Annotated in this window: 45 protein-coding genes (1 of these 45 running past the window's edge); 23 read left to right on the forward strand and 22 right to left on the reverse strand. The window is 62.1% G+C overall.

The window, feature by feature from the left end:
* The 4 genes from AC3IMC_RS18325 to AC3IMC_RS18340 form a co-directional block, all read right to left on the reverse strand.
* On the reverse strand, positions 1-1,826 hold a 1,826-nt coding region (locus AC3IMC_RS18325), incomplete at its 3' end, for a glycoside hydrolase family 2 TIM barrel-domain containing protein (RefSeq protein WP_490920180.1).
* Positions 1,823-2,731, reverse strand: a complete 909-nt coding sequence (locus AC3IMC_RS18330) for a carbohydrate ABC transporter permease (RefSeq protein ID WP_490920181.1) — start codon at positions 2,729-2,731, stop codon at positions 1,823-1,825. The genes AC3IMC_RS18325 and AC3IMC_RS18330, both read right to left, overlap by 4 nt.
* Complete coding sequence (locus tag AC3IMC_RS18335; protein ID WP_490920182.1) at positions 2,728-3,681, reverse strand: carbohydrate ABC transporter permease; 954 nt, start codon at positions 3,679-3,681, stop codon at positions 2,728-2,730. The genes AC3IMC_RS18330 and AC3IMC_RS18335 overlap by 4 nt, the downstream gene beginning before the upstream one ends.
* Positions 3,678-5,018, reverse strand: a complete 1,341-nt coding sequence (locus AC3IMC_RS18340; RefSeq protein WP_490920183.1) for an ABC transporter substrate-binding protein — start codon at positions 5,016-5,018, stop codon at positions 3,678-3,680. Before AC3IMC_RS18340 ends, AC3IMC_RS18335 begins: the two co-directional genes overlap by 4 nt.
* Before the next feature lie 121 nt (positions 5,019-5,139).
* Between AC3IMC_RS18340 and AC3IMC_RS18345 the strand changes: the two genes are divergently transcribed.
* Entirely contained in the window at positions 5,140-5,799 is a 660-nt protein-coding gene (locus AC3IMC_RS18345; protein ID WP_454483523.1) for a TetR/AcrR family transcriptional regulator, read from the forward strand.
* Positions 5,800-6,596: 797 nt separating this feature from the next.
* Here AC3IMC_RS18345 and AC3IMC_RS18350 read toward each other — a convergent pair.
* The 4 genes from AC3IMC_RS18350 to AC3IMC_RS18365 form a co-directional block, all read right to left on the reverse strand.
* Positions 6,597-8,072 carry an NCS1 family nucleobase:cation symporter-1 gene (locus AC3IMC_RS18350; protein ID WP_490920184.1) on the reverse strand — a complete coding sequence of 492 codons (1,476 nt, stop codon included), beginning with the start codon at positions 8,070-8,072 and terminating at the stop codon, positions 6,597-6,599.
* 46 nt (positions 8,073-8,118) lie between these two features.
* Positions 8,119-9,543, reverse strand: a complete 1,425-nt coding sequence (locus AC3IMC_RS18355) for a dihydroorotase (protein ID WP_490920185.1) — start codon at positions 9,541-9,543, stop codon at positions 8,119-8,121.
* A gap of 112 nt (positions 9,544-9,655) precedes the next feature.
* Positions 9,656-10,300: a GntR family transcriptional regulator gene (locus tag AC3IMC_RS18360; protein WP_490920186.1), complete on the reverse strand. Its 645-nt coding sequence runs from the start codon at positions 10,298-10,300 to the stop codon at positions 9,656-9,658.
* A 647-nt stretch (positions 10,301-10,947) separates the two neighbouring features.
* Positions 10,948-11,754: a GntR family transcriptional regulator gene (locus AC3IMC_RS18365; protein ID WP_490920187.1), complete on the reverse strand. Its 807-nt coding sequence runs from the start codon at positions 11,752-11,754 to the stop codon at positions 10,948-10,950.
* 423 nt (positions 11,755-12,177) lie between these two features.
* Here AC3IMC_RS18365 and AC3IMC_RS18370 point away from each other — a divergent pair, with 423 nt between their 5' ends.
* From AC3IMC_RS18370 to pntB, 8 genes are all read left to right on the forward strand, one after another.
* On the forward strand, positions 12,178-13,503 hold the full coding sequence (locus AC3IMC_RS18370) for an MFS transporter (protein ID WP_490920188.1): 1,326 nt from the start codon (positions 12,178-12,180) through the stop codon (positions 13,501-13,503).
* Between the two features lie 11 nt (positions 13,504-13,514).
* Complete coding sequence (locus tag AC3IMC_RS18375) at positions 13,515-14,924, forward strand: amidohydrolase family protein (RefSeq protein ID WP_490920189.1); 1,410 nt, start codon at positions 13,515-13,517, stop codon at positions 14,922-14,924.
* A 52-nt stretch (positions 14,925-14,976) separates the two neighbouring features.
* Positions 14,977-15,909 carry an NAD-dependent epimerase/dehydratase family protein gene (locus AC3IMC_RS18380; RefSeq protein WP_490920190.1) on the forward strand — a complete coding sequence of 311 codons (933 nt, stop codon included), beginning with the start codon at positions 14,977-14,979 and terminating at the stop codon, positions 15,907-15,909.
* Positions 15,906-16,667 carry an SDR family NAD(P)-dependent oxidoreductase gene (locus tag AC3IMC_RS18385; protein WP_490920191.1) on the forward strand — a complete coding sequence of 254 codons (762 nt, stop codon included), beginning with the start codon at positions 15,906-15,908 and terminating at the stop codon, positions 16,665-16,667. The genes AC3IMC_RS18380 and AC3IMC_RS18385 overlap by 4 nt, the downstream gene beginning before the upstream one ends.
* Positions 16,668-16,873: 206 nt before the next feature.
* The gene (locus AC3IMC_RS18390) at positions 16,874-17,305 is read left to right on the forward strand and encodes a GlcG/HbpS family heme-binding protein (RefSeq protein WP_490920192.1); all 432 of its coding nucleotides are present in this window, start codon (positions 16,874-16,876) and stop codon (positions 17,303-17,305) included.
* A gap of 716 nt (positions 17,306-18,021) precedes the next feature.
* Positions 18,022-19,809, forward strand: coding sequence for a glyoxylate carboligase (gene gcl, locus AC3IMC_RS18395; protein ID WP_490920193.1), 1,788 nt, complete (start codon positions 18,022-18,024; stop codon positions 19,807-19,809).
* A gap of 613 nt (positions 19,810-20,422) precedes the next feature.
* Positions 20,423-21,988, forward strand: a complete 1,566-nt coding sequence (locus AC3IMC_RS18400; RefSeq protein ID WP_490920194.1) for a Re/Si-specific NAD(P)(+) transhydrogenase subunit alpha — start codon at positions 20,423-20,425, stop codon at positions 21,986-21,988.
* Position 21,989: 1 nt separating this feature from the next.
* Positions 21,990-23,396 carry a Re/Si-specific NAD(P)(+) transhydrogenase subunit beta gene (pntB, locus tag AC3IMC_RS18405; protein ID WP_490920195.1) on the forward strand — a complete coding sequence of 469 codons (1,407 nt, stop codon included), beginning with the start codon at positions 21,990-21,992 and terminating at the stop codon, positions 23,394-23,396.
* A gap of 223 nt (positions 23,397-23,619) precedes the next feature.
* On the opposite strand, the gene AC3IMC_RS18410 is transcribed toward pntB, so the two are convergent.
* The 4 genes from AC3IMC_RS18410 to tkt form a co-directional block, all read right to left on the reverse strand.
* The gene (locus tag AC3IMC_RS18410; RefSeq protein WP_490920196.1) at positions 23,620-23,859 is read right to left on the reverse strand and encodes a hypothetical protein; all 240 of its coding nucleotides are present in this window, start codon (positions 23,857-23,859) and stop codon (positions 23,620-23,622) included.
* The gene (tal, locus tag AC3IMC_RS18415; protein WP_490920197.1) at positions 23,856-25,004 is read right to left on the reverse strand and encodes a transaldolase; all 1,149 of its coding nucleotides are present in this window, start codon (positions 25,002-25,004) and stop codon (positions 23,856-23,858) included. The genes AC3IMC_RS18410 and tal overlap by 4 nt, the downstream gene beginning before the upstream one ends.
* A 79-nt stretch (positions 25,005-25,083) precedes the next feature.
* Positions 25,084-26,010, reverse strand: coding sequence for an HAD-IIA family hydrolase (locus AC3IMC_RS18420; RefSeq protein WP_490920198.1), 927 nt, complete (start codon positions 26,008-26,010; stop codon positions 25,084-25,086).
* Positions 26,011-26,123: 113 nt separating this feature from the next.
* Entirely contained in the window at positions 26,124-28,241 is a 2,118-nt protein-coding gene (gene tkt, locus AC3IMC_RS18425) for a transketolase (protein ID WP_490920199.1), read from the reverse strand.
* A gap of 506 nt (positions 28,242-28,747) precedes the next feature.
* Between tkt and AC3IMC_RS18430 the strand changes: the two genes are divergently transcribed.
* The 9 genes from AC3IMC_RS18430 (at position 28,748) to AC3IMC_RS18470 (ending at position 38,106) form a co-directional block, all read left to right on the forward strand.
* Positions 28,748-29,725, forward strand: a complete 978-nt coding sequence (locus AC3IMC_RS18430; RefSeq protein ID WP_490920200.1) for a zinc-dependent alcohol dehydrogenase family protein — start codon at positions 28,748-28,750, stop codon at positions 29,723-29,725.
* 13 nt (positions 29,726-29,738) lie between these two features.
* Positions 29,739-30,416, forward strand: a complete 678-nt coding sequence (locus tag AC3IMC_RS18435; RefSeq protein WP_490920201.1) for a DUF2291 family protein — start codon at positions 29,739-29,741, stop codon at positions 30,414-30,416.
* The gene (locus AC3IMC_RS18440; RefSeq protein ID WP_490920203.1) at positions 30,413-31,969 is read left to right on the forward strand and encodes a sugar ABC transporter ATP-binding protein; all 1,557 of its coding nucleotides are present in this window, start codon (positions 30,413-30,415) and stop codon (positions 31,967-31,969) included. The genes AC3IMC_RS18435 and AC3IMC_RS18440 overlap by 4 nt, the downstream gene beginning before the upstream one ends.
* 2 nt (positions 31,970-31,971) lie before the next feature.
* Positions 31,972-33,090: an ABC transporter permease gene (locus tag AC3IMC_RS18445; RefSeq protein ID WP_490920204.1), complete on the forward strand. Its 1,119-nt coding sequence runs from the start codon at positions 31,972-31,974 to the stop codon at positions 33,088-33,090.
* 34 nt (positions 33,091-33,124) lie between these two features.
* Positions 33,125-34,132 (forward strand): D-ribose ABC transporter substrate-binding protein, encoded by a 1,008-nt coding sequence (locus AC3IMC_RS18450; protein WP_490920206.1) that lies wholly within the window; start codon positions 33,125-33,127, stop codon positions 34,130-34,132.
* 81 nt (positions 34,133-34,213) lie between these two features.
* Positions 34,214-35,947, forward strand: a complete 1,734-nt coding sequence (locus tag AC3IMC_RS18455; RefSeq protein WP_490920207.1) for a dihydroxyacetone kinase family protein — start codon at positions 34,214-34,216, stop codon at positions 35,945-35,947.
* A complete protein-coding gene (locus AC3IMC_RS18460; protein WP_490920209.1) occupies positions 35,940-36,407 on the forward strand; it encodes a ribose-5-phosphate isomerase in 468 nt (155 codons plus the stop codon). Before AC3IMC_RS18455 ends, AC3IMC_RS18460 begins: the two co-directional genes overlap by 8 nt.
* Positions 36,400-37,227 (forward strand): triose-phosphate isomerase family protein, encoded by an 828-nt coding sequence (locus AC3IMC_RS18465; RefSeq protein WP_490920210.1) that lies wholly within the window; start codon positions 36,400-36,402, stop codon positions 37,225-37,227. Before AC3IMC_RS18460 ends, AC3IMC_RS18465 begins: the two co-directional genes overlap by 8 nt.
* Before the next feature lie 30 nt (positions 37,228-37,257).
* Entirely contained in the window at positions 37,258-38,106 is an 849-nt protein-coding gene (locus AC3IMC_RS18470) for a DeoR/GlpR family DNA-binding transcription regulator (RefSeq protein ID WP_490920211.1), read from the forward strand.
* A gap of 200 nt (positions 38,107-38,306) precedes the next feature.
* Here AC3IMC_RS18470 and AC3IMC_RS18475 read toward each other — a convergent pair whose 3' ends face one another.
* From AC3IMC_RS18475 to AC3IMC_RS18490, 4 genes are all read right to left on the reverse strand, one after another.
* Positions 38,307-38,777: a ribose-5-phosphate isomerase gene (locus tag AC3IMC_RS18475; RefSeq protein ID WP_490920212.1), complete on the reverse strand. Its 471-nt coding sequence runs from the start codon at positions 38,775-38,777 to the stop codon at positions 38,307-38,309.
* 36 nt (positions 38,778-38,813) lie between these two features.
* Positions 38,814-40,538, reverse strand: a complete 1,725-nt coding sequence (locus AC3IMC_RS18480; protein ID WP_490920213.1) for a dihydroxyacetone kinase family protein — start codon at positions 40,536-40,538, stop codon at positions 38,814-38,816.
* A gap of 32 nt (positions 40,539-40,570) precedes the next feature.
* Positions 40,571-41,875 (reverse strand): RbtT/DalT/CsbX family MFS transporter, encoded by a 1,305-nt coding sequence (locus tag AC3IMC_RS18485; RefSeq protein WP_490920214.1) that lies wholly within the window; start codon positions 41,873-41,875, stop codon positions 40,571-40,573.
* An 88-nt stretch (positions 41,876-41,963) separates the two neighbouring features.
* Positions 41,964-43,091, reverse strand: a complete 1,128-nt coding sequence (locus AC3IMC_RS18490) for a zinc-binding dehydrogenase (protein ID WP_490920215.1) — start codon at positions 43,089-43,091, stop codon at positions 41,964-41,966.
* A gap of 160 nt (positions 43,092-43,251) precedes the next feature.
* On the opposite strand from AC3IMC_RS18490, the gene AC3IMC_RS18495 reads away from it, so the two are divergent.
* Complete coding sequence (locus AC3IMC_RS18495) at positions 43,252-44,220, forward strand: sugar-binding transcriptional regulator (RefSeq protein ID WP_490920216.1); 969 nt, start codon at positions 43,252-43,254, stop codon at positions 44,218-44,220.
* Between the two features lie 276 nt (positions 44,221-44,496).
* Here AC3IMC_RS18495 and AC3IMC_RS18500 read toward each other — a convergent pair whose 3' ends face one another.
* The 5 genes from AC3IMC_RS18500 to AC3IMC_RS18520 all read right to left on the reverse strand — a co-directional run bounded on the left by AC3IMC_RS18500 (position 44,497) and on the right by AC3IMC_RS18520 (position 48,969).
* Positions 44,497-45,918, reverse strand: a complete 1,422-nt coding sequence (locus tag AC3IMC_RS18500) for a hypothetical protein (RefSeq protein ID WP_490920217.1) — start codon at positions 45,916-45,918, stop codon at positions 44,497-44,499.
* A complete protein-coding gene (locus AC3IMC_RS18505) occupies positions 45,915-46,490 on the reverse strand; it encodes a hypothetical protein (protein WP_490920218.1) in 576 nt (191 codons plus the stop codon). Before AC3IMC_RS18505 ends, AC3IMC_RS18500 begins: the two co-directional genes overlap by 4 nt.
* A gap of 215 nt (positions 46,491-46,705) precedes the next feature.
* Positions 46,706-47,290, reverse strand: a complete 585-nt coding sequence (locus AC3IMC_RS18510) for a DUF2188 domain-containing protein (protein ID WP_490920220.1) — start codon at positions 47,288-47,290, stop codon at positions 46,706-46,708.
* 281 nt (positions 47,291-47,571) lie between these two features.
* Positions 47,572-48,192, reverse strand: coding sequence for a recombinase family protein (locus AC3IMC_RS18515; RefSeq protein WP_490920222.1), 621 nt, complete (start codon positions 48,190-48,192; stop codon positions 47,572-47,574).
* A gap of 177 nt (positions 48,193-48,369) precedes the next feature.
* Positions 48,370-48,969: a hypothetical protein gene (locus AC3IMC_RS18520; protein WP_490920225.1), complete on the reverse strand. Its 600-nt coding sequence runs from the start codon at positions 48,967-48,969 to the stop codon at positions 48,370-48,372.
* Positions 48,970-49,333: 364 nt separating this feature from the next.
* Between AC3IMC_RS18520 and AC3IMC_RS18525 the strand changes: the two genes are divergently transcribed.
* The 3 genes from AC3IMC_RS18525 to AC3IMC_RS18535 all read left to right on the forward strand — a co-directional run bounded on the left by AC3IMC_RS18525 (position 49,334) and on the right by AC3IMC_RS18535 (position 54,856).
* The gene (locus AC3IMC_RS18525) at positions 49,334-50,350 is read left to right on the forward strand and encodes a sugar phosphate isomerase/epimerase family protein (protein WP_490920226.1); all 1,017 of its coding nucleotides are present in this window, start codon (positions 49,334-49,336) and stop codon (positions 50,348-50,350) included.
* Between the two features lie 872 nt (positions 50,351-51,222).
* Positions 51,223-51,909, forward strand: coding sequence for a GTP cyclohydrolase II (locus tag AC3IMC_RS18530; protein WP_490920228.1), 687 nt, complete (start codon positions 51,223-51,225; stop codon positions 51,907-51,909).
* A gap of 856 nt (positions 51,910-52,765) precedes the next feature.
* Entirely contained in the window at positions 52,766-54,856 is a 2,091-nt protein-coding gene (locus AC3IMC_RS18535) for an amylo-alpha-1,6-glucosidase (RefSeq protein ID WP_490920230.1), read from the forward strand.
* A gap of 144 nt (positions 54,857-55,000) precedes the next feature.
* On the opposite strand, the gene AC3IMC_RS18540 is transcribed toward AC3IMC_RS18535, so the two are convergent.
* Entirely contained in the window at positions 55,001-55,939 is a 939-nt protein-coding gene (locus AC3IMC_RS18540) for a sugar-binding transcriptional regulator (protein WP_490920231.1), read from the reverse strand.
* A 270-nt stretch (positions 55,940-56,209) separates the two neighbouring features.
* On the opposite strand from AC3IMC_RS18540, the gene xylB reads away from it, so the two are divergent.
* A protein-coding gene (gene xylB / locus AC3IMC_RS18545) for a xylulokinase (protein WP_490920233.1) crosses the window boundary here: on the forward strand, positions 56,210-57,671 show its 5' portion. It continues 5 nt past the right edge of the window; the window shows 1,462 of its 1,467 coding nt (coding positions 1-1,462); the start codon lies at positions 56,210-56,212; its stop codon lies beyond the right edge, outside the window.

The following is a 57,671-nucleotide window of genomic DNA, read 5'->3' on the forward strand; positions in this document are numbered from 1 at the left end:
TTGAATTCATACAGTCCCGGAGAGGGGGTCGAGTCGGAGAGGACGAGGCCGTCGAGGACGAAGTTGCCGTCATGGATTTCCTCGCCGAAGTCGCCGCCGTAGGCGAAGTAATCGGTGCCGTCCGCGGTACGGGCGGCGATACCGTGGTCGCGCCACTCCCACACGAACCCGCCGTGCAGCCGCGGGTATTTCGTAACCAGGTCCTCATACAGCGATATGTTCCCGGGCCCATTGCCCATCGCGTGGACGTACTCGCACAGAACAAACGGCTTGCTCCGCTGCCGTGCCCCCTCGGCAGGGGAACAGCCCAGCAGCGGCGTGGTGTCGCCGTCGCGCCCAATCGTCTCCACCTCGGGCAGGGTCGCGTACATGCGGGAGTATACGTCGGTGTACGCGCCAGCGTAGTCATTTTCGTAGTGGACGGGCCTGCCTGCATCCCGTGCGTGCACCCATGCCGACATGGCGGCGAGGTTCTGCCCTGTGCCGGACTCGTTGCCGAGGGACCACATGACGATTGAGGGGCGGTTCTTGTCCCTCTCCACGGTCCGTTCGATCCTGTCAAGGAACGCCTCGCGCCACAGTGGCTCGTCACTCGGGTTCCGGGCCCAGCCGTGCCGCTCGAACCCGTGAGTCTCGAGGTCGCACTCGAGGATGACCCAGAAGCCCATCTCGTCTGCGAGTTCGAGCAGCCTTGGGTGGGGTGGGTAGTGGCTGGTACGGATGGCATTGACGTTGGAGCGCTTCATGAGCGCGAGGTCCTCGCGAGCGAAGTCTTCATCGAAGACGCGGCCGAGCGTGGGGTGGGTCTCGTGGCGATTGACACCGTGGAACACGACCTTGCGTCCGTTGACCAGGAACTGGTCTCCAACGATTTCTACAGTGCGGAAGCCGATCCGCAGTGACACCGTTTCGGTCTTGCTCGCCACCGTCGTGTCGTAGAGCCGTGGGGTTTCGGCGGTCCAGGGTTCGACGGCAGAAACCGCCACGGGTGCAACATCGGCGGGGTTAGCCCACTCGACGTCGATGCCGAGCTCGGGTACGCGGAGGCGAACAGGGTATGAGGACGGCGTCGCCTTAACTTCCGGTTCTATAATCCCGGCCCCGTCGTTGTAGCCGGTCCTGAGCCAGATGTCCTCGATGCCGCCGGCCGGGCGGGACAGGAGGGTCACTGACCGGAAAATTCCAGGGAGCCACCACTGGTCTTGGTCTTCGAGGTAGCTGGAAGCGGACCATTGATGGACGCGGACTGCGATCGTATTGGTGCCAACGCTGACGGCGTCGGTGACGTCGAACTCCTGGGCGAGGCGACTGCCGGCGCCCCACCCGATTTCTGTGCCGTTGACCCATACCTTGTACCGGGATTCGACGCCGTCGAAGCGCAGGACGATGCGGCCGTCGCCGGCTGAGTCGTTGGTCTTCCAGTCGGCGGGCAGTTCGAACGTGCGGCGGTAGTCTCCAGTGGGGTTCTCGTCGGGGACGAACGGCGGGTCGATAGGGAAGGGGAACTGCACGTTGGTGTAGATCGGGCGGCCGTAAGATCCGTCGCCCTGAAGCACCCAGTGGGAGGGCACAGTGAGCGACTCCCACGTAGTGTCGTCGTACTCCGCGGCGGCCATCGCGTCTGCGGCTTCCCCCCGGGGCAAGACCCCCCGGCCGCCGGGCGTTCCGGGGACTCCGTTGAGGAGCCGGAATCGCCATTGCCCGTCGAGGGACAGGGACGGGGCGTCGGTGTGAAGCCAGGAACGGGCCGGTACCCGCCGTCCTTCTCCCGGGCCCGGGTCGGTGACGTAAGCGGTGGAGGCTGTTGCCGCTGGGTGCGGGATCATTTGACGGCTCCTTCTGTGAGGCCTCCACGCCAGAAACGCTGAAGGACGATCATGGCGATGGCCAGCGGGATGACAGACAACAGTACGCCGCCGGTGGTCAGCTGGTAGAACTCGGGGAGTCGGTCGGCCTGGCTAAGCCAGTTGTTCAGACCGACTGTGATGGGGAACAGTTTCGAGTCGGAGAGCATCACGAGCGGCAGGAAGTAGTTATTCCAGATGCCCACAAGCTGGAACAAGAACACCGTCACGAGGGCGGGAGTGAGAACGCGCAGTCCCACGGAATGGAAGATACGCAGCTCGCCCGCACCATCGATGCGGGCAGCCTCCAACAAGGCCGGATCCACGGTTGCCTGCGCGTAGACCCGGCACAGAAACAGGCCGAACGGCGAAACGAGGGAGGGTAGCAGGACGCTCCAGTACGTGTTGGCGATACCGAGCTGGCTGAAGAACAGAAACAGGGGCAGGGCCGTGGCGGTGCCGGGGACGAGAACGCCGCCGAGGATGAGCCCGAAGATGAAACTGTTGCCCTGGAAGTTGTATTTGGCCAGGGCGTAACCGCCTGCGGCGGCGAAGTACGTCGCGGCGAGTGCGCCCACTCCTGCATACAGAATTGAGTTGAGGAACCAGCGCACGAAGATGCCGTCCCCGTAGGCGAGGACGTTCGCCAGGTTGTCCCACAAGACAAAGTGCGGGGCGAACAGGAACCCGTTGGTGGCGAAGAGGTCACCGCTGGTCTTTGTCGCGGCGACCACCACCCAGTAGACCGGGACCAGGAAATAGAGCGCTGCGACGACAAGCAGCCCGGTGACGAGAATGGTTGTGGAGCCGGGGCGCCGGCGACGGGTCACAGGCGGCTTCTCGGTGATGTTCTGCGGCTGGCTAAGGGTGGGGGTGGCAGCAGTCATGAGGACTTCCTGTTCGTGAACCGGAGGAAGGTGAAGGAGAGGATGAAAGCCGCGAGGGCGATGAGCACGGCCTGGGCGGCGGCGACGTTGTAGTCGTTGTAGGCAAAGGCAGTAGTGTAGGCGGACAGGTTCGGGGTGTACTGGCTATTGACGGCCGGCGCAACAGTCTGGAGGACTTGGGCCTCGGCGAACAGTTGAAGCGTGCCGATGATGGAAAACACCGTGGTGAGCACGAGGGCGGGCCGGATGAGCGGCAGCTGGATTGTCCACGCGACCCGGAGAGGTCCGGCACCGTCCACGCGCGCAGCTTCATAAACCTCACTGGGAATTGCCTTGAGCTGGGCTATGACGATCAGCATGTTGTAGCCCGTGTAGCTCCACGTAACGATGTTGGCGATGGACCACAGCACGGTATCCGGGCCAAGGAAGTTCACGGTGATGCCCACAGACCCGGCCGCGTCCACCAGCGGGCTCAGGCCCGGGACGTAAAGAAACGACCAGAGGATGGTCGCGATGACACCCGGCACGCCGTAAGGCATGAAATACGCGGCGCGGAAGAAACCGGGCCACTTAGCCGAGGCTGACTCCAGCAGGAGCGCAAGAACCGTACAAAGGGCGATCATGACAGGGACCTGGACCATGCCGAAGAGCAGCACCCGGCCGATCGAGGCGACAAAGCTTCCGTCTCCGAGTGCGCGGGCATAGTTTTCGAAACCCGCAAACCCGGAGCGGACGCCCGTTTCGCCGAAGAGGCCACTGCGGGTCACTTTTGTGAAGCTTGAACCGACCGCAGCGATGATCGGGAAGATGAACGTGAGGGCGAAGAGTGCCAGGAAGGGTGCGAGCAGGATCCAGGGTGCGCTGGTGACGGCACGACGCTGTTGCCTTGCCCGGTCACGGCCCTCCCGCCTGGGTACTGCCGGATGTGCTGTTTCTGCGGCGGTGCTCATGCCTGCTCCTTCCTAATCGTCAGGCCCTTGTTCCTGAAGGCGGTCATGATCTGTTGCTCGGCAGCCACTACGGTGTCGACGAAGCTCGTGCCCGATGCCTTACGACGAAACCCGTCGCTCAAAATGTTGAAGGACTGCGTGGTGACGGGCCACCAAGACCAGTCCATGTTCTGCGACTTACTCGCTGGCACGATGACGTTCTGGTTGTAGGTTTGCCCCCCGAAAAAGTCGGATGGCTTCTCACGCGTGGCACCGATCATGCCCGGCACGGGCGACCATCCGATGCCACTGTTGGCGATCTCGGCGTCGATGCCGGCCTGAGTGGACGTCATCCAGACAGCGAACTCAAGGGCCTCGCGGGGGTGTTTGCTGTTAGCGAGGACAGCCGCGGTAGACCCGCCAAGGTAACTCGACCCATATCCGGTTGAGTCCCAGATGGGCATGGGCGCCACACGCCACTTTCCAGCTCCGCCGCTGACGCTCTGTACAAGCGCATCGGCCCAGCTGCCGCTCGTTAGCGAGGCGACCTCCCCGCTCGACGCCGCCGCGTACCAGCCGGGAGTAAAGGGGCCGTAAGCGGTAGTAACGATGCCGTCATCGATGGCCCGGTCAAAGAACCGCGCGACCTTCAGCGTTGAATCGTCAGTCATGTTGATGACCCATCCATCCTCGGCTGGACGCAGCCAGCGGGCACCAGCCTGCGCGGCAAAAGACACGAAGTAGGAGGTGTCCGCGAGGGAGAAACAGTCGATATAAGCGTCGACACTGCGCAGCTCCTGCCCGACGGCTGCCCACTCCTCCCACGTCGCTGGGGCAGAGGCGCCTACTTTAGCCAAGACGTCCGGGCGGTAGAACGTGGCCATTGGCCCCGAATCCTGGGGGATGCCGTAGACACCCCCGGAGAAACTCACCTGGCTCCACAGTGCGGGGTCGTAGCGGTTCGCATAGTCACGGGCACCGTAGCGCGAGAGATCCACGAGCCCGTTGACGAGCATGAACTCGGGGACCGTACGCATTTCAACCTGCGCTAGGTCAGGGCCGCCGCCGGCCGCTAGCGCGGCGTAAAGCTTGGAGTACCCGCCGCGGTTGCCGCTGGGGATCCATACGGTCTCGACCTGGACGTTCGGGTGGCTGGCGTTCCAGATGTCAGCAACCTTCTGGACGTTCTTGAGCCAGGACCAGTACGTGAGGGTCACTTTCTCACCGGCACTGGCGGCAGGAATTGCAGGTGCGGTATTGACGGAAACAGTTCCCGGAGTGGCGCATCCGGTGAGAAGGGCGAGGGCGGAGGCGCCGAGCCCACCGCAAAGGAGTTGTCGTCGTGTCAAAGATGGCATGAGTCCCACTTCGTTATGGTCAGCGCCGCGGACGCGGCACCGGAGCCGGATGGCCCGACGTGACAAGGCTAACATGAAACCCGAGTGTATGCTCGGGTTTCGTGAAATTAGACTGGATTCCATGACTAAGAAGGCGAACGCACGCTCAGGACCGCGCGGCCCCTACGCCAAGACCGCTGAGCGTCAACGGCAAATTCTTGAAGCTGCGGTAGAGGTCTTCGGGTCACGGGGTTACAACGGCGGCAGTATCCAGGACGTTGCGGACCGGGCAGGAATTAGTCAGACGACACTCCTGCACCATTTCCCCACCAAAGCGCAGCTGCTTGTTGCGGTGCTCGAGTACCGTGACCGGATATCTACGAGCACCCCGGGAACACGGGAGCGATTTGCCGAAACCATCGTGCGGCAGGCGGAGCACAATGAAGGGCTTCCCCACCTCGTAGAGCTCTACTCCGTACTCTCCGGGGAAGCCACAACTGAGGACCACCCCGCCCGTAACTACTTCGTCCAGCGCTTCGCCCGCCTCCGGAAGGAATACAGCGGGGAACTGCGGTATCTGGCGAGCATTGGCCGGCTCAGGCCGGGCGTCGACCCTGATGTCGCGGGACCTACCATCGTGGCTCTATGGGAAGGAATTCAAACCGAGTGGCTCCTCAATCCTGACACCGTGGACGTGCCCGGCATCCTCAAGGGCTACCTCGATCTGATCCTGGTGCCGGAAGAAGATGCAGGGTGGTCATCTGGTCCGGGGACCCCCATGGAAGCGCTGAATACACTCTGAGGACGGTGCTTCAGTCATCGATTGCCGGCAGAGGCCTCGCCGCCCCCGATACGGTCCACGCAAAGCGCCGATGACGGATACTCCGTCAGGCAGTGACCGGGTTTATGCCCGAGGGAGCAGAACCCCTCGCGGGCGGCTACGTGCCGCACCCGCGTTTGTTCCTCCGAGGTCGCCTCACCGTAGACCGAGTTGGACGGGGTGGCGGGCAGCGCGGGGCAACGTGCGTGCGCCGGTCTGCCGTCCTCATCTGGCACGCGAAATCCGACGCGATGATCTTTGTTTGGGTCAGAATAGCGCCGAAATTCCGTTACATTGACAGTCGATCATGATGTTCTCAGATTCCATCCTGACAGTCGGAGGGCAGGAAATCCGGGTTCGGTAACCCGAGAATCACGAAATAGTCCAAAGAATCGGGACTTGCTGGCAATCGCTTCGGGCAAGGGATGGCGATGACCCTCTTGCAACTCTCCGGTGTCCAGAAACAAGTCCGGAGCTCCGTCGACAGGCCGAATCCTCCCTGGTCAGTCCGGCCCGACGTCAGGTTGGGGTGTACTCTAACTGGAAATCAATTTTCCCTTGGAGGATCAGTGAGTGAGTGGGGCGAGCGTTCACGACTCGCCCCACTCACGTATACCGTCACCGCGTATCTGGCCGGGCGAGGGCCGCATTCGGCACATCCCAGCCGTCCTTAGCGGCCTGGGATGCGGTATATTGCCGAATCGGTGGCGGGGCTAGCGAGAGGCAGGTCCGTGCTGGATAAGTACCCGCTTATCAGCCTTCACGCTGCTTCGCTTTTGTCATTCCGCTGGTTCGAGCACGGCTTCTGCTTCTCCTGCCACGGTGGGCAGTTTTTTCTGGCCCCCCATGGCGAAGAAGTAGCTGAGTCCGGCGGTGACCAGGCCCACGGGCCAGGCGAAGGCGGCCACGGTGCCGAGGGCCGGAACCAGTGCCATGATGGCGGCGAGGGCAGCTGTCGGGATGAAGACGCCGATGGCCTTGGGGTTGACGCCCCGGCGGAAGAAGAATTCCCCGTTTTCGTCGGACCGGTAGAGGTCCTTGATGTTGACGATGCCGCGGTTGATGAGGAAGTAGTCGGCTGCCATGATGCCGAACAGGGGTCCGAGGAAGGCGCCCAGGCCGCCGAGGAAGTAGTTGACGACAACCGGGTTCGAGTAGAGGTTCCACGGCATGACGAGCAGGGCCAGCACTGCGCTGATGATGCCGCCGCGCTTGAAGTTGATGCGCTTGGGCCAGACGTTGGCGAGGTCGTAGGCGGGGGAGACGAAGTTCAGCACCACGTTCACGCCGATTGTGGCCACGATGAACATCACGGCGCCGAGGACCAGGACGAATGTGTCGGGCACCTTGGCGAGGATCAGTGCGGGGTCGGTGATGGCTTCGCCGAAGGCGACGACGGTGCCGATGGTCATGGTGATGCTGATGGCAGCGAATGCCGCGAAGTTCACCGGGATGCCCCAGAAGTTGCCGCGGACAACGGACTTGGCTGATTTGGCGAAGCGGGTGAAGTCGCAGTAGTTCAGGAGCATGGTGGCGTACGTCGCCACGAGGAGGAAGGCGCCGGTCAGCACGCCGCGGGTTGCGTCCCCGCCGGCGAGGGGGTTGATGGAGAGGTCCATTGGGATGTTCCAGCCGGCCAGGCTGAACAGCCAGACGGCCATGCCGAGCATGACTGCCCAGACAATTGGGCCGGCCCAGTCCTGGAAGCGGCGTACGGCTTCCATGCCCCGGGTGATGACCACGAGCTGAAGGATCCAGAGGAGGATGAAGCAGGCCCACCCCAGGAGCGAGAGGCCCAGGAAGCTTTGGTTCTGCCATTGCTGCAGGTCAGGATTGATTCTGAGGAGCAGGACGACGACGGCCATGGAGGCCAGGTAGGTCTGGATCCCGTACCAGCAGATGGCGATGACGGCCCGGATGAGTGCCGGGATGTTGGCGCCCCAGATTCCGAAGCTGATGCGCGCCATGACGGGGAACGGGACGCCTGTCTGCTGCCCCATCTTCCCAGCCCAGTTCATGCCGAAGAAGAGGATCGCGGTTCCGATTAGGATGGCCGCCAGGACCTGCCAGCCGGTGAGGCCAATGACGAACAGACCCGCGACGAAGGTGTAGGTGCCGATGTTGTGGATCGCCGACATCCAGACGGCGAAGAAACTGTACGAGGTCCATTTCCGCTCCGTCGCGGGGGCAAGGTCCTCGTTGTACAGCCGGCCCGACGGGTCGAGCGCCGCCAGCGGTTCGTGCCTGTTTTCCATGATGACTCCTTTGTCAAACACTGTCGGTGGGTTTTGGGGTTGAGGGTTAGAGGGATGCGGGCTGTAGTTCGGCCGGGGCTGCCAGGGTTTCGCGGAAGCCGTGGCGCTTGAGGAAGCGGCCGACGGGGCCGGGGTCGTGGAATCCGTTCTCATCGAGGACGATCCGCCCTGCGGAAACCACCAGCTGCGGCCAGCCGCGGAGTGCCTTTCCGTCGAAGGGGGAAAAGTCCGTGCCCATGTGTAGGGCTGCGCCTGACACGGCCCGCACTTCCGCGGGATCGAGCAGGACAAGGTCGGCGTCGAAACCGGGCGCTATGACGCCCTTGCCGCGAAGTGCGTTGATGCGGGCCGGTCCGGCAGAGAAGACCTCCACGAAGCGTTCAATGCCGTCACCTTCCGGCGACACCATTGCGGTCAAGGTGACCGGCAGCCTGGTTTCAACGCCGGGAAGACCGTGCGGCATCTGCCGGATGTCGTCGCTGCGTTCGAGTTTCTGTGAGAGGTCGTAGCAGGAATGGTCCGAAGCGACGGTGTGAATGGCGCCGGCTAGCACCCGTTCCTTGAGCGCGGCGACGGTTTCCGGGCTGCGCATGGGAGGACAGCAGGCGTACCACTCCGGGAAGTTTTCGCCGTAGACGTTCTCGTCCAGGGTCAGGTAATGCGGACAGGTCTCGGAATAGGCCGCGAGCCCGTCCGTCCGGGCCTCGGTCACCAGGTCGACGGCTCCCGGTGTGGACTGATGGACGAAGTACACCGGCGCCCCCGTGTACTCGGCCATCGCCAGGGTCTCCTTCACGGAAATCTCTTCCGCGAGCTCCGGCCGGGTCTGGTGCAGATGGCGTATGCCGACCTCGCCCGCGGCGGCGTGCTCGGCGGTGCAGTCGGTGATGATGGCGTCGTGTTCGGCGTGGATGTAGGTGAGGCCGTCGAGCCGGACCATCTGCTTCATGACGCGCAGGATGGTGTCGTTGTCCGCCATCGTGGACCCGCGGTTCGTGGTGTACATCTTGACCGAGCGGATCCCCAGCCGGGCGAGCTCGTCCAGCTGGGCCGGGACTGTTTCGTCCCACGCAATCACGGAGGCGTGCAGCCCGACGTCGCAGCGCGATTCACGGGCGAGGGCGATCTTGTTGCAGGCCGCCTCGAGCGGGGTCTCCGCGGCGTCCCGCGGGATGCCGAAGTCGATGATGGTGGTGGTGCCGCCCCAGAGCGCGGCCGACGACGTCACAGCGTAATCGTCCAGCGTGCAGTATCTGCCGGTCACCTGGGCGACGTGGCAGTGGCCGTCCACGCCGCCGGGTATCAGCAGGCGGCCGTTCGCGTCGACGGTGGCCGATGCCTGTGGCACCGGGTACGCGGCGTCGATCAGCTCCGCGATCTTTCCGCCCGTGACCACCACGTGCGCGTTCGTGCGGCCGTCGGCGTTGACCACTGCGGCATTGGAGATGACGAGATCTGGCAAATCTTGCATGGAATGTCCTTGGAATGAGTTGTAACTGTCCGCCCGGGGCCGGTTTTTGCGTGCAGTGAGTAGAGGGCCGGTCGCTTTATCGCTGCGGACCGTCCCGAACCATGCCTGGTTTTTAGTGGTGCAGGTAGTAGTCCTTGCGGTACTTCTGGATGTGTTCCCTGGAGGCGATGCCTGCGCGTGCGGGGTCACCGCTGGCGATGGCTTCGTAGAGTCTTCGGTGCTCGCGGATCAGCTCCGGCAGGTCGGTAGCGAACCGGAACAGCCAGTGCATCCGTCCCTGCAGGGGCTCGAGTGCGCTTCGCAGGAACTCGTTGCGGGCGATGGTGGTGATGGCGTCGTGGAACTGGTTGTTTGCCGCGTGGGCCTCAAGGATGGATCCAGCCGCGAGGCAGTCCTGTGCCGTGTCCAGGAGGGCACTGAGCTGGGCGAGTTCTTCGCTTGTGGCTCGTACGGCCGCCAGTTCGCTGGCCAGCACCTCAAGGGCCAGCCTCACATCGAACAGGTCCGCCACCCGCTCCGGTGTCAGGCTGCTGACGACCATTCCCCGAGAGTTCGCCCGCTCGGTAACGATCCCCTCCTGCCGCAGCATGCGCAGGGCCTCCCTGACGGGCAGCCGGGAAACGTTGAACTCATCAGCGAGATCGCGCTCCACAAGCCGTGTGCCCGGGGCATAGTAACCGTCGAATATTCGGTTGCGGATGGTGTCGCGGACGCTCTCCCGCAGTGGCCGGTCGTCAATTTCAGCTGGAGTACCCATAATGTCTACCTCGGAAGGGCCCCGGGCCTTGGGAACTTGTCCGCAACAGCCACAAAGGCATCAACGTTTATTCAGGACAATCTTCAGCGGCCGGGAACTTTGTCCAAGGCCCGCAGACTTTGAATGGCATCTTCTTGGGATACCCTTTGGGATACCACCTTGGGATCCCAAAGCAAGTATCGGCCGTTCTCCTGCAGGCGTCAAGGCTTTCTACCCGTTTGGCCGCTGCCATCCTGCTAAAGGCCTTCCTTGCGTGCATTATCGGAAGCAGCTGGAGCGCATCTAACCGTCGGGTGCAAGAGTCGGCATAGGTGAAAGAAGAGAGAAAAGTGTCAAACCGCCCCGCGTCCAGTCACATCCGTCGTGGCTAGTACAGCCCTCGAGCGCGCGGCCTGTTCGCGTCCCCAGCAGAGAAAGCTGACGCTGGAAAGACCGGACCACAAAGCGTGCATGAACGACAAGGGGTTCAATTGACCTCTATTACGAGTCCCGACCTCCAAGGTGTTAGCGAAGTACGCCCAACGCGGCATTCTCAAGCCAGTGGTCGGCACGGCCCGATCAGTGAAGTCACCGACCGCATTTCGAGGATAGTCTCGTGCCCAGAGAGGTCCTAGACCCGGTCGACTAATTTGTCTATCAGTGCCGGTCTAGTTGCTGATCAAGCTACCTAGATCCAAACTCGGAGCAGGCCGCCGCGCGGCGTCGAGAATGGCATCGTGCAGGCGTTCCAGATGTCCGCGCATCAGGTCGGCGGCCTCATGTCCGTCCTGACGGCGAAGGGCCTTCGTTATGGCGACATGCTCCTCGATGGGGCAGCCTGACTCCGGCGGAAGGGCAAACTTGGCGATGGCCAGGGAAGTTAGGGCGGTGAGTTCGACGAGATACTTGACGCAGAACGGGTTGCCGCCGCTCTCTGCCAGAGTGATGTGGAACGTCCCGGACAATGCCACTGCTGCATCGACATCGCCTTCGCCTCTGAGCCGAATCTGCTCAGCGGTTATCCGGTCCAATTCGTCCAACGCCGCTTCGTCGATGTACCCGGCAAGCCGTGACGTCAGGTCACTTTCGATGGCAACCCGAGCATCCCGGACCTGCGAGACCTGGGTGTCGGAGGGACTGGCCACAAATGCTCCACGTTTGGGAAAATATTCGACGATCCCGTCAGAAGCCAGTCGGATGAGCGCCCGACGAACCACCTCCCTATTGGTTCCGAACAGCTCACAAAGCTTTACTTCGGCGAGTTTCGTACCAGGTCCAATCCGATTTCGAAGGACTGATTCGCGGATGCGCTGGTATATTTCGTCGCCCGGAAGGTCCTGCTGACGCCCTCGCCCGCCGGCCATGGCTCCCGCCGCCGCTATGCCTTGGGCATGGCCCGGGCCCTGGGCAATGCCTTGGTTCAGCTGCTTTTGCACGATGTCTCCGGATCTGTCGCTCGGCACTGTGCGGTCCATGCGCCCCCCTGCCGACAGTGGTATCTGTCTCAATCGTGCCATGAAAGAACACCCGGCCTCCCTTGTATTCGGCGCGAACCTTCGCCCCACTTTAGGCACGAGTCCATCTTCCCCAACTGCAGAGGTTTTGTAAACAAGACACTAATTTCTTGTTGACAAGAATCGCAGTTAGCTGTCAGTGTGAATTCCACAACACAGCTCGAGTCCCCGGTCCACGGTCAACGCCGACCACCGGGACTCACCGTCAATGCCCAGCGCTCCGCCCACCGTCACGAACGGATACCACGCGATTCAGCGGACGGAAGCCTGCAAACGTCAAATGGACGTCGTGCAGCCCGTTCCCGCGCAACGAGACGCACGATTCACTGATCCTGATGCCACGGCACCGGGTCTGCCCTGTACGCACACCACTTGGAGGATGTAATGACACGAGAAGCAGCTGTTGAAGATGCCGGGGTAGAACCTGGCATCGACGGTCAACCCCGTGGACGCTCTTTGGCCTATATCTGCGTGATCTGTGGTCTTGCCTGGATCATGTCGGTTTACGACTTCACCCTTTTCGGCACCCTGTTGCCTGCGATCGCACAGGACTTCGGGTGGACGGCTGCCGAATCCACAATGTTCAACACGATCTGCCAGATCGGGATCTTCTTTGTTTCACTGGTCCCGGGCTACCTCATCGACCGTGTAGGACGCAAGAAATCCCTGATCATCATGATGCTTGGCGGCGCACTTGTTGCCGGTCTCACCGGTGCCGCCACAGGCGTGCTCAGCCTCCTGGTGATTCGAGCCCTGTCCGGACTGTCCCTGGCCGAGGAAGTCGTTAACGCCGTTTACCTCAGCGAAATGCTTGAAAAAGTCAAGCGAAGGGGGCTGATCTACAGTCTGGTACAGAGCGGATGGCCGATCGGAGCCCTGCTGGGCGCAGGTATCTGTGCACTAACACTGCCCTTGGTCGGCTGGCGGTGGTCATTCGTCATCGCAGGTGTTGCGACACTCGCCATCGTCCCGTTCGCACTGCGTCTCCCGGCATCCCGACGCGACCAGAAGGCAGCGGAAGTTGCGGCTCGCACAAAAGCTGCCCCCCGAGAAAAGAAGAGCCTGGCCCAGGAATTCCGGATTCTCTTCGCGCCAGGTCTGCGCCGGCACACCCTGGCGATGTGCGGTGCATGGCTCTTCAACTGGTTTGGAAACCAGGTTTTCACCGTCCTCGGCACAACCGTGCTGTTGGAAGCTAAAGGGATCCCGCTTGAGCGTGGATTGATCATTCTGGTGGTCTCTAACGTAGTTGCGTTCATCGGCTACCTTGTCCACGGCTGGTTGGGCGACCGTGTCGGCAGGCGGAACACTATCGTCCGCAGCTGGATGGTTGCGGCAGCCCTGAGCGTCGTACTGATGCTTGGCCCCAGCAACGAAATCTTCGTCTTCGTGATCTACTCGCTGTTCCTGTTCTTCCAGCTCGGACCCTACGCAGCTCTGCTGTTTTACATGGGCGAATCTTTTCCCGAGGAAGCCAGGGGAAGCGGAGCGAACCTCGCTCACGCGCTGGCACCTATCGGCAGCATCTTCGGCTCCGGCATCCTCGCCGTACTTCTGGCCACGGGCGTCTCCATGTCCTGGGCGGCAATTATCGCGGGCTCCATCTTCCTCGCAATATCGGCCTTCTGCATGCGCTTCGGTGTCGACGACCGCGAGCTCCGCTCCTCATCACCCGCTCAGGCGGCCGTAAACGCCGAAATCACTACCTAAAGGAACACAAGATGTCAGATCAGTACGAACCTGCCGTCGACCTGGTCGTCACCGGGGGAATCGTAGTCAACGCCTCCCACCGCCAAGAGGCAACCGTAGTCGTCAACAATGGACGGATTCAGGCCCTGCTAGCGACAGACGCGCCTGTCCCCCCGGCCCGCCGCACGCTTGATGTCAACGGCCGGCTCCTGCTTCCCGGCGGTGTGGACCCGCACTGCCATATCGGGGAGATCGTCGGAGACCACGCAGGACAGGACGACTACGAGAGCGCCACGATCGCGGCCCTGCACGGCGGAACGACTACCGTGGTCAACTTCGCAATTCCTGAGGGCGAGACCGAGACACCGCTTGAGTGCGCGCAGCGTCGACTTGGCGAAGGCGCGACCGCCAGGATCGATCATGCGCTGCACGGTGGCCTTGTACGGTGGGATCCCGGCCTGTCGGAGCAGATTTCCGGGCTTGCCGCGCTCGGAATTCGAACGATCAAAATGTTCACAACCTACCGGGGTGAACGCATGGTCGAGCCAGAGACTATCCTGGAAGTTCTCCGCAGCCTCCACCGCCAGGGCGGCATGGGGTACGTCCATGCAGAGGCCGACCACGTCATCGAAGACGCACTTGCGCTGAGCGCCGAAGCCGGCCGGATTGATGCCTCACACCTGCCGGAGACCCGTCCGGCGCTGGCCGAAAATGCCGCAGTGGCACAGGTGCTGGCCACAGCACGGCACCTCTCAGCACCGGTCTACTTCGTTCACCAGTCAACCCCCGAGGCGGTGGCACAGGTCCGTGCCGCGCGCAGGGAAGGGTTGAAGGCGTATACCGAGACCTGCCCCCACTACTTGCTGCTCGAAGACTCCGTCTACGACAAGCCCGGCGCCGAAGGGTTCGTCTGCTGCCCGCCGCTGCGCAGCGACGATACCCGCCGGGATCTCGTCACGGCCGCGCTTGTCGGCGACGTGGACACCATCGGTTCCGATCATTGCTGTTTCACCTTGGGACAGAAATCGGCGTCACGGCACGATGTCCGGCATATGCCCAACGGCTTGCCAGGCGTCGAAACCCGCATCCCTGCCGCGTTCACCGCGCTCGTGACCAACGCGGGCGTCTCGCTGGAGCGGTTTGTGGCACTCACATCGACCAACGCTGCCCGCCTCAACGGCCTGCATGGCAAAGGATGGATCGGTCCCGGCGCCGATGCCGACTTCTACAGCATTGACCCGACGGCCTGCCGCATCACGGAGGCGTCCGAGCTTCACATGGCCACTGACTACACGCCATATCAAGGACTCACGCTGTACGGCTGGCCCGTAGAAGTTGTCTCCGGCGGTCGGGTCGTGATCGACGGGGACGGGTTCCACGACCCGGGCCCTGTCGGGCGGTTCCTGTCGACCCACCCCTTGGACGACGCCCTATTGACCTGACGACCCGTGCCACGACCGACTCAACGAAATCGATAGACCTTAGGAGTTCACAATGAGCCCATACACACCAACAGAAGCGGACACCGTCCTCGTCACCGGGGCATCCGGGCTTCTCGGCAGCGCTGTGGTCGCAAAGTTGCGGGAACGCGGCACCCGTGTCGTTGCCACAGACGTAACGCCCCGTACCGAAGATGTGATCCGTTGCGACGCTTCGGATCCGACCGCAGTCGAAGCTATCGTCGCCCAGGAAAACGTCACAGGCATCATCCACTGCGGTGCTATTTCGGGGCCCATGGTGGCCCGGGATGCACCGCGCACCATTATCGACATCAACATCGGCGGCATCACCAACATCCTCGAGGCTGCCAGGGTCCACCGGCTGCGGCGTGTGGTGTTCTGTTCGTCGCTGACGGTGTACGGCAACACCGATGAGGGCCCCGTGTCGGAAACCGCCCCAACCGCACCTACCAGCGTCTACGCGGCGTCAAAGGTGGCCGGCGAAGCGTTAATCAGCTCGTATGCTTCGCAGCACGGCGTTGACGGAATCGCCCTGCGGATCGGAACCGTGTACGGGCCTGGCCGCAGGACCGCCTGCTTCATCAGGACACTTCTTCAAAACGCGACGACCGGAACCACAACAGTGTTGCCATTCGGGCAGGACTTCCCCAGACAGTACCTCTATGTCGACGACGCCGCCGAGGCGATACTGCGGGCATGGGATGTGGAGTCTCCGGCACATCGCGTATTCAACGTGACCGGAGGCTCGTACCTCACCATGGCGGGCGTCGCGGATGTCGCCGCCACCGTTGTTCCCGGCGTCAGCGTGCAACTCGAAGACGGCCCGGACCCCGATGACTCCGATTGGCAAGGACCACTGACGGCACAACTGGCCAAAGACGAACTCGGGTTCGAGGCGCGGTGGTCCCTTGCCGACGGACTGAAGGCCTACGCCCACGAACTGCTCAAGGAGACAGCGAAAGTATGACTAACCCATTCGATTTGACCGGCCGCACGGCCTTGGTGACGGGAGGCAGCAGCGGGATTGGCGCGTCCATCGTGAAGATGTTCGCCCAGCACGGCGCAAACGTCGCGTTCTGCCATCTGGGCGATGATCAGGCTGCCGAAAACCTGACCGGCACCCTGCGTGGAGCCGGTCACGAAGTAGCTTCGCGCTCCTGCAATGTGTCCTCGGAGACGGAGGTCGAAGCACTCGCCAATTGGGCGACAGAATCGGTTGGCCAGGTGGACATCGTCGTGAACTCCGCAGGCGTCGGAGGCGGTGACCGGCCTTTCTCCGACATCGATACCTCCGAGTGGGACCGCGTCGTCGGAGTTAACCTACGCGGAAGCTACCTTGTGGCTCAGGCCTTCTACGAATCAATGGTGCAAAACCGCTGGGGCAGGATCATCAACATTGCTTCACAGCTTGCATACAAAGGTGCGACCGGGCTCGCCCACTATTGCGCCTCCAAAGCGGGAGTAGTTGGGTTCACGCGTGCCCTCGCCCTCGAAGGGGCACCGCATGGCGTCCTCGTCAATGCGATCGCCCCAGGCCCAGTGGACACCGCATTGCTGCGCGGCCATAGTGACGCATGGCTCGACAGCAAGCGTGCGTCCCTGCCAATAGGCAGGGTCGGGCACGTGGATGAAATTGCCCCCACCGCCCTGCTTCTCGCGTCCCCCGCCGGCAGCTACTACGTCGGTCAAACACTCTCGCCAAACGGTGGTGACGTGCTGCTCTAACCGAGCGCGCCCGTTCGAGCGACACGACGCGCTCGAACGGGCGGCATGTAATGAGCCCGGTCCCCTGAAGCAGGACCGGAAGCGCCACCCAAAGAGCCCCCTCACTTTCGTGGCTCCAGTAATGCTGCGCCACGCGTCATCACCACCGCTGTCGTCCCGGACCACACCTTCAACCCCGGCGCTTTGCGCCGATGATTGGACCACCCATGAGTACCCATCGAACCGTCCCCACCATTACGTACGAGACCGCGGCACAGGCAATCGCGGTTGGGCTTCAAGAGGCGAAGCACCGGGGAGTAAACGCCGTAGTCACAGTAATGGATCCTGGGCTTGTTCCCGTTGCCTTCGGCAAAGCGGACGGTGCAGCACCACATAGCGTCGAAACCAGTCGGCGAAAGGCCATCACCTCAGCGTCCATGCGCAAGGCCAGCGGGGCGATCTCGCAGGAGCTGGCAATTCCCCTCGAACACGGCTCAGGCGGGCTTCTCACAGGCATCTCGGGCGGCGTTCCGCTGGCCTTCGACGGGATTTATGTTGCGGGGCTCGGGATTGCAGGCGGAACGCCTCAGCAGGACGCTGAGATCGCTGACGCCACTCTTGCGGCCCTTGGCGCTGATGCGATCGGGGACAGCAGGTGATCAGCGCTGAAAGAAACATCGCGGTACCCTCTGCTGCGTCTTCGGAACAGCGCCCGGCTGTAAGCCGGTGCCAGAGCAAAAGGACCGGCCATTGCCGTCACTACAGCTAGACATCAGCACAGATCTCCCTGCGCTCCAGAAGCAGGCTCTGGTTCGCGAGGTGGGCGAAGCGTATTCGCAAATTATGGGTTTGGACCCGCGATTCCTAACCGTCGTACTCCGCGAGTTACCGCTGGGTTCGATCTGGAATTGCCAAGAGTGGGAGCCCGCGCCTGGAACCCTCCTCAGATGTGATGTGGGAGGAGAAGGAACCCAGCCGATTCGCGATGAACTTGCAGGCCGCCTTGCTGATCTCGTCGCGGCGTGGGCCCTCGTCCCGCGGTCGGAGATTAGGGTGCAGTTTACCCAATTACCCGCGCGCGACGCGTTCCTTCCGTCGCTCGCTCGGATAGTCAAACGCATCGCGGCAAACGTCAGGCGTGCCGGCAGCTATTCCCGACCGGAACAGCCTTCCGCACCTCCGGCGATCGGTCATCCATACACGTCCCTGCACTCGCTCACCGCAACTCCATGGGCGGGTTTGCACCTAGAGAGAAAGCCATGGCACCCCTTTCTGCTGGAAACCCCATCACACACCTCTTAGTCCGTCCCGACGCCGCCCGCCGTTGGGACTTTATGACGGCGAAGCCCCTCTCTCAGACTTTTAGGAGCACACCATGACCAAGATGCGCACCGTAGACGCTGCCATCGCCATCCTGGAAAAGGAAGGCGCCATCGAGGCGTTCGGCCTGCCAGGCGCCGCCATCAACCCCTTCTACTCCGCAATGCGCGCCCACGGCGGCATCCGCCACACCCTGGCCCGCCACGTCGAAGGCGCCAGCCACATGGCCGACGGCTTCAGCCGCGCCAAGGACGGCAACATCGGCATCTGCATCGGCACCTCCGGCCCCGCCGGCACCGACATGATCACCGGCCTCTACGCCGCCTGGGCCGACTCCATCCCCATGCTCTGCATCACCGGCCAGGCACCCGTTGCCAAGCTGCACAAGGAAGACTTCCAGGCCGTGGACATCGAGTCCATCGCCGCCCCTGTCACCAAGATGGCCATGACCATCCTGGAGCCCGGCCAGGTTCCCGGCGCCTTCCAGAAGGCCTTCCAGCTGATGCGCTCCGGCCGCCCCGGCCCCGTACTGCTGGACCTGCCCATCGACGTACAGATGGCGGAAATCGAATTCGACATAGATACCTACGAGCCCCTGCCGATCGAAAAGCCCAAGGCCTCCCGCAAGCAGCTGGAAAAGGCCCTGGACATGCTGCTCGCCGCCAAGCACCCGCTGATCGTCGCCGGCGGCGGCATCATCAACGCCGGCGCCTCCGCGCAGCTGGTGGAACTGGCCGAGACCCTGAACGTGCCGGTCATCCCCACCCTGATGGGCTGGGGCACCATCCCGGACGACCACCAGCTCATGGCCGGCATGGTTGGCCTGCAGACGTCCCACCGCTACGGCAACGAGAGCTACCTGCAGAGCGACTTCGTGATCGGCATCGGCAACCGCTGGGCCAACCGCCACACCGGCGGCCTGGAAACCTACACCGCCGGCCGCAAGTTCGTGCACATCGACATCGAGCCCACCCAGATCGGCCGCGTGTTCTCGCCGGACCTGGGCATCGCATCCGACGCCGGCGCGGCGCTGGCAGGCCTGGTTGAGCTCGCCAAAGAGCGCAAGGCCGCCGGGTCCCTGCCGGACTACAGCGCCTGGGTCGCCGAATGCCAGGACCGCAAGGCCTCCCTGCACCGCAAGACCCACTTCGACAACGTGCCGATCAAGCCGCAGCGCGTGTACGAGGAGATGAACCGGTCCTTCGGGCGCGACACCATCTATGTGTCCACCATCGGCCTGTCGCAGATCGCCGGGGCGCAGATGCTGCACGTGTTCGGCCCGCGCAAATGGATCAACGCCGGCCAGGCAGGCCCGCTGGGCTGGACCGCCCCGGCCGCGCTCGGCGTCGCACGCTCCAACCCGGACCAGACCGTGGTGGCCCTCTCCGGCGACTACGACTTCCAGTTCATGATCGAGGAACTGGCCGTGGGTGCACAGTTCAACCTGCCGTACATCCACGTGGTGGTGAACAACTCCTACCTGGGCCTGATCCGCCAGTCCCAGCGCGGGTTCAACATGGAGCAGAACGTGTCCCTGGGCTTCGACAACATCAACTCCCCGGAGACCGAGGGCTACGGCGTGGACCACCTCAAGGTCGCCGAGGGTCTGGGCTGCAAGGCGATCCGGGTGACCAGCCCCGAGGACATGCCGGCCGCGTTCGACAAGGCCAAGGCTCTGATGGGCGAGTTCCAGGTTCCCGTGGTGGTGGAAGTGATCCTGGAAAAGGTCACCAACATCTCCATGGGCGTGGAAATCAACGCCGTGAACGAGTTCGAGGAACTGGCCGAGACCGCAGCCGACGCCCCCACCGCCATCCTGGCACTGCAGGAGACAACGAGATGAGGTCGGTTGTTCCCCCCGTCTGTCTGCACCGGTCGGAGGAAGGGCGCGCACGGCGGAACCTGCCCTCCGACCCAGCATCCCGGAACCCCGGAGGTCGGTGGGATCCCTGGCCGGAAGGCAGAACAGTGATGGGCGCAGGGCATCCAAGCGTCTGGGACGTACGTCATGACTGGAGTCAGCTGATTGGTCGACACGTTGAGGTTTGGCTGAACGGATTCTGCGTTGCCATCGGAAAAGTTGACGAAGCTGCTTCGGACGATTCCGTTCTTTGGATCTCCGGCGAGGGAAACGACACCCGAAGGCTCTACGACAGGGCCATTGGCTATCAACTATTGGCTCAGGAAGGCCCGCTGTTCCTGTCCCAGACCGCGGTCAGGAGGCGTGGATTTCCCCATAGACGGTCGGGGGCACCAGCTACCGCAGCTCTCGTCGGCCTTGAGTCCCGACTCTCCGCGTTGAACTGACCGGGGCACGTTCTCCGGGGGGGACGTCTGCCGCGAGGCAATCCGCTCGCCGGTACGGAGGCAACTGACACCGTACAGGGCGGCTGACAACCGCCTTGACATCGGTTTCATTTGAAGAAGACACACATGCATGTAGGAAGAAAGCAAGAATGAAAATAGGAATTCCCGCGGAAAGCACCGTGGGTGAGACAAGGGTCGCAGCGACACCGTCAACTGTGCAACAGCTCATGGCCCTGGGCTACGACGTCAGTGTTGAGTCCGGTGCCGGCAGGCAGGCGAGCTTTTCTGACGAGGCATACGCAAAAGCAGGCGCTACGATTGTCGGTCTGGCGACAGCCTGGGGCGCCGATGTCGTCTTGAAAGTGAACAAACCGAGCACCAAAGAAATAGCCATGCTCCGGAAGGGTGCCATACTGGTGGCTCTGCTCTCTCCCGCGTTCGAGTCTGAACTCATCGCGGCGTTGGCATCCGCACCGAATGGGCCGGTCACCGCATTGGCACTGGACGCTATTCCTCGAATCTCACGTGCGCAGTCCATGGATGTGCTCTCGAGCATGGCGAACATCGCCGGATACCGTGCCGTGATCGAAGCAGCGCACGAGTTCGGGCGGTTCTTTACCGGACAGGTGACCGCAGCTGGCAAGGTACCGCCAGCAAAGGTGTTGGTCGCGGGGGTAGGAGTAGCGGGCCTGGCGGCCATCGGAGCAGCACGATCACTCGGCGCCGTGGTGCGAGCGACCGACCCCCGCCCCGAGGTTGCCGACCAGGTCAAGTCGCTGGGCGGGGAGTACCTCCCCGTCGTGGTTCCCGAAGAGCAGCAACAAACCTCCTCGGACGGGTACGCCAAGGCCACATCCAGTGCGTACGAGACGGCAGCAGCGCGGCTCTACACTGAGCAGGCAGCCGACGCCGACATCGTCATCACGACCGCTCTCATCCCTGGCCGGCCCGCACCGCAACTCATCACAGCGGCAGATGTGGCTGCGATGAAGCCGGGCTCGGTCATTGTCGACATGGCGGCGGCCCACGGCGGCAATGTGGCCGGTTCTGCCGCAGGGGAGAAAGTTGTCTCTCCTAACGGCGTAACGATCATCGGTTACACGGACCTCCCCGGGCGGCTGCCAGCTCAGGCGTCGCAGCTGCTCGGCACCAACCTCGTAAATCTCATGAAGCTGCTGACACCTGGCAAAGACGGCCAGCCCGTGCTCGACCTCGAAGACGTTGTGCTGCGCTCGATAACCGTGGTCAAAGCGGGCGACGTTCTGTGGCCTCCCCCGCCCGTGCACGTTTCTGCGGCTCCCACGCCCGCCCCTGGGGGGACCGGAACCGCTGCTGAACTGGAAGGTGCCAAGTCTAGGCGGCGTCTGGCTCCCGCCACAAAGTGGAGCCTGGCAGCCATCGGGGCCACAGCCCTGTTCCTAGTGACCGCCTTCGCCCCGGCACCACTCCCGCAGCACCTCACCGTTCTGGCTCTGTCGGTTGTGGTCGGATTCTATGTCATCGGCAAAGTCGCCCACGCGTTGCACACACCGCTCATGTCGGTCACCAACGCGATCTCGGGAATCGTCGTGGTGGGCGCCCTCCTCCAGATCGGTGCCGGCGACGTCGTCGTCCGTACGCTCGCGTTTGCCGCCGTGCTCCTCGCATCAATCAACATTTTCGGAGGTTTCGCGGTCACCCGCCGAATGCTCCACCTGTTCCAGAAGGGCGCGTGACGTGGGTACAGAAACGATCGCGATCGGAGCATACCTCGTCGCAGCTCTACTCTTTATTCTTAGTCTCGCAGGACTATCCAAGCACGAAACCGCCCGCAACGGCGTCAGGTACGGGATTATCGGTATGGCCATCGCTGTAGGAGCAACGAGCGTGCTTATCGCAGGATCAAATCTTGACCTCGGCTTCGTCCTAATTATCGCCGCAGTCATGATCGGTGCTGTCATCGGTCTCTGGAGAGCCAAAGTCGTTGAGATGACCGGCATGCCCGAACTCATTGCACTGCTGCACTCCTTCGTGGGGCTGGCGGCCATGCTCGTCGGCTGGAACGGCTATCTCGAGAACGGCGATAACCGCGTTGCCACCAGCGCAGGGAATGCACTGTTGCAACTCCATCACGCCGAAGTCTGTATTGGCGTCTTCATCGGCGCGGTGACCTTCACCGGCTCCATCGTGGCATTCCTCAAACTGTCGGCCCGGATCAAGTCCACACCATTAATGCTGCCCGGGAAGAATATCCTCAACCTCGGAGCACTGATCATCTTCGTAGGACTCACCGTCTGGTTCGTTGTCGACCAGCAAGTATGGCTTCTCGCAGCCGTCACCGTCGTCGCACTCGCACTTGGCTGGCACCTCGTGGCCTCAATCGGCGGAGGCGACATGCCCGTCGTTGTCTCAATGCTGAACTCGTACTCCGGGTGGGCAGCAGCTGCCTCAGGCTTCCTACTCAACAACGATCTCCTCATCATCACGGGAGCTCTGGTTGGATCATCCGGGGCGTATCTTTCCTACATCATGTGCAAAGCGATGAACCGCTCCTTCCTGTCGGTGATTGCGGGCGGATTCGGGGTCACGGCCAAGTCGAGCGCCGACGAAGACTATGGGGAGCACCAAGAAATTCAGGCGACTGAAGTCGCGAATCTCCTCGCCGAGGCTTCGTCAGTCGTCATTACCCCCGGCTATGGGATGGCCGTGGCACAGGCACAGTACCCGGTGGCCGAGCTGGTCCGTAAACTCCGTGACAAGGGAGTCCATGTACGGTTTGGCATTCACCCGGTCGCGGGCCGCCTCCCGGGACACATGAACGTGCTTCTGGCCGAGGCGAAGGTTCCCTACGACATCGTCCTGGAGATGGATGAAATCAATGATGACCTTGCCGAAACCGATGTGGTGCTCGTTATTGGCGCCAATGACACAGTCAACCCTGCCGCTGACGAAGATCCTGGGAGCCCCATTGCAGGCATGCCGGTTTTGCGCGTGTGGGACGCAAGGGAAGTCATTGTTTTCAAACGTTCCATGGCCACTGGTTACGCCGGCGTGCAGAATCCGCTGTTCTTCCGTCCCAATTCAAAGATGCTCTTTGGCGATGCCAAGAGCAACGTCGCGGAGATCATCGGCGCACTCAATTGAGCAGCCCGCCTATCTGCCGTCCATGACCAATGGCTCCAATCTGCCTGTGCGGGATCAGTTTTAGTCTCGTTAGGTGGATCTGGCGCAGGCGGCTCCAGGTCCATTGTCTGGGGCTGCCTTGTCTAGCCGCTAATCCGTCAAGCTGGCAGGCGCTGTGAGGTTAGGGTGTAGCCTAAGCCGGCAGAACGAGGATGTTCTGATGGGAGGGATACGATACCCAGATTTATTCTTCTTTCATCGGAATTTTGAGTTGTGTTCCGTCCAGATTGTGTAGCAAATGCCTTGTGCCATATCCGAGCGCACGTATCCACACAACGTCTGATTGCTCGCTTTTCATTTCGATGTAAGCGGGATAGGTGTATCCACCCACTTCGATGACATCTACACGATCGCCCAACTGAAGTTCCGTCCAATCCTGGGCTGTATCCTGCCCGAGGGCATTGACGTGTTTTGATCGCTTCATGATCCCGGTGACCAGTCGGCGGGACGGCCACCCAGATTCTTTCGTGCTGAGGCGAGGGCGCCTTCGACGTCGCCGAGGAGTTCCTTCCAGCTGGCGACGAACTTGTCGAGGCCTTCGGATTCGAGGATGGCGACGACGTCGTTGTAGGACACGCCGAGCTTTTCGAGGGCGTCGAGGGTGGCGTTGGCTTCGGTGTAGGTGCCGGTGATGGTGTCGCCGGTGACCACGCCGTGGTCGAAGGTGGCGTCCAGGGTCTTTTCGGGCATGGTGTTGACGACGCCGGGGGCGACGAGTTCGGTGACGTAGAGGGTGTCCGGGTAGGCCGGGTCCTTCACGCCGGTGGAAGCCCACAGGGGACGCTGGGGGAGTGCGCCGGCTTCGGCGAGCAGGGCCCAGCGCTCGGTTGCGAAGAGTTCCTCGTAGACCTGGTAGGCGAGGCGGGCGTTGGCCAGGCCGGCCTTGCCCTTGAGTGCCTTGGCTTCGTCGGTGCCGATCTTGTCCAGGCGCCTGTCGATCTCGGTGTCGACGCGGGAGACGAAGAAGGAAGCCACGGAGTGGATTTTCGAGAGGTCGTGGCCGTTTTCCCTTGCCTGCTCCAGGCCGGACTGGAAGGCATTGATGACGGCACGGTACCGCTCGAGGGAGAAGATCAGGGTCACGTTGACGCTGATGCCTTCGCCCAGGACGGCGGTGATCGCTTCGAGGCCTTCGAGGGTCGCGGGGATCTTGATCAGGACGTTGTCCTTGTTGACCTTCTTGTAGAGGTGCTTGGCTTCGGCGATGGTGCCGGCAGTGTTCCAGGCAAGGCGCGGGTCAACTTCGATGGACACGCGGCCATCAACACCGTTGGTTGCCGTCGCGACCGGGGCGAACAGGTCGCAGGCGTCGGCGACGTCGGTGGTCGTGATCTCGAAAATAGTGTCCTCGACGCTGGCGCCGGCCGCGGCCGAGGCCGCGATCGTGGCGTCGTAGTCGTTCCCGGTGGTGATCGCGGCGTGGAAGATGGACGGGTTGGTGGTCACGCCAACCACGTTCTTCTCTTCGATGAGCTTGCGCAGGGTGCCGGTTTCCAGGCGTCCGCGGGACAGGTCATCGAGCCAGATGGAGACTCCGGCGTCGGAGAGCTGCTGGGTGGGAGTAGTCATGATGTTTCTCCTTGTAAGGCGTGGAGGTGGCTTGGCGAGGTGAGTGACTGGTCGTCTTGCTGACCGTTGGGGCTGCGGGTCACGGTGTTTCCTGAAGTTGCGGTCTGGTGTTGGGCGAGCGTGGGGTGGGCGTTCGCGCAAGGTCTGCGACGGAGTGCAGGACTTCGTTGGGACGGAACGGGAACGCGGAAATGTCTTCGGCTCGGGTAATGCCACTGAGGACGAGAACGGTGTGCAGGCCTGCTTCCATGCCGGCAATGATGTCAGTGTCCATGCGGTCGCCAATCATTGCGGTGGTTTCCGAGTGGGCGTCGATCCGGTTCATGGCTGACCGGAACATCATAGGGTTGGGTTTGCCGACGATATAGGGTTCACGGCCGGTGGCTTTTGTTATGAGCGCGGCTATCGCGCCGGTGGCCGGAAGGAGGCCGTCTTTGGAGGGGCCGGTGGCATCGGGATTGGTGGCGATGAAACGGTCACCGCCCACGATGAGGCGGATAGCGGTGGTAATCGCTTCGAACGAGTAGGTGCGGGTCTCGCCCAGCACTACAAAGTCCGGGTTCTGATCGGTGAGGATGAAGCCGGCCTCATGGAGCGCCGTCGTCAACCCAGCCTCGCCGATGGTGTAGGCACGGTTTCCCGATTCCGTGCCGCCGGCGGACACCTGGTCCTTGAGGAACTGTGCAGTGGCCAGCGCCGAGGTCCAGATGTTCTCCTCGGGAATCTCGAGGCCGGAGGCCCGGAGCCGGGCAGCTAAATCACGGGGCGTGAAGATGGAATTGTTAGTCAGGACCAGGAAACGCTTGGAGGTGTCCACCCACCGCTGGATGAGTTCAGCGGCCCCGGGAATGCCATGGTTTTCGTGCACGAGGACGCCGTCCATATCCGTGAGCCAGCACTCGATCTCGTGACCGTTGCGGTAAGAGTGGGACCAGTTCCGGTGGCCGTTGGTGGGGGAGTGCGTGTCCGGTGAAAGGTTTCTGAGTGCTGTTGCTGCTTTGGGCATGGGCCTACGCCTTTACACGGTCGGGGCTGTCGGTGGTTTGAAAGATTCGGGCAGCTGCCGGGGTTGAAGGGCTGCCCTGCAGTGCCTGCAGGGCAGCCCTGTCAATGAGCCAGTTAGGCCTTGGCAGCGGCGATGGAGTCCTGGGCGGCAGCGGCAACAGCCTCTGCGGTGATGCCGAACTCCTGGAAGAGGCGCTTGTAGTCGGCGGAAGCGCCGTAGTGCTCGAGGCTGATGGAGCGGCCGGCGTCGCCGACGAATTCCTTCCAGCCCAGGGCCAGTCCTGCTTCGACGGACACGCGTGCCTTGACGGCGGCGGGCAGGACGGATTCGCGGTAGGCGGCGTCCTGCCTGGTGAACCACTCGACACACGGCATCGAGACGACGCGGGCTGCGATGCCTTCGGCCTGCAGGGTTTCCCGGGCCTTGACGGCCAGCTGGACCTCGGAGCCGGTGGCGATCAGGATGACGTCGGCCGGAACAGTGGCGCCGTCCTTGGAAGCCTCGGCCAGGACGTAGCCGCCCTTGGAAACGCCTGCGACGGAACCGAACGTGTCGCCGTCGGCTGCTCCTTCGCCACGCTCCCAGGTGGGGATGTTCTGGCGGGTCAGGACGATGCCGGCGGGGTTGGCGTGGTTTTCCAGCATGGTCTTCCAGGCAACGGCGACTTCGTTGGCGTCACCGGGGCGGACCACGTCCAGGCCCACGATGGCGCGCAGCGAGGCGAGCTGCTCGACCGGCTGATGGGTGGGACCGTCCTCGCCCAGGCCGATGGAGTCGTGCGTCCACACGTACAGGGACGGGACTCCCATGAGGGCGCCGAGGCGGATGGCGGGGCGCTGGTAGTCGGAGAAGATCAGGAACGTGCCGGAGAACGCGCGGGTGTTGCCGTGCAGGCTGATGCCGTTCACGATCGAAGCGGCGGCGTGCTCGCGGATGCCGAAGTGCAGGACGCGGCCGTAGGGGTTGCCGGACCCGGCGTCGGTCTGCTTGGACGCCGGCACGAACGACGGCGAACCTTCGATGGTGGTGTTGTTCGACTCCGCGAGGTCGGCCGAGCCACCCCAGAGTTCGGGCAGGACCGGGCCGAGAGCGTTCAGGACCTTGCCCGAGGCGGCACGGGTGGAAACATCCTTGCCGGCCGGAAAGACCGGGAGCACCGCGTCGACGCCTTCAGGCAGTTCCTGGGCCTCGATGCGCTGCAGCAGTGCCGCGCCCTCGGGGTTGGCTTCCTGCCAGGCGGTAAAGGACTCTTCCCATTCCTTGCGGGCGGCGGCGCCGCGGTCCACGACCTGGCGGGCGTGGTCCAGGACTTCCTGGTCCACCTGGAAGGACTTGGCCGGGTCGAAGCCCAGGACCTCCTTCAGGGCTGCAACTTCCTCGCCGCCGAGCGCGGAGCCGTGGATCTTGCCGGTGTTCTGCTTCTTCGGGGCCGGGTAGCCGATGATGGTCCGCAGCGAAATGATGGACGGCTTGGACGTCTCAGCCTTCGCAGCGAGCAGCGCGGAGTAGAGCTCCTGGACGTCCTCTTTGTATTCGCCGGTCTTGGTCCAGTCCACCCGCTGGGTGTGCCAGCCGTACGCCTCGTAGCGCTTCAGGACATCCTCGGTGAACGCGATGTCGGTGTCGTCCTCGATGGAGATGTGGTTCTCATCGTAGATGACCACGAGGTTGCCGAGCTCCTGGTGGCCGGCCAGCGAGGAAGCCTCGGCCGTGACGCCTTCCTGCAGGTCGCCGTCGGACGCGATGACCCAGATGGTGTGGTCGAACGGTGACTCACCGGCGGGAGTGCCGGCGTCGAACAGACCGCGCTGGCGGCGCTGCGAGTACGCAAAGCCAACCGAGGACGCCAGGCCCTGGCCCAGCGGGCCAGTGGTGATCTCCACACCGGCGGTGTGCTTGTACTCCGGGTGGCCCGGGGTCAGCGAACCCCAGGTGCGCAGCGCTTCCAGGTCCTTCAGTTCCAGGCCGTAGCCGTTGAGGAACAGCTGGATGTAAAGGGTCAGCGAGGTGTGGCCGGGGGACAGGATGAACCGGTCACGGCCCAGCCACTGCGGGTCCCGCGGGTCATGGCGCATCAACTTCTGGAACAGCAGGTACGCCGCCGGAGCCAGGCTCATCGCCGTGCCCGGGTGGCCGTTGCCCACCTTTTCCACGGCGTCCGCGGCCAAAACCCGGATGGTGTCTACGGCCTTCTGGTCCAGGCTGGTCCATGACAGTTCTTGCTCTTCCAAATGTGGCACGAAAACCGGGCCCCTCTCTGTTTTTCCGGCACCGTTCGCAGTACCGGCTTCGATTGTTCTTGTTCGTCATGTTGCCGTGCTGCAGTCACGGGCAGGGCGATCCCGCCATATAGCCGTCAGCTGCAAGTGTCTTGGTCCTTCGTCGAAGGCCAGGCGGGAAATTACCGGCGTTCATGTTAGAAAACCCGCGGGCCTGTCTCTACTACTCACGATCGAGAAACCGCTGGAAATCAATGGATTTCCTAGATTTTGGCCTTGCTTCATGAAGGTCATTGACGGTGTCGTACGTCACAGCTATATTTTATGTCTAACATCGAAACACCACAAGATAACAAGTTTGCTTCATGGAGAAGCGACCGGGCGGATATCCGACTCCGTCGGCATCCCCCTTAATTTGTCCACGCGCGGCAGGGCCTTCGATGGCCCCTTCCGCAGAGTTCACAGGAGCGTCGACGCTGATGCGTGCAATTGTTTTTGAAGAGCCAGGAAAGCTCGCTTTGACAGAGTTGCCTGATCCGACTCCAGGCTCCAAAGAGGTGGTGATCGAAGTTGCCGCGGTGGGCATCTGCGGCACCGATACCCATGTTCTGGACGGCGAGTTCGAGGGCACTGTGTTTCCGCTGATTCCCGGTCACGAGGCTTCTGGAACCGTGGTTGCGGTTGGCGGGGAGGTCACGAAGTTTTCCGTGGGCGATCACGTCGCGGTGAACCCGAGCACGACGTGCGGTGAGTGCGAGTTCTGCCTCAACGGGAAGGGCAACCTCTGCCGCCAATGGAATGGCCTTGGCGTTGTGGCGAGCGACGGCGCAGCAGCGCAGTACGTCAAGGCCCCTGTCGGCAACGTATACAAGCTGCGCCCTGAGACGGACCTGCACCAGGCGGCGCTTATCGAGCCTCTCGCCTGCGCGATCCGCGGCTACGACATCCTGCCGCGGAAGATGGGCGAACACTATTTGGTCTACGGCTCGGGCACGATGGGTCTGCTGATGGCCCAGCTGGCGCCGCGTGCAGGGGCAGCGAGTGTAACGATCGTGGATGTCAACCAAAACCGGCTCGAAGCCGCAAGGGAAGTCGGCATCGAGAACGTCTACCAGAGTGCCGACGAGGCGGACCGCAGCCAGTGGGACGTCGTTATCGATTGCACTGGCGTCATCCGCGCGATCGAGGACGGCCTGCCCCGCGTTAAGGCCGGCGGGACCTTCCAGCACTTTGGCGTCGCTCCGGTGGAAGCTAAGGCGGGATACTCCCCGTTCCGGGTTTACCGCGACGAGCTGAATATCGTTGGCACCATGGCCGTGCTTAATACCTTCGGCCGGGCCGTCGAGATGTTCGAGGCCGGCGCGATCAAGAGCAAGCCGATGATTAGCCACGCCTTTGCCCTCGACGACTACAGCGAGGCCCTCGACATGTTCCGAAAGGGAACCGGCCGCAAGCTGCAGATCCGCCCGAACGCCACCGAGTCCGTCGTCCTCTGATCCCGAGGTAGAGATGTCAACCGCCATCAAACCACATACCGCCCCGAGAAGCGCTTCGTCGAGGTTGCAGCCGAAGAAGCTGATAGTTCCCGCGGCGCTGTTTGTCCTGCTCGTGCTGATGATCGTCAACACCAAGTTCCTCTTCGGCAACGAGGCCACCCAGGCTGCGCCGGGCACATTCAGCCCTTCATCCTTCGCCCAGGAAAAGTACGAGTCCGACATCGCTCCCGACATTGACAAGAGGGCCACCGACCTCGTCACCGTCGCGACCGCCATTAAGGCGGATTCGACTGCGGCCGCCAAGCAGTATGGCGTTGCCGCCGGCACGTCCGCTCCGGTCTACTCTGTGAAGTTCGCCGGAACCGCAGGCAAGCCGGATCCCAACGGCCTCGTGCAGGTTACCGTCCCAGGCCTGCCTGCGGACATGAAGGTTCTTGTGCAGACTGGCCCTGCGGTGAATGGGACTGCGATCCGGGACGCCACCGGCAAGGTGGATTTCTCCCAGTTCAAGAACCAGATCGACTATCAGAACGTGGGTGCGGAACTGAACAACCAGGTCAAGAAGCTCGTCCTCGCGAAACTGGATAGCGCGGCTATCGAGGGCAAACAGTTGGATGTGGTCGGGGCCTTCCAGCTGGTCAGCCCGACGTCGTTCGTCGTCACCCCCGTGAAGATCGATGTGAAATCATGAGCACGCAAAGTACCACTGCAGTCGGCTATCCCATCCTTAGGGCGCAGAACGTTACCAAGCGTTATGGCGGCACCCAGGCACTGAAGGGCGTTGACTTCGAAGTGCTGGAGGGGAGGGTGGTCGGACTCTTCGGAGAGAACGGGGCCGGCAAGTCCACCCTAATGAAGATCCTCTCCGGGATCGAAAACCCCAGCAGCGGAAGCCTGGAGCTGCGCGGCGAGCCCGTCCAATTCGCCAACACGGTCGACGCGCGAGACAGAGGCATCTCGATTATCCACCAAGAGCTTAGCCTCTGCCCCAACCTCAGCGTTCGGGACAACATCTTCATGGGCCGTGAGATCCGTACGAAGGGCGGCGCCGTTGATTACAAAGCCGAGTCCGAGATCGTCGAGCGGCTGATGGAGCGCCTCCAGGAGAAGATCCACCCGGAGACCCTCGTGGCGGACCTGCGTCTCGGCCAGCAGCAGATTGTGGAGATCGCCCGTGCACTGTCGACCGAGGCGCGGATCCTCATCATGGACGAGCCCACGTCCGCGCTCAGCGCAGCCGAGGTCGAGGTGCTTTTCAAAGTCATCCGGGACCTGACCTCCGACAATGTGTCCATCGTGTACATCTCCCACCACCTCGAGGAGGCTATGGAGATTTGTGACCATGCTGTCGTACTTCGCGACGGCGAGATCGTCGCCCAGGCCGAAACAAGGGATGTGAGCCTGGACTGGATCGTAGGGAACATGGTGGGCCGCAATTTCGACCTCGGCTCTCCGCCCGCGGTAGAGTTCGGCGCCGTCGCCTTTGAGGCCGAGGGCGTCAAAGTGGCCGACTCCTCCAACCCAGAGCGGCTCTCCGTGAATGGCATCTCCCTGAAGGTTCGGGAGGGCGAGATAGTCTGCATCTACGGCTTGATGGGTGCCGGCCGTACCGAGATGCTTGAGGCCGCAGCCGGACGCGTGCCGCTAGTTGGCGGCCGGGTCGTGGTGCACGGGCGGGACATGGCCGGCAAGACCATCGCAGAACGGATCAGGTGGGGCCTCACCCTTGTCCCTGAGGACCGGCAGCGCGATGGGCTGGTGCAGACGATGTCGGTGGGCAGGAATCTGTCGCTGGCAAGTATCGGCAGTCTCGTCCGTGGGCTGTTCCTCTCGCACGGCGTGGAGGACAAGCTCGTGCAGAAGGGGATCGCCGACGTTCGCGTAAAGACCGCAGGCCCCGGAGCGGCTATCGGTTCGCTCAGCGGCGGTAATCAGCAGAAGGTCGTCATCGGCAAGATGTTGGCGACCAATCCGAAGGTCATCCTGCTCGACGAACCGAGCCGCGGCATCGACATCGGTGCGAAGACCGAGGTCTTCAACCTCCTCAGTGAACTGGCGGAGAAGGGCCTGGCTGTCGTCTATTCCACGTCTGAGGTTAATGAATGCTTCGGCGTCGCGAACCGCGTAATCGTCATGAGCAAGGGCAGGATCTCCGCGGAGTTCGACGCCGCGACAAGCACCAAAGAGCAGATTATGGCGGCTTCCGGGGAATCCGCCACCACATCCACATCGAACGGACAATAGACATGAGCACCACGTTAGCTCCCGCGGGCGCGAAGACCGCCCGCCCCAGCGGCGGCCTGGACATCCCCCGGCTGCTCCTCGAAGGCCGGGCGTTCATCGCCCTGATCGTGATCATCGTGGCCTTCTCGTTCCTCTCGCCCAACTACCTAACAGTCGACAACTTCCTGACCATGTCCTCGCACGTGGCGATCTTCGCAATCCTGGCCGTCGGCATGCTCATGGTCATCCTCAACGGCGGCATCGACCTGTCGGTCGGCTCCACTGTTGGCCTCTCCGGCGTGATCGCCGGCTTCCTGCTCCAAGGCGTCAAGATCCCCGCCCTCGGGATTGCCTTCTACCCGTCCGCCTGGGTGGCAGTCGTCGTAGCCGTGGCAGTCGGAGCGCTGGTCGGATGGATCAACGGCACGCTCGTCTCCCGCTTCGGAGTCGCGCCGTTCGTTGCCACACTCGGAACCCTCTATGTGGTGCGCGGCGCGGCGCTCCTCATCACGGGTGGTCTGACCTACCCAAACCTTCGCGGAGAAGCTGCCCTTGGCAACACTGGCTTCGAATGGTTCGGCTTCAACCGCCTTTTCGGCATCCCGATCGGGGTACTGTTCATGGTCGTGATCGCTGCCGTCGCCGCGGTGGTCCTCAGCCGTAGCCCCTTCGGACGCTGGCTCTACGCGTCCGGCGGCAACGAGCGCGCCGCTGAGCTGTCGGGCATCCCGGTCAAGCAGGTCAAGGTCAGAATCTACGTGATTTCCGGCATCTGCGCAGGCATCGCAGGCGTGATTGTGGCTTCGGAGCTAACCTCCGCGAACCCCACAGCAGGCAATTCCTTCGAACTCACCGCGATCGCCGCCGTCGTCATCGGCGGCGCCGCACTCTCCGGGGGCCGCGGCAATATCCGAGGTGTGTTGCTGGGCGCCTTCGTGATCGGTTTCCTCTCCGACGGCCTGGTGATTATCGGCGTCTCCGAGTACTGGCAGATGGTCTTCAAGGGCGCCGTCATCGTCGTGGCGGTCATGCTGAACCGCGTCGAATACCGCGCCAAGCGGGTCAAGCCCGCTGCATCCGGAGGCAGCCAGACGCCAACCCCCAGCAAGGGCGCCGAGAGCACGCCTGCTCCGACCCCCTAGATACGCAGCAATCCACTCTACTAACCAACGCTCCATGAAAGGCACCACTATGTTTCGTAAGGCTGCTGTCGCCGCTGTTGCCGGCGTGGCTATCTTCACCCTCTCCGCCTGCGGCGGCTCCTCGGGCCAAGGCTCTCCGAGCTCCTCGACGGGCGGTGGAGGCGGTGGCAGCAAGGTCATGACGGTGATTGTGAATGATCCTGCGAACCCTTACTGGAAGACCGAGGGCGATGCGGCCAAGTCCGAAGGAGAGAAGCTCGGGTACCAGGTGACGGTGACCAGCCACAAGGGAGACACCAAGACCGAGAGTGACCTCATCGACGCCGCGATCACCAACAAGTCCGCCGCCATCCTGCTCGACCCGGCCAACGCCGACGGGTCGGTGGGCGCCGTCCAGAAGGCTGTGAACGCAGGTATCCCCGTGTTCACGATCAATGCCGAGATCAACCAGCAGGGCCTCGCCAAGGGCCAACTTGTCTCCAACAACGCCCAAGGGGCTGCCCTCGGCGCACAGGAGTTCGTCAAGGCGATGGGCGGCAAGGGCAAGTACGTCGAGCTCAAGGGGGCGCCGTCCGACAACAATGCCGCCACCCGCTCGAATGGTTACGCCACAGTCCTTTCGCAGGTCCCCGACATGAAGCTGGTCGCCTCCGAGGTCGCCAACTGGGACCAAAAGCAGGGACATGACAAGATGCAGACGATGCTCCAGGCAAACCCTGACATCCAAGGAGTCCTCGCAGGCAACGACCAGATGGCGCTGGGTGCCATCGCGGCGCTGAAGGAAGCGGGCAAACTGGCATCCGTCAAGGTCGGCGGCTTCGACGGCGCACCTGACGCGGCAGACTCAGTCAAAGCCGGGGAGCTTTCCTACACTGTGCTGCAGCCCGTCGTTGAGTTCTCGAAGAAGGCTGTCCAGCAGGCCGATTCCTTGATCAAGAGCGGCAAGACAGGCGCCGAGACAGAGAAGCAGGCCTTCGACTGCACGCTCGTCAACAAGGACAACATCTCCAAGTACACCTCCGCATTCACCCTTTCGCAGTAGCGTTCACGGGGCCGCCGACGTTCATTGGGCGCAGGCGGCCCCGGCTGGCTGGCTGGCTTCTCGGCCAAGGAGATCCTTCACATGGCATACCTCTTCAACAACCCCGCAGACTTCGCTGACGAACTCACCGCAGGCTTCACTGCCGCCTACCCCGGCTGGGTCCGCCAGGTCCCTGGCGGCGTCGTGCGTTCGACGGAGACCAAACCCGGCACGGTGGCCGTCATCACCGGAGGTGGCTCCGGCCACTACCCCGCCTTCGCTGGACTCGTGGGGCAGGGACTCGCCCACGGTGCCGCAATGGGGAACATCTTCGCCTCGCCCTCAGCGCAGCAGGTGTACTCCGTGGCCAAGAGTGCCGAAAAAGGAGGCGGCGTCCTCCTCACGTACGGCAATTACGCCGGAGATGTCCTGAACTTCAATCAAGCCCAGGAACGCCTGAACGCCGAGGGGATCCGCACCGCCACGGTCGCGGTGACCGACGACATCTCCAGCGCCTCCGCCTCCGAGGCACACAAGCGCCGTGGGATCGCCGGTGACCTCGCGGTGTTCAAGATCGCCGGCGCCAGTGCTGATGCAGGGCACAGCCTTGACGAAGTGGTCCGCCTCGCGGCCCTGGCCAACAGCCTGACCCGCTCCTTCGGTATCGCATTTTCCGGCTGCACCCTCCCTGGCGCTACCCAGCCGCTCTTCACCGTCCCCGAAGGCAAGATGGCGGTGGGTATGGGGATCCACGGAGAGCCGGGGATCCGCGAGGAGGACCTTCCCACGGCCAACGAGGCGGCCGAACTACTGGTTCGCTCCCTGCTGGAGGAAGCCCCGGACGGATCGCAGGGAGGCCGCGTCGGACTTATCCTTAACGGCCTTGGCACAGTAAAGTCCGAGGAACTCTTCGTGGTGTACCGGCGGGTTGCCCAGCTTCTGGCCGAGGCCGGCTACTCTGTCGTCGACCCCGAGATCGGCGAAATGGTGACCAGCTTCCAGATGGCTGGCGTGTCACTCAGCCTGATATGGCTGGACGAGGAGCTCGAGCGCTACTGGCGGGCCCCTGCCAGCACCCCCGCCTACCGCAAGGGAGCGGTCGAAGAGCAGGCCGTTGCCGCGGCCCTGTCCGCTGCGGAGCTCGGCGCCACGGAGGAGCTGCCGGAAGCCTCGGATGTTTCCCGCCTGGCTGCAGGCCAAATCCGAGAGCTCCTGGATGCGCTCCAGAAAGTGGTCGACGCCAACGTTGAAGAGCTGGGGCGCATCGACTCCATCGCTGGCGACGGCGACCACGGAATCGGGATGCAACGCGGAGCCACGGCGGCGGCGGCGGCAGGCTCCCACGCCGTGTCCCGCGGCGCCGGGGCGGGGACCACCCTCACTCTGGCCGGCGACGCGTGGGCCCACAAAGCCGGAGGCACCTCCGGGGCCCTCTGGGGGATGCTGCTGAACACGCTGGGGCAGTGCTTCGGCGACCTCGAGGTCCCCTCCGCCGCCACAGTGGCTGGAGCTATCATGGAGGCCGGCGGGAAGATCATGGACTTCGGCAAGGCCCAACTGGGCGACAAGACCCTGGTGGACGTCCTGGTCCCCTTCGCCCAAGCGCTCGAAGACGAAGTTGCTGCCGGCAAATCCCTGAGCAACGCCTGGATCGCGGCCACCGCAGTGGCCGAGGAATCGGCCGCGGCGACGGCGAACCTGCTGCCCAAAATGGGACGTGCTCGCCCTCTGGCACAGAAGAGTCTCGGTACCCCGGACGCCGGAGCGGTCTCCATGGCACTGATCATTCGCTCGGTTGCCGAGCAGCTCACTTCGAAGGAGAGAACCCATGACTGACAAGCTGAGGATTGTTGTCGGCAGCGATGACGCCGGACTGGCCTATAAGAACGCGCTGAAGGCCGACCTCGAGAAAAACGACCTCGTCGAATCGGTCACTGACGTGGGCGTTGACGAGAACGGCACCACTCCCTACCCGACCATCGCCATCGGCGCAGCGGAGCTGATCGCGGACGGCAAGGCAGACCGGGCGCTCCTGGTGTGCGGGACGGGACTCGGCGTGGCGATCGCCGCCAACAAAGTCGAAGGAATCCGCGCTGTCACCGCCCACGACAGCTACTCCGTTGAGCGGTCGGTCCTCAGCAACAACGCGCAGGTGCTCACCTTCGGGCAGCGTGTCATCGGCCTTGAGCTCGCCCGGCGCTTGGCCCGCGAATGGCTGACCTACCGCTTCGATGACTCTTCGCCTTCTGCCGCCAAAGTGAAGCTCATGAACGATTACGAAGCCGATAATGGTTGAAAAACGCGGCCAAGAAACCCCTCAGGCAGAGCTGGTGAGTGCGGCGAAACCCACACTCCTGGGCATCAGCCTCAAGCTCTACTTCAGCCATCGGGAGACGATGGAGTGGTGCCGCCAGGTCGCTCAGCTTGCGCGGGAGCATCCGGCGGTGAGGAATGGGAGTGTGTCCCTATTCGTCCTGCCGAGTTTCCCGTCTTTGGCACTGGCAAAGAAGGTCTTTGCGGACACATCCGTGGAGCTCGGCGCTCAGGATCTGCACTGGGAGGATCGGGGAGCCTATACCGGGGAAGTCAGCGGGATCGGCCTCGCGGAAGTCGGCTGCGCCTACGTTGAAGTGGGCCACGCCGAGCGCCGCCGGCTCTTCGGCGAATCAGATGAAGTTGTGAGCGCCAAGACAGCCGCCGCCCTCCGGAACGGACTAATCCCAGTCATATGCATCGGAGAAACTCAGCGGGGATCCGCGCAGGAGGCCGCGGAAGCCTGCATCGCCCAGCTGGCCACAGCACTGCCGCTCTCGCCGGACACCGCTAAGGTCCCGACGGCGGCACCACGGGTGGTCGTTGCCTACGAGCCCGTCTGGGCTATCGGAGCTGCCGAACCGGCGGACAGCGAGCACATTGTCGCCGTTTGCGGCAGGGTGCGGGAGTGGCTCGACTCATCAGGCCGCGCCAAGGGACATGTCATTTATGGTGGAAGTGCCGGACACGGACTGCTCAGTGAACTCGATGGCGGCGTTGACGGGCTTTTCCTCGGCCGGTTCGCCCACAGAGTCGACACGTTGGCAGCTATCATCGATGAGGCTGCGCGAGCGGTGGTGTAGCTGGTGCAAGGACAGCGGGAGGAAGATGTGATGGCTGACAGAACGGGTCCGGCTGGCCGTCAATCCCGTCAGCTTGAGCGCCAGCGGGCAATCTCCGAGATGGTGATGGCAGAAGGGGCTGTCCGCATCGACCAGCTCGCGGAGCGGTTCGGCACAAGCCAGATGACAGTGCACCGAGACCTGGACGAACTGGAAGCCCGCGGCCTTCTGCGGAAGTCCCGGGGTATCGCCACGGCACTCTCATCCAGCCTCGTGGAGTCCAGCGATGTCTATCGAAGCAATCAGCAGCAAGGGGAAAAGAGGGACATCGCGCGCACTGCGCTCGATTTCCTCGAACCTGGCCAAGCCGTCTTTCTCGACGACTCCACCACGGTGCTCCAGCTGGCGAGGATGCTGCCCGTCCGGGCACCGCTAACCGTCATCACCAACGCCCTGACGATTCTGGAAGAACTGAAAGGCACCAGGGGGATATCCCTTGTCGGTCTCGGCGGCGCCTACTACAACTGGTGTAGCGCCTTCATGGGCGGCATGACCACAGACGCCATCAGGAAACTCCGGGCGGACGTCTACATCATGTCCACGGCAGCTATCAGCGACGACACATGCTTCTTTCAAAGTCAGGAGACGGTGGACGTCAAACGCGCTATGTTCGACTGCGCCTCGCAACGCATTCTGCTTGCCGATCACACGAAGTTCGACAGGAGGGCCCTCTACGCCCTGGCACCCCTGGCTGATTTTGACGTCGTCATCGTCGACTCACAGACGGACAAAGAGCACATCCACAGGCTTGAATCGAAGGGCGTGCGAGTTGTGGTCACCCGCCCCCACGCCGGAAATTTACCGGCCGACGGAGGACGCTCGAGCGGACGCACAGCATAAGCGTGCCTCGGCCGCAAGCGCATCTCTGGCCTGCTTCTCGAAAATAGGAAAGACGCCCGCGCTTTGAGGGCAAGGCTCTTGGCTCCCGGTTTAACGTGGGATGCAATGGCTCCTTGAGCCGGGAGGCGCCGGGAATGCCTGCAGGTTCCATTGAGCTGCTGACAATTCCGGGCGCCTCCCGAGCAAGCGGCCCGCCAGGGCTAGGCCGACCTTGGTTCCTCATAGCCGCAGATCGCTGCAACCTTGTCCGCCGAGGCGCTGCCTTCATCGAAGGTGTATCCCAGCCATTCCCCGGCCAGCCGGCGGGCAAGCTCGAGGCCGATCACGCGTTGGCCCATACAGAGGATTTGTGCGTTGTTGCTCAGCACCGAGCGCTCCACCGAGAAGGAATCGTGGGCCGTAACGGCGCGGACACCCTTGATCTTGTTCGCGGCGATTGCCACACCGAGTCCGGTGCCGCACACCAGGAGTGCCCGATCCGCTGCGCCGTCGGCCACCATGCGTGCTGCCTCGACGGCGATGTGCGGGTAGGCGGTGTGACCATCAGCGCCCACGCCTACATCGAGGACCTCAGCCACGAGGTCGTTGGTGGCAAGGTCCTGCTTCAGGGCTTCCTTGTATTCGTAGCCTGCGTCGTCGCAGCCGACGACAATTCGAAGTTTCTTAGTCACGAAGATGATGTTCCTTAAGTGAAGGGATGCTGGGTTTCAGGAAGCCGCGGCTTTGATGCGGAATTCGGCCAGGCCGCTGGCCAAAAGGGCGAAGGAGGTTGCGCCTGCATCGGGCGTGCCGATGGACTTCTCCGCCAGCGGACGGGCGCGGCCCAGTTTGGGGCTTAGGGCGGCGGTATCGGCGGCCTTCTTGACGGCGACTGTGGCGGCGGCTTGCCAGGCATCTCGGAGTTCCAGTCCCTGATTGACGCCGGACTTCAGTTCAGCAATGAATGGCAGCAGTGCGTCCACCAACGTCTTATCCCCGATGGTCGCCCGGCCGAGGTCCAGGATGGCGCCGGAGAAGGCTTCGGCTGCTGCCACAAGGTCGGCGTCCGAGTAGACGTCCCGTGTGTCGGCCAGCGATTGGCCTGCCGATTCAAGTGCCGCTCCCCACAGGACTCCGGAAGTACCCCCGGCATGTTCTGCCCAGCTTTGACCGGCCGACTGTAGGAGCCAGGCGATGCCGGCTCCGCCGGTAAAGGCAGTTTGCGCAGCGGCAAGCGCGGCGTTAACGCCTTTGACCATGCCACGGCCATGGTCGCCGTCGCCGGCGACAGCATCGATCTCACCGAGTCTGGCTTCGTTCCGGTGCAGGATCTGCGCCATGAGGTTCAGTGCATCAACTGCTGCGTCAGCGAGCGTGCGGGCTGCGGGGCTGGCTGCCGGGATCACTGCGGCCTCCCGGGCCTCCCCGGCAACGCCCGGTGTGGACCCCTGGATTGCGGCAATCGGCGCGCGTTGTTTGCGGAACGCCGGCGTGTAGGCATCGGCGGTCCAGAAGGCTTCCAGTTCGTCGTCCAGCCATGTCAGGGTGAGGGAAACACCACCCATGTCCAGGCTTGTGACCAGTTCACCGACTTCAGGTTCAACAACTTCGAGGCCGGCGTGCCTGAGCAGCCCTGCCACTGTTCCCCAGAGCAGGAAGAGTTCCTCGTACTTGGTAGTGCCCAGGCCGTTGAGGATTGGAGCCACGCGTTTGCCCGCGCCCTGCGGGGCGGCCTTCAGGAGAGAGTCCACCATGAGCTTGGCTAGTTCGTCCGCACGGGGCATCGCCTCGTCGCGGATGCCAGGCTCACCGTGGATGCCTAGGCCCAGACCCAATTGGCCCTCGGGGACTGTGAACAGGGGACGTTCCGCACCGGGCATGGTGCATCCGGAGAATGCGACACCGATGGTCCGGGTTGCAGCATTTGCCTGCCGTCCTGCCCGCTCGACGCCGTCGATGTCCAGTCCGGCAGCGGCGGCAGCGCCCAACACCTTGAAGACAGTGAAGTCGCCCGCGATCCCACGTCGCTTGTCCTCTTCAGCGGCGGAAGCGATGTCATCGGTAACCACCACGATCCGGACGTCGATACCTTCCTTGCGCAGGCGTTCGGCGGCGATCCCGAAATTCATGTTGTCCCCGGCGTAGTTGCCGAAAGTCAGGATGACGCCCCGTCCTTGGTGGGCGGCCTTTGCCACGGAGTAGACCTGGGCCGCGGAGGGGGATGTGAAGACGTTGCCGACGACGGCGCCTGTGGCGAAGCCTTGTCCGACAAGGCCTGCAAAGGCCGGATAGTGTCCCGAGCCGCCGCCGACAACCACTGCCACCTGCGGGTCACCTGACCTCAGCGCCACTGCCCCGCCGGGTACACCGCGCAGGCGGTCTGAGTAGAGGTCGAGGAAGCCAGTGAACTGGTCTTCGGCGAATTCAGCGGGATCGTTGAAAATCCTGGTCATGGTTGTTGCTCCAAAAGCTCGATGTCTATTGTTTAGTGGTGCCGGAATCCGGCTGTGTCGGCCGGAACCTTCAGGAAGGCGGTTAGGACGAAAGCCACGCCGTACAGGGCCACGAATGCCCACACCACGCCGACGTTTCCTCCCCACGGAAGAACAGCTGCGACGACGGCCGCACCGAGGAACGCAGCCCCGCCTGCGGCGGTGGTGTACATGGCCATCGCTGCACCCTTATGGGCGGGAGTCAGGGCCGGCATGATGGCACCCATAGGGACAAAGCCGGCCAGCATGATGCCAAACGCCACGCCCGCCAGGACCGACAGCCAGTAGCCCCACTCCGAGCCTGGTTCCACCAGGTGGGGAACGTACCACCAGGCCAGCAGCCCGGCGGCTGAACCCACGACGCCGAACCAGCGGACGGTGCGCTGCCAGCCCCACTTGTCGCCAATGGCGCCAAACAGCGCATTGAAGGCGATGTTGGACGCGTAAACGATGACGGTCATCATCAACCACTGGGTCTGTGACCATCCAAGGCTGCCCCCGATCACGCCGGGCAAGATCACGAACATCCCGTACTGGGGTGCAGTATTGATAAGCCGCACGATGAAGCCCATGAGAATCCTGGGTTCACGTGCGAGGAGGCGGATACCTCCGGAAAGAACTGCCGCCGTCGATTCCCCTGCCGGGGCAAGCCGCTGGGTGCCCCGTTCTTCCCTGACACCCAACCAAGCAATGAGGAAACCGGCCGTCACCAGAACGATCGAAGCAGCCATGGTCAAGAATTCCCCGGTACGGCCGCCGCCAAAAACCGGGATGAAAGTCAGGGCAAACAACGAACCAAAGGTCGGCAGGCCTCCGGTGAACATCACGTAGAACCAGCCCACCGCAGTACCGTTGCTCTTCCGCGGTGCCACCGTGTTGATCCACACGAGGAACGCGAACGCGAAGAGAGGGTAGCCGAGTCCGCGCAGAAAGTAGCTGGCCATGATGCCAGCCGTGAAACCGGCGTTCAGACTTACCAGGAATAGCACCTCAAAGACGACCCAGGTCGCGAAGCCAAGCGCCATGACGCGCCGCGGACCGATCAGGTCAGAAAGGGCGCCGGACAGATAGGAGGCGAGCGTGACTGCCACGCCGTACATAGCGATGATAGTCGGGGCCAGCATGGCCTGGCTGCCCAGGGCGTAAGCCATGTGGGGAGCGATGAAGTTTGACTCGACACCGTTGCCGGTCATGAAAATCAGAACTCCAAGGAACCCCCAGCGGAGTGAGTGCGGGATGCCGATCCTGTCCAACAGTCTTTCGCGGGAAACGACAGCGGGCGTGGCATATGTAGTCATGGGTAAACGCCTTTGTTTTGGGTGTGCTTGCCTTCCGCAAGCCTGCAACGGAGCCCGGGAAGGGCAGGTGACTTAGGAAGTGCAGGGTCTAACGTGCGGAACCCGGCAAGATGGAGACCTTGACTGAGGCGCCCGCCGTGTCTCCGACAAGATCCAGCGCGTCCTGGAACCTGTCGAGAGGGAACTGGTCGGTGCAGATCTCATCCATCGGCAAGATTCCGGATTCAATCATCTTGATGGCGGCCGGCCAGCAATGGGGTCCAAGGTGCGCTCCACGGACGTCGAGTTCCTTGTCGTCGCTGATAATGGACCAATCGACGGAGACATCGGATCCGAAAACAGAGTATTCAACGTAGGTTCCCAGCTTGCGCAGCAGGTTCAGGCCCTGTCCGACGGCTGACGGATGCCCGGTGCCTTCGATATAGACGTCCGCACCGTAGCCTTCTGTCATGTCCTTGACGATCTGGACTGCGTCCTCTCGGCCCACGTTGATCACGACGTCGGCACCACACTTGCGGGCAAGAGCCAGTTTGTCGTCTGACATGTCGAGGGCCACTACTTTGAGAGGGCTCTTGGCTTTGGCACCTGCGATCATCCCCAACCCGATGGGACCGCACCCGGCGATTACCACGACATCGCCGAACTGAATGTCGGCTCGTTCCACCGCATGCAGGGAGCATGACAGCGGCTCGGCGAATGCAGCATGCTGCGGGGCAAGGTCCTTGGAAACCCTATGGGTGCGGGCGTTCCGGGGGACCACGAGGTATTCGGCCATGGCGCCGTTGTAGTTACGGAAGCCGAACATGTCGTGTGGTCCGCACATCCAGTACTGCCCGCGCTTGCAGTAACGGCATTCCTCGCAGGGAACGATTTGCTCGCAGGCGATCCGGTCGCCGAGGCTGAGATTATGGTGGGCAAGTGCTGCTTTGCTGCCGCTGACGATCGTTCCCACGAACTCGTGCCCGGGCGTAACTTCCTTCTGCGCCCAGGCGGGCCGGTTTTCGTCTCCCCAGAACTTTGCTGCCCCGTGATAGCACTTGAGGTCGCTGGCGCAAACCCCAACTGCCTCGACTTTCATGAGCAGCTCATCCTCAGCGGGAACCGGCGTATCCACCGTTTCAAGGGTGTAGTTCTCCGGACCGTGACAGATGACTGCCTGCATCACCGCCGGTACGCCGCTACCAGTTTCAGTTGCTTCCGTATAGGTCACTGACATGACCGCCTCCTAGGGATCGTGTGACGTGCGTCTAATAAAAGTCCAGTGTGGAAGCTCGCTGCACAAATGTCAAAAACAAAATTTCACAAGTGATCCCGCTGTGAAATTTTGTTCAGTGATCGGATATTATCTAGGTAACTGACCAACGAAGGGACCATGTATGGGGAACACCACTGACGACCCAGCGGGCTTCAGCGGGAAATTCCCGCTGGACACTCTCTATGACGCAGCACGTATGTACTACGTCGAAGACGTCAACCAGGTGACGATCGCCGAGAAACTGAACGTTTCGAGGTCAACTGTGAGCCGGCTTTTGGCTGAGGCGCGGCGCATCGGCATCGTTCAAATCGAGGTGACTAATCCGGCAGTCACAGCCTCCAATACCCTTGGCAAGGATCTTGCAGCCGCACTTTCCCTGCAGCAGGTCTATCTAGCTGAGGGCGACCAGTCCCGGCGCCTACGCGTAGGGCTCTTGCCCCTCGTGGCAGAGGCCGTGACCGATATGGCCTTGGCGCCAGGGGACGTGCTGTTGGCCTCATCCGGTCGGACAATCTATGAATTGAGCCAGGCAGTCCTACCAAAACTTCCAGGCGTCATCGTGGCACCCAGCGTTGGCGGTCAGACCGAGCCGGAACCCTGGTACCAGACCAACGAAATTGCGCGGGCAATGGCCGAACACACCGGTGCGCACCCCGCCTTCCTCTGGACCCAGGCCTTGCCTTCCCCAGAAATGCACCAATTCCTGCAACGGGACCCGGACTTCCAGCGGATCCACCGCCTGTGGGAATCGGCCAAGGGGGCACTTCTCGGGGTGGGCGCCGCTCCCACGACCCGCAGCTCCATATCGCGCTTCATCCCGAAGGACGATGACTCTTTATCGCGTGCTGTAGGGGATGTGTGTCTGAATTTCTTCGACATCCGGGGCAAGCGAGTGGACTTCCCCGGCAGTGACCGGATTATCTCTACGTCCCCGGAAATTCTGCGCGGTATCCCGCATACGGTCGGGGTCGCGGTGGGTGCCGGAAAAGCCAGCAGCATTGTCGGTGCCGCCCGGGCGGGCTTTTTCGGAAAGCTCATTACAGATACTCACACAGCGGACGCAGTCCTCGATTACCTCGAAGGTTCTTGACCTGTTCATTCCCCACCACCGCTGTCCCCTTAGCAAACAGAAGACGTCCAGCACGCCAATACTGTTTTCGCTCAGAAGTCCGGATCGGCACCGTACGTGGATTGTGGCATGTCCGGGAACCTCCGACCTTCTTATTCGGATCCCGGACCCTCCGGTCCAAAGTCTCGCAACTTTTCCACTCCTGCTACCAAACGCCGATAATGGTGATTCTGTAAAGCTGAACTGCGCGCAGGTCAATTTGCGTAGCCAAGGAACGAAGCCCCCAGTTACCGCCTATCAATCACCTTGAGACGCAGACTCGTCTTCTCGTTCTTCAAGCCCCAAAGCGGCCTCAACGAGTCCGCGGCCGCGCAAACGACCGAACCCAAGTACATCTAGGCCCACTTGCGTGAGCGCCGATAGCTCTACTGGACTTGAGGACGCCGCTATTGATCCCGCGAAGTCAACTTCGACGTTAGCCTCGGAATCGTCAGTCGCTGTAGGAATCGCCAACTGGATCGTATTAACGAAATAGTCATCGGAAACAGAACCGATTACGGCTTCAACATCAGCGTTGATGTCCCGACTTTGCCGGGCTTCTATGGTTAGCGATCGTTCAATGCCAGCAAGACTGACGGAGCGCACGCTGTAATTGGCCAATTGATCTGTAAGAGCGTCCCATCGCGGAATAGAAGAGCCCGGACGACTCCTAAGTTTGTGCCCACTGAAGCTGACCCTCACGCGCTCCTCGCCCATGCCCAAGCCCAGCGTTCCTCCGTCAACAGTCCAAGCTGGCCGCTCCTGGAAAGTGCCGTCGGGTGCTGGCGTGTTCAAGCCCAAATAGGCCCTCCGAGCCGACCATTGCCTGGCGTTTGCGCTGACTAAAGCTGTCAGATCGAACCCCTCAAGCACATTGGAAATGCTTTCCAGTTGCTCAAATGTCATCATGGCCCCCAAACGCTTCCAAAAGTTGGGGCTCTCCGGAACATGATCTTGCTTAAGAATCCATGGAAGGATATTCCTAATTTCCTCGGTCGACATGCGCCCGCTTAGTTCACCCAAGTCAGACTGTTCGAACCCGCCCTGGGCCTCTGCTTGAACCCACTGCACCAGAACCGCGGTCCGTTCCATCCTTAGGACGGCATCCTCGAAGAACTTTGTCCTAATGAGGTCGGTGACGCTGGCCTCATTAGCTAGGGGAGTGTCTCCAACAAGTTCCTCAGCCACTGCTTCGTCGACAAGCCCTCGGGCACCACTCAAGAAATTGGCCTGAACTGCCGCTGACAGAGGATTGGAAGAGTGCCGTTCAGCCGATATTTCTTGCACGGCCGACATATCGGTCACCAGTGTATGCGTCGTGCCTTCCGTTGCGGCGGCAAGTGTTTGGGGGCTCAACACAAAATCCGGCTCCTCGAATGTTTTCTGTTCATCGAGGGACATAAAAATGGGATCACCCGTCCGCAGCTGCTTAGGCTCATCGGCGGCAATAATCGCGGCATAAGACGAGCGGATAAAGATGTCACGCTTTCTCTTTTGACCCGGCCAGGAAAGAACGAAGTCAGGAATAGCGCTATGATTGAAATAAAGAGTATCTTCGATAGTACCTCCTTCACGCATACTCTCGAGGTGCTGACGTACCGCGTCCTTAACGCGTGAGGCATACTCCTCGCGCACATATTCGCCGCGTATTTCACGCAATCTGTCCACAAGAGTTGTCATAGCGTTTCAACCTTTCGCTTAAGGACGGGACGAATCTCTTCCAACTCATCCCGCGTAAGACTTAACTCCTCTTGCTTCGGATTGAAGACAAGAACTGTGATCCGAGCGGCAACTTCGGAGAGAAGGTTGATGTCAATGGGATGGCCATCGAGAACCTCGGGATGCTGCTCAAGTGCCAACTGCATGTGGCCTACCGTCTCAAGCTTGGTCCAGTTGTCCAGGTTAAAAGGGTGAAAGGTTACCCAATAGAAGCGAGGCTCCCTCGTGGACTGATACTCCACAATCTCTTTTGCAGTGTGAGCATAGGCAATCGCAAGAAATTTCATAAATTCCTTGTACTGTCCCCCGGCAGTTTTGTATTTCTTGGATTCAACAATTACGGGCCACTTTTTCCCGGTCAGCATGTAACCCACCAAGTCAAATTGCTTCTTGCCAGTGAAGGTGTCGACCATGCAGTCGATCTTGTTGTTGTACGCGTCGAAGGGAAGCTCTATATGGGTCGTGGCCTCGAGCCAACGTTTCAGGGTCGCGGCCCCTCGGCGACCGATTTCTTGGACTTCCTCAGCAGGCATAGGTAAATCTAATCACGAGACTAAGAGGGGATAGCTCCAGCGCCGCCGCTTCATCACCTAGCGCGCAATGAAACGGGCGAAAATGGATCTGCGCTGCCTCATCTTCGGCTTGTCCTGCAATGCGTTAGCCGGTAGTAACGACGGATAAGTGGTGCCACCACGCCCTGGACCGAGGAACTTGAGGTCCCTGCGGCTGCCGCAGGGACCTCGACTTTTTATCCAGGTGTATTCCGGGGATCGTTACCAGGGGCAATTGTGTCCTTGGCCCTGATCTTGTTGTCCTTACCGTGGATGTTTAGTTCGCCGCCCCCAGAACGGGACAGATAACCACGTGCAGCGTCGATGGCCGCAGACTGTGTGTCGTGAACCGAAGAAGCCCGGGACGAACCTTCGCGCTCGGCTTTCCAGCCGTCTTCGCCCGGAACAACGTGGTAGGAATTTCGTTCAGCCATGTTAATCACCCCCAGACTTTTGCTGATGGATGCAAGGTACCAAACGGGACCGACAATTCGGCCCCTTGGGTCCCCACACCAGCAAAAACCACCACTGCAGTAGTTGGGCCGAAAGGGTCGATAACGGACGTACCGTAACGCTGGGGGAGGGGAGCGCTGCTTCGAGGTCCCCCGGGAAAGTAGGAGCGACTGCGGTACACCGGGACTGCATTCAGTTAAGCCCGCGCAGCGGAAATGGCGAAACTCCGGCCAAATAGCGGTTGGCCGGAGTTCCACCCACATCTTGCAGGCTGGACCTTCAAGCAAGCTGGGAACACGACGAACGGCCTTCACGGGATGAACGACCATCGTGGACGTTGAGTCCGCTTTGTCCGGCGTTCTCTATTCAGGGTCGGGCCGGCCGTCTACCATCGAGCCATGACGGTCAGGCTTGATGCCGATGGTGCTGCATATTCCGATGCGGACTGCTTCAGATGTGAATTTGCGGGACCGCATTGGGCTGGGCGGCGGGGCTGCAGCGATGTGTTCACATGTCGTCGATGCTTCGCTGTTTTCACTGACCCCGAGACGCATTCAACAGCCGCTTCGCCCGGTTCCGACACAATGGCTGATTAACGACCTGTAGTAGGTCATTGCTGGTTGCCCGCTGCCGCGGCAGAAGCCGTCGTACTGGCGGAGGCGACCCGGGCTGGAGCTGCCTGCCGGAGGTACTGATAGACGGTCTCCCTGCTGATCCCGTAATCCCGGGCCAGAACAACTTTCGGGACTCCGCTGCCGGCGCGCCGGATCAGCTCAGCTGCCCGTTCCGGAGTAAGGGTCTTCTTCCGCCCTTTGTAAGCGCCGCGTTGCTGGGCCAAGGCGATGCCCTCGCGCTGCCGTTCCTTGATCAGTGACCGTTCAAATTCAGCGAAGGCACCCATGACGGAGAGCATGAGGTTAGCGATGGGGGAGTCCTCACCAGTGAAGACGAGCTGTTCCTTGAGGAACTCCACCCGCACCCCTCGCCGGGTAAGGCCCTGGACGAGGGCGCGCAGATCATCCAGGTTCCGGGCCAGCCGGTCCATGCTGTGCACAACCACGGTGTCCCCGTCGCGAACGAACCGCAGCAGCTCAGTCAGCTGCGGTCTGGCGGTGTCCCGGCCGGAAGCCTTGTCCCTGAAAATTCTGTCCAGGACGTGGCCCTCGAGCTGGCGCAGTTCGTTTTGGTCCAGTGTGCTCACGCGCACGTAGCCGATCCGCTGACCTTTCACGGCCGCCTCCAACCCCTTTGATGTGGTGAGTTCGAGTGTCAGTGCCGCCCGCAGGAACGTCAAGCACCGCGGCCAGGAAAACTGCTCCGGAACAGCCGTCGAGGGCCGTTGACCGGCGCAGCCGGCCCTTATCCGAGTACTAAAAAGACCGGTTGGCTCCGGGGGGAGCTGCACGCCTCACGTTTGTGCAGTTGTTTGCCCAGCACGTGTCTCCCAGCGTTTTTGCGCTCCCTGGCGGCTGATTCCCAACGCCCGTCCGATCTTGTCCCAGGAGACACCCGCGGCTCTGGCGGCTGCGACTGCATCCTCGAGCTGGGCTTCAAGGTCCTTCAGGGTCTGGCTCAGGGTGCCGATGGTGTGCAGTGATGCGTCCGGGGCGACATGGCGGTGCCACACCTCCAGGAACACTGGCTCCAGGTCCTCCCGGTCGCTGATGTCAGCGGCATCAGCGCTGTCAGGCGGACCGGCGTAAATTCGGCCCGCGGCGATGTCCTCGTCGGCGGGGTCCCAGACCCGGGTCCACAACGGGTCCAGGATGGCGTGTTCGCGGAACGGGACGCAACTGCAGGCAACTTTCCATCCGACCACCTGGGACGGCGGCCGCCACGCGTCCCTGCCCGGATCGCTGTCGTGACTGACCGGCCGGCCGTCGGGCGTCATCAGGGTGATCTGCATGTACCTGCCACCCGAGCCGTACATGCCGTCTGCGAACACGGACACGACGTAGCCTTCGTGGTCGCTGCCCTCGGTAAACCAGCCCATCGTGTTTCCCTTCATCGACGGTCGATTGCTACAGTGACAATTATGAGCGCTGGCAACTGTGGTTGACAAGCTTGGTAGCAATAGCAACTTTAGTTGACATAACGTCCATTATCGGCTTTCTAAAGCAGGCGGGGGAGAACCATAAAAAGGGGCAGTTCTACGGATGGCGGAGGTTGTGCTGCGAAGGTCCGCAGTTTCCCGACGTAGCTTCGGCTGCGACCTCTTCTGAAAGCGCGAGCTGGAGTATTGACAGGACAAAGCTGCTCCGATCTAATTAGAGCGCTCCAACTTGCTCGCGGCTTCCTGGCCGATAAGGCTGAGGGGCATTGCTGAGTGGTGTTCTAGCCCCGTATAGGGGCTCTAATACAAGGGAGTAAGCATGAAGCTTGGCGTCTACAACGCGATCCTGCACGACCGGCCCCTCCATGAGGCGCTAAAGGTGGTTGCGGAGCTGGGCCTGACGGGCATCGAGATCAACACCGGTGGATTCCTGCCTCCAGTCCACGTGCCCAACATTGACGAGATCCTGGAGAGCGACGCGGCACGGGACGAGTTCCTGGCCCTTTTCGAAGGTACTGGCGTGTGGATCGCCGGCCTAAACTGCAACGGCAACCCCCTGCACCCCAACCCGGAAATCGGCGAAAAGCACGCCGAGGACATCCGCCGCTCCATCCGGCTCGCTCACCGCCTCGGCCAGGACCGCGTCGTCACCATGTCCGGCCTGCCCGGAGGCGAACCCGGCGCCACGGTGCCCAACTGGATCGTCAACGCCTGGAACTCGGCGGCCTTGGACGTCCTGGACTACCAGTGGGAGATCGCGGCCGCGTTCTGGAAGGACATCGACCAGTTGGCCCGCGAACTGGACGTCAAAGTGGCCCTGGAGCTGCATCCCCAGAACCTGGTCTTCAATACCGCCGACGTCCGCAAACTCATGGCACTGACCGGCGCCACGCATGTCGGCGTGGAATTGGACGCCTCGCACCTGTTCTGGCAGCAGATGGACCCGGTGGCCGTGGTCCGTGAACTCGGACCGCTGGTGTTCCAGGCCGCCGCGAAAGACGTCCGGATCAACAAGGACAACGCGGCACTGTACGGCGTGCTGGACAACAGCTTCCGCCGGCTCTCCCCGGACGAGGACCGCACCAACCTTGGCGGCGACGAATGGGTCAACGAATGGCCCAAGAACTCTGCCTGGGACTTCGTGGCACTGGGACGCGGCCATGACACCGCCTTCTGGACGGAGTTCCTCCGGGCGCTGCACGAGGTCGACCCGGAAATGCTGGTGAATATCGAGCACGAGGACGTTTCACTAGGCCGGATTGAAGGGCTGGAAGTGGCGGCCAAGGTCCTTCGGGACGCCGATGCAGCCCTCGAGGCCTCGCTCGTCAGCCTTTAGTGGCCTGCGGCTGATAGCTCACACCCTGCGCCTGCCGTTACTAGACGAAATCACCATTATCGGCGCTTGACACACACAATGCTGACGGTGGAACAGCAAATGAGACTGGTACTTCTCGGTAAACCGGGCCCTCCGGGACCCGAACCAGCACAAGAACCAGAATGTCCCCCAACGATGCAGCCAACCAGTCCCAGGGCCACACCCGCCGCCCGCGAAGCACTGCCCCAAAACAGGTGCCCGTTTGATCCCGACCCCTGCTACACACCCCTGCGCATGACTGAACCGGTGGCCCGTGTGACCACCCCCAGCGGTCTGGATGTCTGGCTGGCCAGCGGGTACGACAGTTCTTCGCACCTCCTGGGTGATCCTGAATCCTGGGGCGGGCACCCCTCCCCCGGGAGTGCTTTTGCGCTCCGACGGCGACCGGCACGCAAAGTTCCGGCTCCGGCTGGCCCGGGAATTCATGATTAAACGCATCACCCGTATGGAACCGTTTATTGGGCACGCGTCGACACCGAAGGTCAGGCTCTCGAGTCATCGACCGCAATTGAGATCTGGACGCCCCGCGCAGAGAACCGTACAAGATGACGTCCTAAGGGAAAAAACGTTCGGTCGTACCGTTGTATTTCTGGATGCAGCTCTTGACCGTTCGATACTTCGACCTTAAAGTGCATTCATGGTGAAGGACCTGGTTCGTGAGGTGCGTTCGATTCCTCGAACGACCAGAACCCCGGTGCCATCCAGAATCCGTTATGGATCGGTACTTCATTGGGCTGCAGATACAGAACGAACGTTAGCCACCAGGTCTGCCGCACTTACGCCCCCATCGTCCCGAGCTCGCCGTTCTGTACCGATTGCGCTGAGGATCTGAAATGACTGTTGTGTCCGACAAACAAGTTACCGCCGCTATCGGGGCTGCTACTGTGCGCAGGCGGGTCACCGTCCCCCTGCACTTCGCCGACGGCTTCACTGTCGACGCAGAAGTGCTGACCTTCCATGGTCTGGTCGACGGGAAGGAACACCTGCTGTTTGCCTTCGGAGAGTGGGAAGAGAGGTTGCGCCCCGATCCGTCGGCGTCAGGAGGGCAGGTACATTCGGCCCCGCTCGTCCGGCTGCACAGTGAATGCCTCACCGGGGACGTTTTCGGAAGCCAGCGCTGCGATTGCGGTCCGCAACTGCGGGAAGGGGTAGAGGAGATCGCTGCCAGCGGCGGCTTTCTGCTGTACCTGCGCCAGGAAGGCAGGGGCATTGGTTTGTACTCAAAGCTCGATGCTTATGCGCTGCAGGACGGCGGCTTGGATACCTACGAGGCCAACGTTGCGCTGGGCCACGGTGAGGATGAGCGCGACTATACGGCTGCCGCCCAAATGCTGGCGGCACTCGGTGCCACATCGGTCCGTCTGCTGAGCAACAACCCTGACAAAACCGCTCAACTGACTGCCCTTGGCATTGATGTCACCGCGCAGATCCCCACCGGTGTGCACCTGTCCCCGTCAAACCATCGCTACCTTGCTGCCAAGCGGAACCACACCGCACACACACTCAGCCTCCCCCTCTAGCCTCTCCACAGAATCTCGGCCGGTGAAATCCTGCGCCGTAATCGCCGTGCAAGCCGGCCGCCTGTCGATAGAGCCACCAGAAGCATGCGGCCCGAATGCGATGCGAGCACCGGACCTCAGGATGGCTCCGTACCGTCTGAGGACTGAACTTTGCTATCGCCAAGGCGAGGCAACAACCCTCGGAATCGCACAGCCAGGACTATGCCGCACGGGCCGCGGTTTGTCCGTTAAGTTAGCTTGTGGCCGATGGAAGAACGCCGCGAGCAACAGGGCAGGCAGGTGCTGTCGTTTCGACTGCCTGCTTCGCAGGGAACGATCCAGCTAAGTGTGCAACTATGACCGAGCCTTCATGCCCTGTCTCATGGCCCTGTTCGGCCGCGACTCGTTGTGAGCCTCCTAGATGGCGCTCCGGTCGACGCATCCCTTGCTCTGGGCACGTTGAAGACACTTGCCGACCGGTAAGGCATAGTGTGGTGGACGCTGGGGGGGAAGAATCGGCAAGGTCCGGCACAAGTTCAGTTCTGACGCAGTATTTGCTTTCCCTGGATGCGCAACCACTGAAAGACCGGCATCAATTGCCGATGTCGCAGGAAAGTGGGGACTTTTCCTTGCACGCTCACTGCCCGGGTATTCCGCCGGAAGTTCTGCATGGCGCACTCTCTTCGAGTTCTGGCGTGGAAGAGCAGGAAAGCGTAACGTCAGTCGCAATAAGTGCGCGATGGCAAGCAGCGTGACCACAAGGCTAAGGCCTGATGGCTTGCCTTCCTGAGGAGCCGATGATGGCTGGTTGGAATGCCGACACGGCGGCGGGGCCTTTGGGTGCCGGCGCCGCCACATTGGTGGAGGGATCATCCTTTTGTATCTCCTTGCCGAACGGGATATTGATTCTGAGTATCCGCATGGCCTTTTCGTCCAGGACACACGGATTCTGTCCAGCTGGACACTCACCGTTGACGACCAGTCCGTGGAGTCACTGGGGGCGGAGACGAAGGAGCCGTACAGGGGGCTGTTTGTCGGCAGGGTTTCCCGCTCAGGCGGGTACACAGACAGCCCACTCATAGTGGAGAGGCTCCGCGAGGTCGGAGTCGGCATTCAGGAAGAGATCACCGTTCGCAATTACTCGCTGAAGGTGGTCGAGTGTGTTGTCTCCCTGAAGGCTGGGGCGGATTTCGCCGACCTCTTCGAGGTGAAGGACGCACGAATCGTGCGTCGCTGGGATGAGACTCGCCTTTTGGACGGCTATATGCTCACAATCAGAGGCGTTTGGCGCGATTTCCGAAGGAGCGTCTCGATATCTGCCCCAGGAGCCACCATTACTCCGGAAGCACTCACCTATAGGGTGTCCATCCCCCCGCACAGCTATTGGAAAACAGTTATTACCGTCTGGCCCAGCACGGAGGAAGCTGCAGCAATTTCTGCATTCGTCCACTCTGGGGATGATTTGTCGCCCCGGGACCGCCGCCGTCAGGAGTGGGTAAGGAAGATTCCTGTGGTGCAGATGGGAAATCGTTCCATCGAACGGACTTTGCGGCGCAGTTATGACGACCTGGGCGCGTTGCGTATTGAGGATCCGAACCATCCGGAGCGGGTGGTTGTGGCTGCCGGCGCCCCTTGGTTCATGACCTTGTTTGGCCGCGACTCGTTGTGGGCATCCGAAATGGCGCTTCCGGTGGACCCCTCTCTTGCCCTAGGCACATTGGAGACACTTGCCGACAGGCAAGGGACTGTCGTGGACCCCGTGAGCGAGGAGGAACCGGGCAAGATCCTGCACGAAGTCAGGCTCGACGTCTCTAGCGGGCTTTCCCTGGGTGGAAAATCCACCTACTACGGTAGCGTGGATGCCACACCCCTGTTCGTGATGCTGCTGGGGGCGGTCAGCCGCTGGGGGTTCGAGAAGGACGCCATCACGGCGCTGTTTCCCCACGCTGACCGTGCTTTGGATTGGATAGGTGAGTACGGAGACAAGGACGGCGACGGATTTGTTGAGTATGAGCGACTCAACCCCGAAGGCCTGATTAATCAGGGCTGGAAGGACTCCTGGGACGGAATCAACTTCGCTGACGGCACGCTGGCGGAGCCTCCAATCGCTCTTTGCGAGGTGCAGGGATATGTCTACACCGCCTTTATGGCACGTGCATGGATGGCCTACGACGCCGGGGACATCGCGTTGGCGGAGGAGCTCGCTGATCGAGCGGCCCGATTGAAGAAACGGTTCAACGAACAATTCTGGATGCCTGAACATGGGTACTATGCCGTTGCGCTGGACGGTAAGAAACGCCAAGTCGACGCCTGCGCCTCTAACATGGGCCACTGTCTTTGGGTTGGCATCGTGGAAGAGGATAAGGCGCCGCTCGTTGCCGCTCGCCTGATGTCCCCGGAGATGTTCAGCGGGTGGGGCGTTCGTACGCTGGCCACGAATATGGGTGCGTACAACCCGGCTAGCTACCACAACGGCTCAGTTTGGCCTCACGACAACGCCATCATCGCCGCCGGCCTGTTGCGCTACGGCTTCGTTGCGGAGGCACAGCGGATCGCGAAGGCCCTATTCGAGGCGGCGGAGTACTCCGACGGCCGGCTGCCGGAGCTGTTTTGCGGGTTCAGTCGGGAGCAACTTGGCAAGCCCATTCCGTATCCGACGGCCTGTTCTCCGCAGGCTTGGGCCGCAACTACTCCAATCCAATTGGTGACGAGCCTCATGGGGTATGACACCCATGTTTCCCGTCGTGGGGTCTGGATGGATCCTGTACTCCCCCAGTCCTTTGGTGATGTGCATATCACCAATGCGCCCCTTGCAGGCGATCGGATCACGATCGATATTGCCGATTCCATTCCTTCAGTTCAGGGTCTGCCCGAAGGAATCGATTTCCACCATGGTCACAGGCCATGGATGAGTGAGCTCATGGACGAAGCCAAACTGAACCCGAGGTTCCAGCGCAATAACATCTGACTGTGGCATAGGGAACGGGAGGTGGGGCGGAGGAGCCCTCATCGTCTCGTTTAGATCAATCAGCTGTCGGCCGCCGAGCAGTTCATTGGCAGCGGCGCTGTCTGTCACGAGGGCCCCGAGTCCAGCGGCCATGACAGAGGTTCTTTACGGAAGTCGCATCAGTGCCTTCGCCAGTGACCGGTCGGTAACGAGGGTTGTGCCCAGCTGAGCGCGGATTGCGGCCCGGATGGCGCCTGCCTTGTTTGCTCCAGCCGCGACCAGGATCAGCTCGGGAATCTTCCTCATGCCCTCGTAATCGAGGGCATTGGTCCGGTCGTCGAGGTCTGTGACGATCGCACCATCCTTCCGGACCAAGGTGGCCAGGATTTCCGCGGCAACGCCGCGCTTGGTCAAGGACGCCCGCACATCCGCCGGCAGCGCGTCGCGCATCTGGGACTCCGGGGGATCCCAACTGCCCACGGCAACAGCGGCAACAGTGATCTTCTCAAAAAGGCGCCGGGCAGATTCCACGCCCGGCTGACGGCGCAAGCCTGCCGCCGTCGCTGCATCCGGAACCACCAGCGGGACGAACATCGGGTAAGCCCTGCCGCCACCGACCTCGCTGACGCGGCGCACCAGCTCAAGCGAGTTCTCGCTGACCGACCCCGCCATGCCTCCCAGCTGCACCACGGGACAGGGGGCGAGGTGGGTCAGTTCTGTGGCCATGGCGCTCATGGTCCGGCCCCAGCCAATGCCCAGAACATCCTTCTCGGTGACAAGGTCGCTGATCAGCTTGGCTGCTGCCGCTCCGACCCTGCGACGGAGCCGGGAGGGATCTGATTCATCCTCGGGCGCGTCCACGACAACCACCTGGCGGTAGCCGTAGCGCTTTCTCACCATTTCCGAAAGCTCAATGTTCAGGGCCAGGGGCGCGCTGATGACAAACCGGACAATCTTCTGCTCGACCGCGATCTCCAACAGGCGTGCCACCCGGAACCGCGAAATTCCCAAGTCCGCGGCGATCTTCACCTTGGACTCCCCATCGATATAGAAACGCTGGGCTACGGTTGCCGCGAGGATCCCTTCCCCCGAGCTAACAGTCATCTCCATCTCCTCAGTTCCGGACGTCCCAACTGTTCCACACCGGCGTGGTTCCATTTGAGCCGTGCGCTCATTTGAGATTCTTCATTGTCAGGTGAGAGGTCTATACGAATACTAGAGGAGTGTGGCGCATGCCGCATTCTGAGCTACGCGGGCAGGGGTGCCCGCTATACGGGACGTCGCAGCACCTGACCAGGCACGAAATGGAATGCATCCGGCCACGGACAGATCACGGAGTTGCGGGACGTCTCGATTTTTGGAAAGGACCCTCTCGTGCCGTTGGTAGCCGGAGTTGATTCATCCACTCAATCCACGAAAGTTGTCCTTTGCGACCTTGATTCGGGACAAGTCGTCGGCACGGGTGCAGCACCTCATCCCCCGACCTCTCCCCCGCTCAGTGAACAACACCCGTCATCCTGGTGGGAAGCCACCCTCATCGCGTGGCGAAGGGCCCTCGAAGCAGCCGGGGCCGGCCCTGCCGCTGTCGCCGCCATCTCCGTCGCTGCCCAGTGCCACGGGCTAGTGGCGCTGGACAGCTCCGGTGCGGTCTTGCGCCCTGCGAAGCTGTGGAACGATACGACCACGGCCCCCGAAATGGAGTGGCTGCGGACTGCACTGCCAGCGGAAGAGTGGGCCAGGCGCACAGGATCTGTTCCAACTGCTGCCTTCACCGTCTCGAAACTGCTGTGGCTCAAAAAGGCAGAGCCGGAAAACTTCAAGAGTCTCGCCCAGATCCTACTTCCGCACGACTGGCTGACTTTCCAACTCTCAGGCCAGTACACCACCGACAGGTCTGAAGCCAGCGGAACGGGCTACTACAACGCGGAACGCAACTGCTACGACCGCGAGATCCTGACGCTGATCGATGAGAACATGTCCTGGGGAGAACTCCTCCCCCGTGTGCTGGGCCCCTCGGAACCGGTGGGCACCGTATCACCGTTCGCAGCCGAGGCACTCGGCGTCCGGCCAGACACTGTGATCGCCCCCGGAGCTGGCGACCAGCACGCCAGTGCCCTGGGCCTCGGCGCCCACCGTGGTGACCGTGTCCTCTCCCTAGGGACATCAGGGGTGATCTATACCGTCAGCGACGTCCCCGTCCACGACGACGAAGGCATCGTGGACGGCGTGGCCGACGCAGCTGGCGGCTACCTGCCCCTTGTCTCCACACTTAATGCCGCCAGAGTGACTGACACCTTTGCCCGGATCCTCGGCGTCGACCACCACGAAATGTCACGGCTCGCGCTGTCTGCTTCATCTGTGGACGTCCCCGTCCTGGCAGCCTTCCTGGACGGCGAAAGGAAACCCAACCTCCCCGACGCCACGGGAACCCTGACCGGTATCCGCACCGACGTCACCCGTGAACAGATCGCCCGCGCCGCAATAGAGGGAGTGGTTTTCGGGCTCAAGCGCGGGAGCGAACACCTGGACAGGGTAGGCGCGCCATCCGGAGGCAAGGTCATCCTGACCGGTGGAGCGGCCCGCTCCGAGGCCTACCGGCAGCTGACAGCAGATGCATTCGATTCGCCCGTTTACACTTCAGCCAGCATCGAATCAGTTGCAGTAGGCGCTGCAATGCAGGCCGCCGCGTGCTTCAAGAACATCGAGGTCCAGCAGATCCGGGATGCCTGGGCCCCCACACCGGAGCCCCGGGCCGAACCCAAAGACCCTGAGGGAAGTAGAAGCGCCTTTGACCGCTACAAGGCAGCCGCGGAATGGCGTGGAGCGGACCGGCAAT

The organism is Arthrobacter sp. E70, assembly GCF_058266945.1.

Excerpts from the sequence above, each read along its gene's own strand:
- AC3IMC_RS18330 (WP_490920181.1), bottom strand. The coding sequence starts at position 2,731 with ATGACTGCTGCCACCCCCACCCTTAGCCAGCCGCAGAACATCACCGAG.
- AC3IMC_RS18335 (WP_490920182.1), bottom strand. The coding sequence starts at position 3,681 with ATGAGCACCGCCGCAGAAACAGCACATCCGGCAGTACCCAGGCGGGAG.
- AC3IMC_RS18340 (WP_490920183.1), bottom strand. The coding sequence starts at position 5,018 with ATGCCATCTTTGACACGACGACAACTCCTTTGCGGTGGGCTCGGCGCC.
- AC3IMC_RS18345 (WP_454483523.1), top strand. The coding sequence starts at position 5,140 with ATGACTAAGAAGGCGAACGCACGCTCAGGACCGCGCGGCCCCTACGCC.
- AC3IMC_RS18350 (WP_490920184.1), bottom strand. The coding sequence starts at position 8,072 with ATGGAAAACAGGCACGAACCGCTGGCGGCGCTCGACCCGTCGGGCCGG.
- AC3IMC_RS18355 (WP_490920185.1), bottom strand. The coding sequence starts at position 9,543 with ATGCAAGATTTGCCAGATCTCGTCATCTCCAATGCCGCAGTGGTCAAC.
- AC3IMC_RS18360 (WP_490920186.1), bottom strand. The coding sequence starts at position 10,300 with ATGGGTACTCCAGCTGAAATTGACGACCGGCCACTGCGGGAGAGCGTC.
- AC3IMC_RS18365 (WP_490920187.1), bottom strand. The coding sequence starts at position 11,754 with ATGGACCGCACAGTGCCGAGCGACAGATCCGGAGACATCGTGCAAAAG.
- AC3IMC_RS18370 (WP_490920188.1), top strand. The coding sequence starts at position 12,178 with ATGACACGAGAAGCAGCTGTTGAAGATGCCGGGGTAGAACCTGGCATC.
- AC3IMC_RS18375 (WP_490920189.1), top strand. The coding sequence starts at position 13,515 with ATGTCAGATCAGTACGAACCTGCCGTCGACCTGGTCGTCACCGGGGGA.
- AC3IMC_RS18380 (WP_490920190.1), top strand. The coding sequence starts at position 14,977 with ATGAGCCCATACACACCAACAGAAGCGGACACCGTCCTCGTCACCGGG.
- AC3IMC_RS18385 (WP_490920191.1), top strand. The coding sequence starts at position 15,906 with ATGACTAACCCATTCGATTTGACCGGCCGCACGGCCTTGGTGACGGGA.
- AC3IMC_RS18390 (WP_490920192.1), top strand. The coding sequence starts at position 16,874 with ATGAGTACCCATCGAACCGTCCCCACCATTACGTACGAGACCGCGGCA.
- gcl (WP_490920193.1), top strand. The coding sequence starts at position 18,022 with ATGACCAAGATGCGCACCGTAGACGCTGCCATCGCCATCCTGGAAAAG.
- AC3IMC_RS18400 (WP_490920194.1), top strand. The coding sequence starts at position 20,423 with ATGAAAATAGGAATTCCCGCGGAAAGCACCGTGGGTGAGACAAGGGTC.
- AC3IMC_RS18410 (WP_490920196.1), bottom strand. The coding sequence starts at position 23,859 with ATGAAGCGATCAAAACACGTCAATGCCCTCGGGCAGGATACAGCCCAG.
- tal (WP_490920197.1), bottom strand. The coding sequence starts at position 25,004 with ATGACTACTCCCACCCAGCAGCTCTCCGACGCCGGAGTCTCCATCTGG.
- AC3IMC_RS18420 (WP_490920198.1), bottom strand. The coding sequence starts at position 26,010 with ATGCCCAAAGCAGCAACAGCACTCAGAAACCTTTCACCGGACACGCAC.
- AC3IMC_RS18435 (WP_490920201.1), top strand. The coding sequence starts at position 29,739 with ATGTCAACCGCCATCAAACCACATACCGCCCCGAGAAGCGCTTCGTCG.
- AC3IMC_RS18440 (WP_490920203.1), top strand. The coding sequence starts at position 30,413 with ATGAGCACGCAAAGTACCACTGCAGTCGGCTATCCCATCCTTAGGGCG.
- AC3IMC_RS18445 (WP_490920204.1), top strand. The coding sequence starts at position 31,972 with ATGAGCACCACGTTAGCTCCCGCGGGCGCGAAGACCGCCCGCCCCAGC.
- AC3IMC_RS18450 (WP_490920206.1), top strand. The coding sequence starts at position 33,125 with ATGAAAGGCACCACTATGTTTCGTAAGGCTGCTGTCGCCGCTGTTGCC.
- AC3IMC_RS18455 (WP_490920207.1), top strand. The coding sequence starts at position 34,214 with ATGGCATACCTCTTCAACAACCCCGCAGACTTCGCTGACGAACTCACC.
- AC3IMC_RS18460 (WP_490920209.1), top strand. The coding sequence starts at position 35,940 with ATGACTGACAAGCTGAGGATTGTTGTCGGCAGCGATGACGCCGGACTG.
- AC3IMC_RS18465 (WP_490920210.1), top strand. The coding sequence starts at position 36,400 with ATGGTTGAAAAACGCGGCCAAGAAACCCCTCAGGCAGAGCTGGTGAGT.
- AC3IMC_RS18470 (WP_490920211.1), top strand. The coding sequence starts at position 37,258 with ATGGCTGACAGAACGGGTCCGGCTGGCCGTCAATCCCGTCAGCTTGAG.
- AC3IMC_RS18480 (WP_490920213.1), bottom strand. The coding sequence starts at position 40,538 with ATGACCAGGATTTTCAACGATCCCGCTGAATTCGCCGAAGACCAGTTC.
- AC3IMC_RS18485 (WP_490920214.1), bottom strand. The coding sequence starts at position 41,875 with ATGACTACATATGCCACGCCCGCTGTCGTTTCCCGCGAAAGACTGTTG.
- AC3IMC_RS18490 (WP_490920215.1), bottom strand. The coding sequence starts at position 43,091 with ATGTCAGTGACCTATACGGAAGCAACTGAAACTGGTAGCGGCGTACCG.
- AC3IMC_RS18495 (WP_490920216.1), top strand. The coding sequence starts at position 43,252 with ATGGGGAACACCACTGACGACCCAGCGGGCTTCAGCGGGAAATTCCCG.
- AC3IMC_RS18500 (WP_490920217.1), bottom strand. The coding sequence starts at position 45,918 with ATGACAACTCTTGTGGACAGATTGCGTGAAATACGCGGCGAATATGTG.
- AC3IMC_RS18505 (WP_490920218.1), bottom strand. The coding sequence starts at position 46,490 with ATGCCTGCTGAGGAAGTCCAAGAAATCGGTCGCCGAGGGGCCGCGACC.
- AC3IMC_RS18510 (WP_490920220.1), bottom strand. The coding sequence starts at position 47,290 with ATGGTCGTTCATCCCGTGAAGGCCGTTCGTCGTGTTCCCAGCTTGCTT.
- AC3IMC_RS18520 (WP_490920225.1), bottom strand. The coding sequence starts at position 48,969 with ATGAAGGGAAACACGATGGGCTGGTTTACCGAGGGCAGCGACCACGAA.
- AC3IMC_RS18525 (WP_490920226.1), top strand. The coding sequence starts at position 49,334 with ATGAAGCTTGGCGTCTACAACGCGATCCTGCACGACCGGCCCCTCCAT.
- AC3IMC_RS18530 (WP_490920228.1), top strand. The coding sequence starts at position 51,223 with ATGACTGTTGTGTCCGACAAACAAGTTACCGCCGCTATCGGGGCTGCT.
- AC3IMC_RS18540 (WP_490920231.1), bottom strand. The coding sequence starts at position 55,939 with ATGACTGTTAGCTCGGGGGAAGGGATCCTCGCGGCAACCGTAGCCCAG.